At 48.9% G+C, this 57,671-nt stretch carries 48 protein-coding genes, 1 tRNA gene and 1 other annotated feature (1 of these 50 cut by a window edge); of the genes, 39 read left to right on the forward strand and 10 right to left on the reverse strand.

Annotation, left to right across the window (positions count from 1 at the left end):
* Both ppdK and ACXMYH_RS04185 read left to right on the forward strand, forming a co-directional pair.
* A protein-coding gene (ppdK, locus tag ACXMYH_RS04180) for a pyruvate, phosphate dikinase (protein WP_142410901.1) crosses the window boundary here: on the forward strand, positions 1-2,277 show its 3' portion. The gene continues 363 nt to the left of window position 1, outside the view; the window shows 2,277 of its 2,640 coding nt (coding positions 364-2,640); its start codon lies off the left edge, out of view; the stop codon is at positions 2,275-2,277.
* A 119-nt stretch (positions 2,278-2,396) separates the two neighbouring features.
* Positions 2,397-3,296 carry a ribokinase gene (locus ACXMYH_RS04185; protein ID WP_118529340.1) on the forward strand — a complete coding sequence of 300 codons (900 nt, stop codon included), beginning with the start codon at positions 2,397-2,399 and terminating at the stop codon, positions 3,294-3,296.
* Between the two features lie 247 nt (positions 3,297-3,543).
* Here ACXMYH_RS04185 and ilvN read toward each other — a convergent pair whose 3' ends face one another.
* Positions 3,544-4,017 (reverse strand): acetolactate synthase small subunit, encoded by a 474-nt coding sequence (gene ilvN, locus ACXMYH_RS04190; RefSeq protein WP_118727895.1) that lies wholly within the window; start codon positions 4,015-4,017, stop codon positions 3,544-3,546.
* 12 nt (positions 4,018-4,029) lie between these two features.
* Complete coding sequence (gene ilvB / locus ACXMYH_RS04195) at positions 4,030-5,652, reverse strand: biosynthetic-type acetolactate synthase large subunit (protein WP_118529342.1); 1,623 nt, start codon at positions 5,650-5,652, stop codon at positions 4,030-4,032.
* Between the two features lie 458 nt (positions 5,653-6,110).
* On the opposite strand from ilvB, the gene ACXMYH_RS04200 reads away from it, so the two are divergent.
* Together ACXMYH_RS04200 and ACXMYH_RS04205 are read left to right on the forward strand one after the other, a co-directional pair.
* Positions 6,111-6,800 (forward strand): hypothetical protein, encoded by a 690-nt coding sequence (locus tag ACXMYH_RS04200; protein WP_118529343.1) that lies wholly within the window; start codon positions 6,111-6,113, stop codon positions 6,798-6,800.
* A gap of 305 nt (positions 6,801-7,105) precedes the next feature.
* Complete coding sequence (locus ACXMYH_RS04205) at positions 7,106-7,357, forward strand: hypothetical protein (protein WP_405582461.1); 252 nt, start codon at positions 7,106-7,108, stop codon at positions 7,355-7,357.
* A gap of 170 nt (positions 7,358-7,527) precedes the next feature.
* On the opposite strand, the gene ACXMYH_RS04210 is transcribed toward ACXMYH_RS04205, so the two are convergent.
* A complete protein-coding gene (locus tag ACXMYH_RS04210) occupies positions 7,528-7,911 on the reverse strand; it encodes a metal-dependent transcriptional regulator (protein ID WP_118298823.1) in 384 nt (127 codons plus the stop codon).
* Between the two features lie 516 nt (positions 7,912-8,427).
* Between ACXMYH_RS04210 and ACXMYH_RS04215 the strand changes: the two genes are divergently transcribed.
* The 3 genes from ACXMYH_RS04215 to ACXMYH_RS04225 all read left to right on the forward strand — a co-directional run bounded on the left by ACXMYH_RS04215 (position 8,428) and on the right by ACXMYH_RS04225 (position 9,834).
* On the forward strand, positions 8,428-8,709 hold the full coding sequence (locus ACXMYH_RS04215) for a DUF2325 domain-containing protein (RefSeq protein ID WP_118298822.1): 282 nt from the start codon (positions 8,428-8,430) through the stop codon (positions 8,707-8,709).
* A gap of 22 nt (positions 8,710-8,731) precedes the next feature.
* Positions 8,732-9,319 (forward strand): DUF3793 family protein, encoded by a 588-nt coding sequence (locus ACXMYH_RS04220; protein WP_182426708.1) that lies wholly within the window; start codon positions 8,732-8,734, stop codon positions 9,317-9,319.
* A gap of 80 nt (positions 9,320-9,399) precedes the next feature.
* Positions 9,400-9,834, forward strand: coding sequence for a flavodoxin (locus ACXMYH_RS04225; RefSeq protein ID WP_118298820.1), 435 nt, complete (start codon positions 9,400-9,402; stop codon positions 9,832-9,834).
* A gap of 119 nt (positions 9,835-9,953) precedes the next feature.
* Here ACXMYH_RS04225 and ACXMYH_RS04230 read toward each other — a convergent pair whose 3' ends face one another.
* Positions 9,954-11,264 (reverse strand): hypothetical protein, encoded by a 1,311-nt coding sequence (locus tag ACXMYH_RS04230; protein WP_118529345.1) that lies wholly within the window; start codon positions 11,262-11,264, stop codon positions 9,954-9,956.
* A gap of 426 nt (positions 11,265-11,690) precedes the next feature.
* On the opposite strand from ACXMYH_RS04230, the gene gdhA reads away from it, so the two are divergent.
* The 4 genes from gdhA (at position 11,691) to ACXMYH_RS04250 (ending at position 16,584) form a co-directional block, all read left to right on the forward strand.
* Entirely contained in the window at positions 11,691-13,043 is a 1,353-nt protein-coding gene (gdhA, locus tag ACXMYH_RS04235; protein ID WP_118529346.1) for an NADP-specific glutamate dehydrogenase, read from the forward strand.
* 443 nt (positions 13,044-13,486) lie between these two features.
* Positions 13,487-14,431, forward strand: coding sequence for a D-2-hydroxyacid dehydrogenase (locus ACXMYH_RS04240; RefSeq protein ID WP_118529347.1), 945 nt, complete (start codon positions 13,487-13,489; stop codon positions 14,429-14,431).
* 82 nt (positions 14,432-14,513) lie between these two features.
* The gene (locus ACXMYH_RS04245) at positions 14,514-15,695 is read left to right on the forward strand and encodes a M20 metallopeptidase family protein (protein ID WP_117512827.1); all 1,182 of its coding nucleotides are present in this window, start codon (positions 14,514-14,516) and stop codon (positions 15,693-15,695) included.
* A 145-nt stretch (positions 15,696-15,840) separates the two neighbouring features.
* A complete protein-coding gene (locus tag ACXMYH_RS04250) occupies positions 15,841-16,584 on the forward strand; it encodes a zinc ribbon domain-containing protein (RefSeq protein WP_118529348.1) in 744 nt (247 codons plus the stop codon).
* Positions 16,585-16,699: 115 nt separating this feature from the next.
* On the opposite strand, the gene ACXMYH_RS04255 is transcribed toward ACXMYH_RS04250, so the two are convergent.
* Complete coding sequence (locus ACXMYH_RS04255; RefSeq protein ID WP_118529349.1) at positions 16,700-18,133, reverse strand: amino acid permease; 1,434 nt, start codon at positions 18,131-18,133, stop codon at positions 16,700-16,702.
* A gap of 634 nt (positions 18,134-18,767) precedes the next feature.
* Between ACXMYH_RS04255 and ACXMYH_RS04260 the strand changes: the two genes are divergently transcribed.
* A complete protein-coding gene (locus tag ACXMYH_RS04260; RefSeq protein ID WP_118529350.1) occupies positions 18,768-20,075 on the forward strand; it encodes a putative ABC transporter permease in 1,308 nt (435 codons plus the stop codon).
* Between the two features lie 140 nt (positions 20,076-20,215).
* On the opposite strand, the gene ACXMYH_RS04265 is transcribed toward ACXMYH_RS04260, so the two are convergent.
* Entirely contained in the window at positions 20,216-20,596 is a 381-nt protein-coding gene (locus tag ACXMYH_RS04265) for a desulfoferrodoxin family protein (RefSeq protein WP_118298811.1), read from the reverse strand.
* 416 nt (positions 20,597-21,012) lie between these two features.
* Positions 21,013-22,617, reverse strand: a complete 1,605-nt coding sequence (pckA, locus tag ACXMYH_RS04270) for a phosphoenolpyruvate carboxykinase (ATP) (protein ID WP_118298810.1) — start codon at positions 22,615-22,617, stop codon at positions 21,013-21,015.
* A 435-nt stretch (positions 22,618-23,052) separates the two neighbouring features.
* On the opposite strand from pckA, the gene ACXMYH_RS04275 reads away from it, so the two are divergent.
* From ACXMYH_RS04275 to uvrB, 17 genes are all read left to right on the forward strand, one after another.
* Positions 23,053-23,601, forward strand: a complete 549-nt coding sequence (locus ACXMYH_RS04275) for a MarR family winged helix-turn-helix transcriptional regulator (protein ID WP_118529351.1) — start codon at positions 23,053-23,055, stop codon at positions 23,599-23,601.
* A complete protein-coding gene (locus ACXMYH_RS04280) occupies positions 23,570-25,501 on the forward strand; it encodes an ABC transporter ATP-binding protein (RefSeq protein ID WP_118529352.1) in 1,932 nt (643 codons plus the stop codon). Before ACXMYH_RS04275 ends, ACXMYH_RS04280 begins: the two co-directional genes overlap by 32 nt.
* A complete protein-coding gene (locus tag ACXMYH_RS04285; RefSeq protein WP_118529353.1) occupies positions 25,498-27,255 on the forward strand; it encodes an ABC transporter ATP-binding protein in 1,758 nt (585 codons plus the stop codon). The genes ACXMYH_RS04280 and ACXMYH_RS04285 overlap by 4 nt, the downstream gene beginning before the upstream one ends.
* Before the next feature lie 177 nt (positions 27,256-27,432).
* Positions 27,433-27,651 carry a hypothetical protein gene (locus ACXMYH_RS04290; protein ID WP_118529354.1) on the forward strand — a complete coding sequence of 73 codons (219 nt, stop codon included), beginning with the start codon at positions 27,433-27,435 and terminating at the stop codon, positions 27,649-27,651.
* Positions 27,652-27,733: 82 nt separating this feature from the next.
* Positions 27,734-28,012 (forward strand) — a binding site (T-box leader).
* Between the two features lie 230 nt (positions 28,013-28,242).
* The gene (proS, locus tag ACXMYH_RS04295) at positions 28,243-29,676 is read left to right on the forward strand and encodes a proline--tRNA ligase (protein WP_486555592.1); all 1,434 of its coding nucleotides are present in this window, start codon (positions 28,243-28,245) and stop codon (positions 29,674-29,676) included.
* On the forward strand, positions 29,676-30,242 hold the full coding sequence (locus ACXMYH_RS04300; RefSeq protein WP_486555593.1) for a biotin transporter BioY: 567 nt from the start codon (positions 29,676-29,678) through the stop codon (positions 30,240-30,242). Before proS ends, ACXMYH_RS04300 begins: the two co-directional genes overlap by 1 nt.
* A gap of 116 nt (positions 30,243-30,358) precedes the next feature.
* Complete coding sequence (locus tag ACXMYH_RS04305) at positions 30,359-31,621, forward strand: CCA tRNA nucleotidyltransferase (RefSeq protein ID WP_486555594.1); 1,263 nt, start codon at positions 30,359-30,361, stop codon at positions 31,619-31,621.
* A gap of 156 nt (positions 31,622-31,777) precedes the next feature.
* Positions 31,778-32,764 (forward strand): protein kinase family protein, encoded by a 987-nt coding sequence (locus tag ACXMYH_RS04310; protein ID WP_243016051.1) that lies wholly within the window; start codon positions 31,778-31,780, stop codon positions 32,762-32,764.
* A 260-nt stretch (positions 32,765-33,024) separates the two neighbouring features.
* Positions 33,025-33,480 (forward strand): transcriptional regulator NrdR, encoded by a 456-nt coding sequence (gene nrdR / locus ACXMYH_RS04315; RefSeq protein WP_118298799.1) that lies wholly within the window; start codon positions 33,025-33,027, stop codon positions 33,478-33,480.
* 58 nt (positions 33,481-33,538) lie between these two features.
* Positions 33,539-34,072: a YqeG family HAD IIIA-type phosphatase gene (locus ACXMYH_RS04320; RefSeq protein ID WP_118529360.1), complete on the forward strand. Its 534-nt coding sequence runs from the start codon at positions 33,539-33,541 to the stop codon at positions 34,070-34,072.
* A gap of 102 nt (positions 34,073-34,174) precedes the next feature.
* The gene (efp, locus tag ACXMYH_RS04325; protein ID WP_118298797.1) at positions 34,175-34,732 is read left to right on the forward strand and encodes an elongation factor P; all 558 of its coding nucleotides are present in this window, start codon (positions 34,175-34,177) and stop codon (positions 34,730-34,732) included.
* A gap of 397 nt (positions 34,733-35,129) precedes the next feature.
* Positions 35,130-36,467 (forward strand): magnesium transporter, encoded by a 1,338-nt coding sequence (mgtE, locus tag ACXMYH_RS04330; protein WP_405580503.1) that lies wholly within the window; start codon positions 35,130-35,132, stop codon positions 36,465-36,467.
* Positions 36,468-36,540: 73 nt separating this feature from the next.
* The gene (gene gltX / locus ACXMYH_RS04335) at positions 36,541-37,998 is read left to right on the forward strand and encodes a glutamate--tRNA ligase (protein WP_118513876.1); all 1,458 of its coding nucleotides are present in this window, start codon (positions 36,541-36,543) and stop codon (positions 37,996-37,998) included.
* Positions 37,998-39,953 carry an ATP-dependent helicase gene (locus ACXMYH_RS04340; protein WP_486555595.1) on the forward strand — a complete coding sequence of 652 codons (1,956 nt, stop codon included), beginning with the start codon at positions 37,998-38,000 and terminating at the stop codon, positions 39,951-39,953. Before gltX ends, ACXMYH_RS04340 begins: the two co-directional genes overlap by 1 nt.
* Positions 39,954-40,063: 110 nt before the next feature.
* Positions 40,064-40,594 (forward strand): cob(I)yrinic acid a,c-diamide adenosyltransferase, encoded by a 531-nt coding sequence (locus ACXMYH_RS04345; protein WP_118529362.1) that lies wholly within the window; start codon positions 40,064-40,066, stop codon positions 40,592-40,594.
* Positions 40,595-40,882: 288 nt separating this feature from the next.
* A complete protein-coding gene (locus ACXMYH_RS04350) occupies positions 40,883-41,215 on the forward strand; it encodes a DUF1292 domain-containing protein (protein ID WP_118298792.1) in 333 nt (110 codons plus the stop codon).
* A 299-nt stretch (positions 41,216-41,514) separates the two neighbouring features.
* Positions 41,515-43,506 (forward strand): excinuclease ABC subunit UvrB, encoded by a 1,992-nt coding sequence (uvrB, locus tag ACXMYH_RS04355; RefSeq protein ID WP_329751608.1) that lies wholly within the window; start codon positions 41,515-41,517, stop codon positions 43,504-43,506.
* Positions 43,507-43,775: 269 nt separating this feature from the next.
* Here the strand turns inward: uvrB and ACXMYH_RS04360 are convergent, their stop codons facing one another.
* Positions 43,776-45,401 carry an IS1182 family transposase gene (locus ACXMYH_RS04360; protein ID WP_486554761.1) on the reverse strand — a complete coding sequence of 542 codons (1,626 nt, stop codon included), beginning with the start codon at positions 45,399-45,401 and terminating at the stop codon, positions 43,776-43,778.
* A 243-nt stretch (positions 45,402-45,644) separates the two neighbouring features.
* Here ACXMYH_RS04360 and ACXMYH_RS04365 point away from each other — a divergent pair, with 243 nt between their 5' ends.
* The 4 genes from ACXMYH_RS04365 to ACXMYH_RS04380 all read left to right on the forward strand — a co-directional run bounded on the left by ACXMYH_RS04365 (position 45,645) and on the right by ACXMYH_RS04380 (position 49,282).
* Complete coding sequence (locus tag ACXMYH_RS04365; protein ID WP_118298846.1) at positions 45,645-45,875, forward strand: FeoA family protein; 231 nt, start codon at positions 45,645-45,647, stop codon at positions 45,873-45,875.
* The gene (gene feoB, locus ACXMYH_RS04370; protein WP_118529364.1) at positions 45,872-47,866 is read left to right on the forward strand and encodes a ferrous iron transport protein B; all 1,995 of its coding nucleotides are present in this window, start codon (positions 45,872-45,874) and stop codon (positions 47,864-47,866) included. Before ACXMYH_RS04365 ends, feoB begins: the two co-directional genes overlap by 4 nt.
* 196 nt (positions 47,867-48,062) lie before the next feature.
* Complete coding sequence (locus ACXMYH_RS04375; protein ID WP_118529365.1) at positions 48,063-48,839, forward strand: threonine/serine exporter family protein; 777 nt, start codon at positions 48,063-48,065, stop codon at positions 48,837-48,839.
* Positions 48,836-49,282: a threonine/serine exporter family protein gene (locus tag ACXMYH_RS04380; protein ID WP_118298788.1), complete on the forward strand. Its 447-nt coding sequence runs from the start codon at positions 48,836-48,838 to the stop codon at positions 49,280-49,282. Before ACXMYH_RS04375 ends, ACXMYH_RS04380 begins: the two co-directional genes overlap by 4 nt.
* A 48-nt stretch (positions 49,283-49,330) precedes the next feature.
* Here ACXMYH_RS04380 and ACXMYH_RS04385 read toward each other — a convergent pair whose 3' ends face one another.
* Positions 49,331-50,257: a DUF5688 family protein gene (locus ACXMYH_RS04385; protein ID WP_486555596.1), complete on the reverse strand. Its 927-nt coding sequence runs from the start codon at positions 50,255-50,257 to the stop codon at positions 49,331-49,333.
* 579 nt (positions 50,258-50,836) lie between these two features.
* On the opposite strand from ACXMYH_RS04385, the gene ACXMYH_RS04390 reads away from it, so the two are divergent.
* Positions 50,837-51,175, forward strand: coding sequence for a cupin domain-containing protein (locus ACXMYH_RS04390; protein ID WP_118529594.1), 339 nt, complete (start codon positions 50,837-50,839; stop codon positions 51,173-51,175).
* A 161-nt stretch (positions 51,176-51,336) separates the two neighbouring features.
* On the opposite strand, the gene queA is transcribed toward ACXMYH_RS04390, so the two are convergent.
* Positions 51,337-52,362, reverse strand: a complete 1,026-nt coding sequence (gene queA / locus ACXMYH_RS04395; protein WP_118529368.1) for a tRNA preQ1(34) S-adenosylmethionine ribosyltransferase-isomerase QueA — start codon at positions 52,360-52,362, stop codon at positions 51,337-51,339.
* A gap of 230 nt (positions 52,363-52,592) precedes the next feature.
* On the opposite strand from queA, the gene ACXMYH_RS04400 reads away from it, so the two are divergent.
* From ACXMYH_RS04400 to metA, 5 genes are all read left to right on the forward strand, one after another.
* Positions 52,593-53,174 (forward strand): cysteine peptidase family C39 domain-containing protein, encoded by a 582-nt coding sequence (locus ACXMYH_RS04400; protein WP_117503506.1) that lies wholly within the window; start codon positions 52,593-52,595, stop codon positions 53,172-53,174.
* 221 nt (positions 53,175-53,395) lie between these two features.
* Positions 53,396-53,467 (forward strand) — tRNA-Arg (locus ACXMYH_RS04405).
* A 171-nt stretch (positions 53,468-53,638) separates the two neighbouring features.
* Positions 53,639-54,652: a pseudouridine synthase gene (locus ACXMYH_RS04410; RefSeq protein ID WP_486555597.1), complete on the forward strand. Its 1,014-nt coding sequence runs from the start codon at positions 53,639-53,641 to the stop codon at positions 54,650-54,652.
* Entirely contained in the window at positions 54,628-56,598 is a 1,971-nt protein-coding gene (gene ligA, locus ACXMYH_RS04415) for an NAD-dependent DNA ligase LigA (RefSeq protein WP_486555598.1), read from the forward strand. Before ACXMYH_RS04410 ends, ligA begins: the two co-directional genes overlap by 25 nt.
* Positions 56,588-57,508, forward strand: a complete 921-nt coding sequence (gene metA / locus ACXMYH_RS04420) for a homoserine O-acetyltransferase MetA (RefSeq protein ID WP_118529376.1) — start codon at positions 56,588-56,590, stop codon at positions 57,506-57,508. The genes ligA and metA overlap by 11 nt, the downstream gene beginning before the upstream one ends.
* The last annotated feature ends 163 nt before the right edge of the window (positions 57,509-57,671 follow it).

Here is a 57,671-nt window from a genome sequence, read left to right on the forward strand (position 1 = left end):
AAGACAGGAAATCCGCGTTTCGCATATGACTCCTACAGAAGATTCATCCAGATGTATTCCGACGTTGTTATGGAAGTTCCGAAGTCCTACTTCGAGAAGATCATCGATGAGATGAAGGAAGCAAAAGGCGTTCACTATGATACAGAGTTAGACGCTAACGATTTAAAGGAACTCGCTGAGAAGTTCAAAGCTGTATACAAAGAGGCTATGAACGGCGAAGAGTTCCCGCAGGATCCGAAGGAACAGTTAATGGGCGCTGTAAAAGCAGTATTCCGTTCCTGGGACAACCCGCGTGCGATCGTTTACCGTCGTATGAATGATATTCCGGGTGACTGGGGTACCGCAGTAAACGTACAGACCATGGTATTCGGTAATAAGGGAAATACCTCCGGTACAGGCGTTGCGTTCACCCGTAACCCATCCACAGGTGCAAAGGGCATCTTCGGTGAGTATCTGATCAATGCACAGGGCGAGGACGTTGTTGCCGGTGTTCGTACACCGCAGCCGATCACTCAGCTTGAGAAAGATCTTCCGGAGTGCTACAAACAGTTCATGGAACTGGCTATGAAGCTTGAGAACCATTTCCACGACATGCAGGATATGGAGTTCACGATCGAGGAAGGCAAGCTCTACTTCTTACAGACACGTAACGGTAAGAGAACTGCTCCGGCTGCAATCCAGATCGCATGCGATTTAGTAGATGAGGGACAGATCACTCCTGAGGAAGCTGTTTGCAGAATCGAAGCGAAATCCCTTGATCAGTTATTACATCCGACCTTCGATCCGGCTGCGTTAAAGGCAGGCGAAGTGATCGGACAGGCTCTTCCGGCTTCCCCGGGTGCTGCAGCTGGTAAAGTTTGCTTCACAGCAGATGACGCGAAGGCAGCTGGTATCGGCGGCAAGGGCGAGAGAGTTATCTTAGTTCGTCTTGAGACATCCCCGGAGGATATTGAAGGAATGCACGCTGCACAGGGTATCTTAACAGTCCGCGGCGGTATGACATCCCACGCAGCTGTTGTTGCCCGTGGTATGGGTACCTGCTGTGTATCCGGTTGCGGCGAGATCAAGATCGACGAGGAGAAGAAAGAATTCACACTCGGCGGACATACCTTCCACGAGGGAGACTACATCTCCTTAGATGGTACAACAGGTAAGATCTACAACGGCGATATCAAGACTCAGGAAGCATCCGTAGGCGGAAACTTCAAGAGAATCATGGATTGGGCTGACTCCTTCAGAAAACTTGGCGTCCGCACAAACGCTGATACACCGGCTGATACAAAGAACGCTGTAAAACTTGGTGCAGAGGGCATCGGTCTTTGCCGTACTGAGCATATGTTCTTTGATCCGGAGAGAATCCACAACTTAAGAAGAATGATCGTTTCCGATACTGTAGAGGCAAGAGAGGAAGCGTTAAGCAAACTCCTTCCGTACCAGAAGAGCGATTTCAAGGCTATGTACAAGGCGCTCGAGGGCAGACCAATGACAGTCCGCTACTTAGATCCGCCGCTGCATGAGTTCACTCCTAAGACAGAGGAAGAGATGGCAGAGCTTGCAAAAGATATGGGCAAGACTGTTGACGAGATCAAGAAGAAATGCGATGAGCTTCATGAGTTCAACCCGATGATGGGTCATCGTGGATGCCGTCTTGCAGTTACCTATCCGGAGCTTGCAAAGATGCAGACACGTGCGATCATGGAAGCTGCGATCGAAGTAAAAGAAGAAGATGGATATGATATCATTCCGGAGATCATGATCCCGCTCGTTGGCGAGAAGAAAGAGCTCAAATTCGTGAAAGATATCGTTGTTGAAGTTGCTGAGCAGGTTAAGAAAGAGAAAGGCTCCGATATGCAGTACCACATCGGTACAATGATCGAGATCCCGCGTGCAGCTCTTACTGCAGGCCAGATCGCTGAGGAAGCTGAGTTCTTCTCCTTCGGTACAAACGACCTGACACAGATGACATTCGGCTTCTCCCGTGATGATGCCGGTAAGTTCCTTGATTCTTACTACAAAGCAAAGATCTACGAGTCTGATCCGTTCGCAAGACTTGACCAGACTGGTGTTGGCCGTCTCGTAGAACTCGCTGTTAAAGAAGGACGCGCAACACGTCCGGAGTTAAAGTGCGGTATCTGTGGCGAGCACGGTGGAGATCCGTCTTCCGTAGAGTTCTGCCACAAGGTTGGCTTAAACTACGTAAGCTGCTCACCGTTCCGTGTACCGATCGCAAGACTTGCTGCTGCACAGGCTGCTCTTCATGAGAAAGGTTACAAATAGGATCTGACTGACGCAGAACGAAAATCTGTATCATTATAAATGAAAAGATAAAATCCCCCGGAAGCGATTCTGGGGGATTTTTGACAAAAGAGTTTTCGGGAGATCCCGGGGAGAATGTTATGAAAATTATCAATATCGGTTCTTTGAACATCGATCGGATTTACGGTGTGGAACATTTTGTCCAGCCGGGGGAGACGATCAAAGTGCATACATATTCTGAGGCCTGCGGAGGTAAGGGATTGAATCAGTCGATCGCCGCTGCGCGTTCCGGAGCGGAGGTACACCATGCAGGTGCTGTGGGATCTGACGGAGGAATGCTTCTGGAAATTCTTAGAATTTCCGGAGTTCATACAGGAAAAACGAAGATTCTTTCAGGAGCAAGCGGTCATGCCGTGATCCAGGTGGACAAAAACGGGCAGAACAATATCATTATCTGCGGGGGAGCAAATGATGCTGTCTCAATGGGCATGATCGACGATGCTCTAAGGGAAATCAGTGAAGGAGATATCGTCCTTCTCCAGAATGAGATCTCCAATGTGGGATATGCCGTGGAGCAGGCGAAGAAAGCCGGGGCAAAGATTGCCCTGAATCCATCACCAATCAATGAGAATCTGAAGACGATCCCGATGGATCTTATCGATTATTTTATTCTCAACGAGATCGAGGGGAAAGAAATTTCCGGTGCAGAGAGTGAAGAGCCGGAAACGATCATGGGAAAATTAAAGGAAAAATATCCGAAAGCAGCTTTTGTCCTGACGTTGGGAGAAAAAGGTTCCTGGTATTTTGATGAAACCCGGTGCTTTAAACAGGAAATCTATAAGGTAAAAGCAGTGGATACGACCGCGGCAGGGGATACGTTCTGTGGATATTTCCTTTCGGGACTCACAAAAGGAAAAGAGATCCCGGAAATCCTAAAAACGGCGAGTGCGGCAAGCGCGATCGCGGTCAGCAGGAGTGGAGCGGCGCCGAGCATCCCTACATATGAAGAAGTGGAGAAATTTATGGCAGAGCGCAGCTAAAAGGGACTTACGGATCTGTCATTGACAGCTGCATTCGGATGTTGGCATCGAAAATATCCGGTATCGTCAGAAAGTTATAAATAGCGGTATCACTGTTTGCAGCAATCAGCTGAAGAGCTATAAAAAATGTCATGAAAGAAAGCATTGAGTAAAAAGCTTCCGTTCATGACATTTTTTGATTTACGTGAACAACGAGCCAAAATCCGCGCCTGCGCGAGACCCTGACGGCTGTCGCGATAATGGGGAATCAGTCTTTTGACATACAGATCGTTCCAGTCCTCTGGAGCTCCAGGATCCCGAAGCTTCTCACAAGCTCGATAAAGTCCGTGATCACATCCGGAGCGGCATGGAACTCAATGACCATGCTCTTCGGGGAGACGTGGACGATCTTTGCACCCATGACGCTGCAGAGCTCGATCAGGGAACTGCGGTTTGCCGCAGAGTAGGAGACCTTGATGAGCATCATCTCGAGAAGGACGCTGCGGTTCTCTTCAAGGCGGCGCACCTTGATCACGTCAAGCTTTTTGTTTAAGTGTTTCTCGATCTGATCGACCGTGCGCTGGTCGCCGGTGGAGACGATCGTCATGCTGGAAATATCGTGGCGTTCGGTCTCACCTACGGCAAGGCTGTCGATGTTGAAGCCTCTTCTCGCAAAGAGACCGGATATCTGGGAGAGAACACCGTCTTTATTTTCTACAAGTACAGAAAAAATACCTTTCATCTTGCGTTCTCCTTATTTCGTATTATTGTGGCTGTCGACTTCGCAGACCATGAGGCATGCTTTGTCGCAGGCGAGGAAACGGTCGAGCTCCGCGTCAAGAGTTTCGTTGCTGTCGCAGTGGAAATATTCCATATCGTAGGCAGCGGCGATTTCGGCATATTTCGGATAATCGTAGAGCTGGACACCGAAATAATGTTCCTCGTAAGTCTTTTCCTGATGCTCACGGACGAGACCGAGATAGTGGTTTCTCATGACAAGGATCTTTATCGGGACCTTGTTTACTGCGATGGTTCCAAGCTCGTACATGGACATCTGGAAGGAACCGTCACCGCAGACAACGACGACCTGCTTGTCCGGAGTACACATCTTCGCTCCGATTCCAGCCGGGATCGAGTAGCCCATAGTTCCCATACCGCCGCTCGTGAGGAAACGGCCGTTTTTCATCACATAGTTGTCGGCGGACCAGAGCTGGTTCTGTCCGACATCGGCAACATAGATCGCGTCATCATCCATTTTCTCGGAGAGATGCTGGACTAAGAGCATCGGATTTACGAGCTTGTCACTGAAAACACGGTGGTCAACGGTACTCTTCTTGATATCGTGGAGTGTCTCGATCCACTGTGTCGTGTCGATGGAGATATTCTCCTGCAGGAGGCGGTCGAAAATATTCTTGATATCGCCGACCAGTGGGATCGTCGGTCCAAGGTTTTTGCCGATCTCAGCGGTATCGATATCGATGTGGATGATGTTGACCTGCTGTTCCAGGTTTTCCGGCTTCGGAACGGCGCGGTCTGCGATCCTTGCGCCCGCGATGATCAGAAGGTCACTGTTTGCGACCGCGCGGTTTGCGTAAGGTTTTCCGTTGTTTCCGAGCATACCGAAGTAGAGCGGGTGGTTCTTCGGCATGACACCGATTCCCATCATCGTTGTGACAAGCGGGATATTGTTTTTCTCGCAGAACTGGCGGACACATTCCTCACCATTTCCGAGGATCACGCCGCCGCCGGCACAGATCAACGGCTTTTTCGCCTTGTTGATCGCTGCGACTACTTTATGCATCTGCGGGTTGTTTCCCTTTGTGCTCGGCTTGTATCCGCGGATATTGACCTCGGACGTATAGTCGAAGGATTTCTTTAAGAGGTCCATCTGGACATCACACGGGATGTCGATGAGGACCGGACCTTTTCTTCCTGTGGAAGCGATATAGAAAGCCTCCTTGAAGATACGAGGAATATCATCGGCGCTTTTTACAAGGTAGCTGTATTTTACAAAAGATTCTGTGGAGCCGCGCATATCGGCTTCCTGGAACACATCACGGCCTAAAAGGTTCGAATTTACCTGACCGGTGATCGCGATCAGCGGAATACTGTCGGCGTAGGCAGTCGCGAGAGCTGTGATCAGGTTTGTCGCACCTGGACCGGAAGAAGTTACACAGACAGCAGCCTTTCTGGAAATACGTGCGTAGCCGCTTGCGGCGTGTCCGGCAGCCTGTTCCTGGCGGACGAGAACGTGCTCGATCGTACCGGCATTATATAAGGCCTCATAAAAAGGAGAAATCGCAACTCCCGGATATCCGAAGATCCTGGTGATCCCCTCTTCCTCGAGGCATTTTACCATAGCTTCTGCACCATTCATAAACTTAATATACCCCCTCAAGTAAGCGTTTAAAAGATGTCTGGGGGCAAAAAAATGATGATTTTGCCCTTTAAAATCTTTGAAGATAGTTAATAAGAATTATATCGCATACTGAGAGGGGATGTCAATGTGAAAGGGCGGGAGAAAGGGCATTTTGCAGGATTTTATGGGGAAACCTGCGAACTTGAAGCGAAAAGGAAAGTATGTTATGATTGACTGGTAAAGTTTGGAAAATACGATAAAATGAAATAAAAAATCTGACAGAACGGGAGTTTAGACAAGTGTCAAACTCCCGACGAAAGTGGTTTCAAGATTCAAAGAATATTTTCTCATGTCATTTCCTTCCGCCCTCATTTTGCCACTTTTTCATAAGAGAAGCGTAAGACTCGTCAAGTTGCATTTCGTTCGGAGATAAGCTATAATGGAATGAGTGCTAAATTTAAGTGAGGTGGATCGCTATGAAAAAATCGATCAAGACAGCTATCTTCGCCTGCATCTTCGCGGCGGCATTCCAGATCACGGCGTTTGCCGGATTTACCTGGAGAGTTGAGAGTGCAGACAGTTCCTATGTGGGGACGACGAATGTGACTGTGACAAATACATCGGGAAAGAAAGAGACGGAGGATGCGCCGATCGTGAAGAGAGGAACCGTCGTGACGTTTACGGAGGCGGCAGCGAGTGCGACTTATACGGTAAGGGCATATGATGGGATGGGAAATCCGATCCGGGATTTCAGCGCGTCTCTCGGAACGGTAAAGAAAGGCGGTACTCTCCAGTATACACTGGACTGGAACGCGAGAAAGTCGGAAGGAAAGTCCTCCTACACAGGACAGGCCGGTGTCTTTGAAATCCAGGCGAAGGATTCCGACGGAAAGACATGGAGACAGAGATTTGTGATCAATAATGTCTGCGCGTCAGGTGTGCTCTCCAATATGTACCTCTACAGCAAAGGTGCTCTCTACCAGTGGAAGAGCAATTCCAAAGGCTGGTGGGTGGACAAAAAGTCCGGCGGCTACCTCACAAATGCCTGGTTCCAGTCGCCGGTGAGCGGACTCTGGTACTATATGGGCTCTGACGGATATATGCTGACGAATACGACAACTCCGGATGGATATAAGGTCAATGCAAGTGGTGTGTGGGTGAAATAGTACTGCACTATAAAGATTCTGGAAAAGTCATGGCAGGAAAAGCCCTGTGTTCAGATATTCTACGGATCTGAAATGCGAAATATCGGTAAAATGTCGCCATAGTGTGTGTGTAAAAAAATTGCATGTCATAAATGATAATTTACTTAAATGAGAAAAGTTCTCAATAAGAATCTTCCATTTTCTGCAAAAAGGTGTATGATAAAAATAGTTAGCAGCACCTAACAAACGGCTCGCGATCCACCCGGATCATATGAAAAACTTCCGATGGGAACGGCCGCTTTTAACGCAACTCCTGCGGGAGGGAAATGGAGCAGATCATGGGAAGATTTTATCAGCTTTCAAAGAAGATTTCGGAGCAGGAGGCATCGGAGATCATGCGGGAAGTCCTGGAACTTCCGGATATCCGGGATGCCGAGATCATTGATGACCGCAGCCGGGTCAGAGTTGAGACGAAGGACAATGTGTTTATCGATGTGATGAGTACGGTTGTAAATATTTTCCGCCGCGTGGCAGGCGGATGCGAGCTGTCCTTTGCGGGATTCGCTTATAAGGACTGAGGAGCAATAAAAAGAAAAGTGTGCGGGAAATCGCGCGCGGCAATAAAAAGCGCAGGATCATGGACTTATTGGAGTCTGTGATCGCTGCGCTTTTTTGTTGAATTGCATTTCAGACATTTTTAAGGACGTTCATAATGAAAATGGAACTTTCGAGAGAAGTTTTACATTACTCAATTCTTCGCTTCAGAAGAATATTTCTTAATATGTTCCTTGATCGCCGCAAAGCTCTCAGCACTGATATCGTGCTCGATACGGCACGCGTCCTCGAGAGCTGTCTTTTCACTGACTCCGAGGTCCATCAGCCATTTGGAGAGGGCCGTGTGGCGCTCATAGATCGTCTCGGCGATCCGGCGGCCTTCGTCGGTCAGTGTAATGTGTCCCTCGTCATTTACCAGGATCAGATTGTTGACCCGGAGATTTTTCATTGCGACACTGACGCTTGGTTTCGAGAAGCCGAGCTCGGTCGCGATATCGATAGAACGCACATACGGCTGTTTTTCACTTAACATTAAAATTGTCTCAAGATAGTTTTCAGCGGATTCCTGGATTTTCAAATAATTACCCCCATATATTGGAACATCATGCAGCTTTGTGCCGGAAATCTCCGGATTAAACAGAGCTGCGTCTGCAGGTGTCAGTCAGTTAAACGAAGCTTACAGGATTTTTATCTTCCTGTTCATGTCTTATCACAGTCAGCATAACGTGTGTGCAAGGTTGCCTTTTCACGGGCATGGAGTGCCCGTGTACTGCAACGAGTGCAGACCTGTTGAACAGTTATAATTCGTCCTTCTACTATAACACAAGATATGGACTGAGTCAAAGTTAATTCCACTTGTTTTTGAAAATCTATAAAGATTTTTGAACCGAAAAGTCCGGATCGGCAGCATGAGTGATCGGGCTGTTCGCTGCCATTTCGCGTGGCGGGATAAATGCGATAGGAGCATACGATTAGCTAAAACTAACTAATGAGAAAAACTCTCAATAGCAGATATTGACATTAAAGTTAGTTTATGCTAACCTTATATCATCAGTTAGACGGAGCTAACCTTTAAGCAAAGGAGGAATATTACATGAGCGTTGTTATTATCGGCGGACATGACCGCATGGTCAGACAGTATAAAGAAATTTGTGAAAATCATAAATATAAAGCGAAAGTTTTTACCCAGATGAAGACAGGACTCGATAAGCTGATCGGAAGACCGGATCTTCTGATCCTGTTTACAAATACGGTATCCCACAAGATGGTACGCTGCGTACTGGACGAGGTGGATGAGGACCGTACCGATATCGTCCGCTGTCATACGAGCAGCGGAACAGCACTGGCTGAAATCCTCGAAAAGCATAGCGCGTGATGTTCAGAAAGGCGGTATACGCATGAGCGAAGAGATCTTCGGGGCAGTACAGAAGCTCCCGGTGAACGGAACGAAGAAGCAGGTTGTTTTGCAGTGCGCGCCGCTTCTCACAGGGATCAAATTATCAAATCTCCTGAATGTGCGCTCAGATCAGAAAGAGGAAGTGCTCCGGATCTTTGAAGGATCACCGGTCTGCTGCAGAGTGCTCTACGAATTTCAGGGAAGATTGTCCATCCTTTTATATCGTCCGGGAATGCTTGCGGCATACCTGGAGCGCGAAGATGTAAAAAAACTGATGACATCTTTCGGGTATGAAAATCCGGATCTGGAAGAAACTTTGAACAGGATCGCGGATGCTTATCAGGATCATATGAACGGAAAGCGCGGATTTCCGCATGAGATCGGACTTGTCCTCGGCTATCCGCCGGTGGATGTGGAAGGATTTATCGAAAAAGAAGGCAGAGATTTTCTGTACTCCGGATACTGGAAAGTATATGGAAATCTGGAAGATACATTAAAAACATTTGAAGCTTATGATCAGGCGAGAGATTATGTGATCGGCATGACCGGAAACGGGAATGAAATCAGGGATATCCTGGCGGCATCTTAAATACCGCCGGTTCCAATTATAAAAGCGGCGGACGGCGAGGTCCGGGTTACCGCAAAACAAATTTCAGGAGGAAATCAAAAATGGATAAGGTTATTGTTGCATACTGGTCCCAGACAGGAAATACAGCTGCTATGGCTGCAGCAGTCGGCGAAGGAATCACAGAGGCAGGAAAAGAGGCTGTTGTCACAGATATCTCTTCCGTTTCCATGGATGACTTAAAGGAAGCTTCCGCTTTCGCACTCGGATGCCCGGCAATGGGAGCTGAGGTTCTTGAGGAAGGCGAGATGGAGCCGTTCGTAACAGAAGTTGAGGCTTTCGCAGCTGGCAAGAAGATCGGTCTGTTCGGTTCCTATGGTTGGGGAGACGGCCAGTGGATGAGAGACTGGGAAGACAGAATGAAAGCTGCAGGCGCAACTGTTGTCGGTGGTGAGGGCGTGATCTGCCAGGAAACACCGGATGACGATGCACTTGCAAACTGCAAGGCACTTGGAAAAGAGCTCGCTGCATTAGCATAAGAGAGCAACTGCAAAGAAGTGTGCCGGGAAATATTCTAATAGGAAGATAAAAAGACACAGCCGGGAGAGGATGCAGTCCCGGCTGTGTCTTTTTTGTTTCCATGCATTTGGCATGAAGATCAGAAAAACGTCCGTATAAAATTGCCCTTGCAGAACCGGTACTGCCTTGTCGGACGGCCTTTTCCCTCCTGCTTCTGCGACTCGATCTCTTCTATTAAATTGGAGTCGAGAAGCTGCTGAAGGATCCGGTTGCAGCTGCGGCTTGTGATATTGAGCCACTGGGAGAGGGAGGCGGCTGTCATGACCGTGTCTTTATCCATCTGGAAGAGACCGACGATCTTTAAGAGATTACTCTCATTGATCCCATTCTTCTGGGAGTAATCAAGCGCTTTCGTGTTGGAATAACTGTAGTTTAAGGATCTGGTGAGGGAGAGCGGTCCTGTGAGAGCGTTGTCCTCGCCGGAGATGACGAAACCATCGTTCTTTCCGTATTTGACTGCTTCCTGCAGTGCGAGATCTGCCTGATAATGGCTTTCGCCCAGTGATTTTCCGAATCCGGCACCGAGACGGAATTCGAGGTCGCCCTTCTGGTCCAGGAAAGCGATGAGATCCTGGATCCTGCTGAAACTGCTCTTATAGAGATCACTGTCGAGAGCGAGCTCGAACCGGTTAGAGACGGCGTGAATGACGAAATCGTAATTGTATTCCTTCCGGAAATCTAGGAGATATTTGTGCAGCGTGATCTCCAGATATTCCCTGTCCTGGGAAGAAATATTATCCGGATAGACAAGCTTTATGAGGATCACGAGCTTGTTGAGCTGGCTTTTCTGCTTTAAGCGGATGGAGTTTACCGCGTGGCGGATCGAGTCGCGGACCATCTCCTCGGTCGGAAGAAAGTGGATGTACGGGATCTGGAGCTTATTGAGGACCTCCAGCTGATTGGTCGTTCTCGTAAACATCATATCGATCTTTTTCTCTTTCCACAGCTCTACGGCGCGTTCCTTTAATGTCTCATAATTATAGACGGGATTTTCAAAGCAGTAGGGCATGTGCTCCGGATCCAGGTATTTTTTCAGATTCATGAAATCATTGACCGGAGTCAGAAAATCGATATAAAGTCTGTTCAGCGGAACATCAGGGTAATGGATCACGAAATTTAAAAGAATGGACAGGAGCGTCTTCTCCGTATAGGAAATAAAGGTGCAGGGGACTTTCAGGTCGTCCACATGCGTCAGAATATAGGAATATCCGAGCTCACCGGAGAAGAAGAGGACATCCGAGATGTCTTTACACTGGTCATATATGTCCTTAATTTCCTCCAGACTCTCGTAGACATACTTGTGAAATACGCATCCGAAATCGTTGTGTTCGATCGCTTTATCGATGACAGCCATTGATTTTAAAGGACTTATGATGCTGATACTGATCATGGCCGAACCTCCTTTTATATATGAAAAAATGATATAAAGACATGCTATTAACGACAGCTATGTCGATAAATCGGCTTTTGTAAGAATCGTACCACAGATTGTTGACAAAGTCAAAAGGGTATGTTAGAATAAAGACAAATAAAGGACGTAAGCAAAATGAGTCTTAAATAAATCAAGGGATTCGAAAGATCCGTATTGAGGGAAATACAGAAGCTTTCGGATCACGTGATGCAGCGAGAAATCCTGTATACATAGTGAAAACAACGTATTATATATGGTATTTAAACTGTATATACAAAAGATACAAAAGTTTTCTCGGAAATCCAATTAAGGACTTGGTTGAGACTCACGAGCAAAGGAAAGTCTTTTATTAGTGCAAAATGGCACAGGGGTTTAAGAACCAACATTTAAGGAGGTATTTGCGAGATGAGCAAGTATGTTGAGAGGGTAATTGAGGACGTAAAAACTAAATACGCTAACGAGCCGGAGTTCTGCCAGACTGTAGAAGAAGTATTATCTTCCTTAGGTCCGGTTGTAGATGCACATCCGGAGTATGAGAAGGTTGCCCTTCTTGAGAGAATGGTAATCCCGGAGAGAGTTATCGAGTTCCGTGTTCCGTGGGAGGATGACAACGGAAACATTCATGTAAATACAGGTTACCGTGTACAGTTCAACGGAGCAATTGGACCGTACAAGGGAGGTTTAAGATTCGCACCGAGCGTAAACCTTTCCATCATGAAATTCTTAGGTTTCGAGCAGACATTCAAAGACAGCTTAACAACACTTCCGATCGGCGGCGCTAAGGGTGGTTCCGACTTCGATCCGAACGGCAAGAGCGATAGAGAAGTTATGAGATTCTGCCAGGCATTCATGACAGAGTTATATCGTCACATCGGTCCGGATGTCGATGTTCCGGCTGGTGACCTTGGTGTTGGCGGACGTGAGATCGGTTATCTGTTCGGTCAGTACAGAAAACTTAGAGGAGCTTACGAGAACGGCGTATTAACAGGTAAGGCTCGTTCCTTCGGTGGTTCCTTAATTCGTCCGGAAGCTACAGGTTTCGGTGCTGTTTACTACCTTGAGTCTGTTATGAAACATGAGCATGACACATTAGAGGGTAAGACAGTTGCAGTTGCTGGTTTCGGTAACGTAGCTTGGGGCGTTGTACAGAAATTAACTGAGTTAGGTGCTAAGCCTGTTACACTTTCTGGCCCGGATGGATACATCTATGATCCGGATGGAATTACAACAAAAGAGAAATTCGACTTCATGCTTGAGATGAGAGCTTCTGGACGTAACAAAGTTCAGGACTACGCTGACAAGTTCGGCTGCAAGTTCGTAGCTGGAGACAAGCCGTGGGGCGAGAAAGTTGATATCATCATGCCGTGTGCTACACAGAACGATGTAGACCTTACACAGGCTAAGAGAATCGTTGCTAACAACATCAAGTACTACATCGAAGTTGCTAACATGCCGACAACAAACGAAGCTCTTAGATTCTTAATGGATCAGAAGAACATGGTTGTTGCTCCGTCTAAGGCTGTTAACGCTGGTGGTGTTCTTGTATCTGCTCTCGAGATGAGCCAGAACAGCGAGAGAATCTCCTGGACAGCTAAGGAAGTTGATGATAAGCTTCATCAGATCATGACAGAGATCCATGATGGTTCTGCTGAGTGCGCTGAGAAGTACGGCCTTGGTTACAACCTGGTTGCAGGTGCTAACATGGTTGGTTTCCAGAAGGTTGCAGATGCTATGATGGCTCAGGGTATCGCTTGGTAGTTTGAAGCGAACCTCGGATATCGAAGCCCGCGGTTTCTAAAAACTGCATAAGGGCACTAGGTACTGAATATAGGGGATGCTGTCGGGGAGTGTGCCCGACGGCATCCCTTTTCTGATTTATTGGAAAATGGATCAGAATTACTGCTGATGAGAGAATTTACTGTTTGTTTTTGCAGAAAAATGAAATATATGGGAATGTTTGGTGCAGATTCCGGATATTTGTCTGTGAGAGAAAAACAGTAAAGCAGAAGCGGGGAAAAAGAACATTTTATTCACAAAATGCTCAATGGGAATAAAATATTCTTTATTAAGAAAATAAATCAAATTCGCGAAAATACTTTACAAAATAATGTACTTCAAGTAAGATAGATGAGTACGGGGTATGATCCTCCATGTGGTTGATGGAGGAAAGGAACATTGTCCTGAAAGGAGAGTTTTTTATTATGAATTGTCTTATTATCGACAAAGTATGGGGTGGAATCGCTGAGGAACTCAGCAAAGTTATGAATGTTAAGACAGCTGCTAATCTTCCGTGCAGCAAAGAGGAGCTTATTGCAGAGATCGGTGATGTTGATGTCCTGATCATGCGTGTAGACCCGAAGATCGACAAAGAGATCATCGATGCTGCAAAGAACTTAAAGGTTATCGGTGTTTGCTCTGTTGGTTTAAACCACATCGATATGGATTACGCAAAATCCAAAGGAATCCAGGTATTCAACGCACCGGGCTTAAATGCAAACGCAGTTGCTGAGCTGACATTCTCCAAGATGTTAGATATCTCCCGTGGAACATTCGTAGCAAACTACGATGTAAAAGTAAAACACGAGTGGGATAAATATAAATTCGAAGGCCGCGAGCTGAGAGGCAAGACTCTTGGTATCATGGGCTTTGGCCGTATCGGTCAGCGTGTAGGTGAGCTTGGCCGTGCATTCAAGATGAACATCGTTGCTTACGATCCGTTCCTTCCGGACGACGTATTTAAGCAGCAGTGCGCAACAAAGGCTTCTATCGACGAGCTGATCAAGGTTGCTGATTTCATCTCTATCCATGTACCGCTGACACCGGAGACAAAGAATCTCTTCAATAAGAAATCCATCGCTGAGATGAAAGACGGCGCTGTTGTTCTTAACATGAGCCGTGGCGGTATCGTAAACGAGGCTGATATGTATGAAGCTCTGAAAGAGGGCAGAATCGGCGGCTACGCAGCAGACGTTATGGAGAACGAACTTGCAGGCAGCGGCTTAACAGGTAACGATACATTCGCAAGCCCGCTGTTCGAGTGCGATAACTTCATCGTATCCCCGCACATCGGTGCTCAGTCTGTAGATGCTTCTAAGGACATCGGTGTTCATATCGTTGCTAAAGTTAAAGAGGCTCTTGGTTTATAATTCAGAGAACTCAGAAGAACCCGGAGACGGACTGTCGCCGGGTTCTTTTCATTAAGACTTCAAAAATAAGGAGGACATAAAAATGGGCACAATTACGGAGTCAGCAAAGGCTTTCATGCCGAAATTATCTGAAATCAGAAGAGATTTTCACATGCACCCGGAGGTTTCCCAGCATGAGGAAAGAACCGGAAAGAAGGTTGCAGAGTATCTGAAGGAGATGGGATGCGACGAAGTATATGAAAATGTCGGCGGATACGGTGTAGTCGGAGTTATCAAGGGAAAGAAACCGGGTAAAGTCGTTGCTCTCCGTGCGGATATGGACGCATTACAGATCCAGGAGATGAATGAGGTTCCTTATAAGTCCCAGAATGACGGTGTTATGCATGCCTGCGGACATGACAACCACATGACGGGTCTTCTTGGTGCTGCAATGCTTCTCTGTGAGAGAAGAGAAGAGATCGCCGGAACGGTGAAACTGATCTTCCAGCCTGCGGAGGAGATGTCTCCGGTTGGCGGATCCAGAGGAATGCTCCATTCCGGATATATGGATGATGTGGAAGCTGTATTCGGTCTTCATGTATGGCCGGATCTTCCGCACGGCAAGATCGGGGTGAAGGCAGGCCCGTTAATGGCTGCAACAGACCACTTTACGATCAATATCCATGGTAAGACTGCCCATGGCGCAAAACCGAATCAGGGTATTGACGCTGTTGTTCTCGGTTCCCAGTTCGTTATGGCCGCACAGACCATCGTCAGCAGAAAAGTTGATCCGCTTGACAATGCTGTTGTGACATTCGGTATTTTTAACGCAGGAACAAGATACAACATTATCGCAGGTGACTGTACACTGGATGGAACCGTTCGTACATTAAATGAGGACACCCGCGCGATGATCGAGGATTCTATGAGAAAAACTCTCGATGGTCTCTGCTTACAGTCCGGTGCAACTGCTGATATCAACTATGGCCACGGCTATCCGGCACTTGTAAATCATGAGGAGGACGCTGAGCTGATCCGCAATACAGCAATCAAGCTCTTCGGCAAAGATGATGTTGTGGATGTAAAACTCCCGGCTATGCCGGCGGAGGATTTCTCCTTCTATCTGAAAGAGAAGAAAGGCGCGTTTGTATGGCTCGGTACCGCTAAACAGGATCAGGATCCGGTATGGCCGTTACATAACAGCCGTTTTGATGTGGACGAGGATATCCTCTGGAGAGGTTCTTCTCTGTTAGCGCAGACTGCGATTGATTATTTAAATAAATAATAAGTGATTTCAGGGCGGCGGTTGGAGTGAAACTCTGGCAGGCTGCCCTGTTTTGACTATGTGGTCAGCAGTTGAAAATACATGGTGAAACCACGATAACGAAAGGGGTCTGTTTGGAGGATTCCTTACAGTAGGAGGAAACGATATGACAGCAGGAAACGCGATCCTCATCGTTGCGATCGTGACTGGGCTGGGTCTGATCGGAGCTCTCTTTTTTGTGATGTTTAAGATCCGGCAGATTTCGCGGGAATTTTTCGGAACCTCGAATCTGATCGAAGGGCTGAAACGTCAGGAAGCGCTGGAGGACGATACACCGAAGTCGGTGTCCGGAATGACGAGGGTGGAACTTCCTCGGATCGAGAAGGATTTCCCGGAGTTTCACTGGCCGGAGTGGAAACAGAGGTGTGAAAATCAGCTAAAAGGCTATCTGGAGGCCTTGGAGCACCGGGATCTTTCTTATCTTGGAAACGTGTCCCTGTCATTGAAAGATCAGGTTCGCCTGAAGATCGAGGAGATGGAGGAGAAAGAGATCCGGGAAGAATTTGACGCGATCCATGTCCATCAGACGGAGATCTCCAGATATGACAAAAACCCGGGAAAGTGCAGGATCAGGATCCAGTCCTCTGTGGAGTATCTGCATACATTAAGGACGCCGGATAAAAAGAAAAATGTGGAGCGGGAAAAAGAGCAGCACCGCTTTAATATGGAACTCGTCTATATCCAGGATATCACGAAGATCAGGGACGGAGAGACTGCGATCGGCGTCAGCTGTCCGCATTGCGGGGCTCCGATCGCGGGACTTGGAGACCGTGTCTGCCCGTACTGTGGAGGCGCTGTTGAGCCGGTGAATGTGAGAGTGTGGGAGCTGCACCGGATCGAAGAGGTGTGAAAAAAGAGACAGTCGCCAAGGTATCGCGCAAGCGTGGATTTTGGCTCGTTGTTTGTGTAAATAAAAAACGTGTGAAGAATGATTACTCATTTTCACACGTTTTTTTAGATGAAACTTATTTTGCTTTCGCAGTTTCCTGCTTTTTGATCTCCGGTAAGATCAGACCAAGTGCTGTGAGCACTACCGGTGTGATTACATTTAATGCTGTGGAAGCGATATCGCCTTCAACATACATTCCGAGGAGACAGCAAGCTGCGGTTACGAAGAAGCACCAGCCGCCTGCAACAAGGGCAACTGTCTGGTTCTTTGTAAATTTGTACTCCGGGTTGAACTTGTTGAGGGATTTTCTGAGAGCAATGTATGCTGCGAATACCCACAAGTAACGAAGCGGCATGGTTACAGAGTTCAGTTTGTTTAACTGAGTCAGAACGGATGCAGCACCCGGTACGAAGGACTGGATCAGGATGATGCTGCCGGATAAGCAGATAACCATCTTGATACCGTTGATGTATGCGCCATGCTCATTCTTCTTTAAGAGGCCGGACGGAACGAACTGTCTTGCGTCCTCGTTGTCAAGAAGTATACGAAGCGGAGCGTCGATACTTAATACAAGTGTGGAGAACTGACCGATGGCGTTGCATGCTGCGTAGATAACGAGCAGGAGGTTGCCAACATGGTAGTACTCACCGAGCTTCTGGAAGGACCAGTAAGCGCCGTTGGAAACGTAGGACTTGAAGCTGTCTGTGCTCTCGTTGATGACAGCCGGATCAAACATCATGCCCATCGCGATACTTCCGAGGATCGCGCAGACCATAACCATAACGGCTAACATGATCATACCCTTCGGGAATCCCTTGGACGGATCTTTTACCTTATTTACATAAGGGGAGATCTTCTCGCATCCGCCGACTGCGAATACAAGGATGGAAAGGGATGTGAAGTAGTTCACGTTGAACTGCGGGATCAGACCTTTTACTGTGTAATCAGCAGATACGAAACCGCCGTTCGGGTTGATGACCGGTGCTGCGAACATCATTAAGATGAACAGGATGGACATTACGAACATACTGGAACCAGCGATCGTCGCTAATTTCTTTAACGGGTTTAAGCCGCGGCTTGCAACCCAGCAGAAGAACAGGAAGACAGCGAGTGTTGCCATCTGTACAGCGATCGTCGGGAATGTGTCGTAAGTGGAGCCGTTCTGGAATACCATCCAGCTTAATGCCTTTAATCCGCCGCTTCCTTTACTTGCGATGTAAGTTACATGGCAAGCCCAGTAAGTCCAGCCAGCGTAATAAGCGCATTTCGGGCCGATCGTTTCGTGGATCCAGGAGCTCACGCCGCCGCCGGACTGTTTGAACGCGGAGCCGAGCTCACCTACCATCAGGGCATAAGGCACGAAATAGAGAGCGAACATCAGAATCCAGCTGAAGATTACCTGTACTCCGTTGAAGTAAACGAAGCCATTCAGCACGTTTCCGAATCCCCAAACCGTGGAGAATGCCATGAAGGCCAGGGTGTACCAGTCGATTTTCTTGGTGTTTTCCATAAGAGACCTTCCTTTGATATAAAATTGTATTTGTCCGTTTGACACGAACTTGTTTAGTATAACATAAATTTTTGAAAAGATGAACCATTTATTATAAGGAAATAAATGAGATTCGGTTAATAAAATTCTGCGAAAACTGGATACAACGTGAAAAAATGCAGAGTTCAGATGAGATTATAAAGGAAAAAACAGGATTCCGGAAAAATAAAAGGGAGATTACAAAAGGGGAGTGAAAAAGTAAGAGAGAACAAGATCTGAATGTCTTTACTATACGGACAAATGTGAAAAATTGGCGGAAAAATCGGAAATGGATGCGGAATACCATCAGAAATTTCCCGACGGATCCATCCCGGAGGAGAAAATATTACAAAAATATCCTTTATGTTGGTAGGTAAATAGGAAAAAAACAGAATAAAAGAAAACTGTAACTGCGGATGCAGGGATTATTTTGTGGAAATTGGATTTCCGGTTTTCTGATTATGTGGTAAAATAGTAAAAGATCTATTCAGACGAAGCCGGAGAGGCGGATCAGATGAGAGAAAGAAGAGGAAGACTATGAGGGAATGAAAAAGTCTGCGGGATATTATTGATGCGGTGGGAGCCGTGAAATTACAGAGAGGACAGGTGATGAAGGATGGGATATTCCGGATATGAGTGGCTGTGGCTGTTTTTTGCCTACAGCTTTTCCGGCTGGGTTCTTGAGACCGTGACAGCGGCGGTGAGGCAGAAACGCTTTGTAAACAGAGGCCTTGTAAACGGACCGCTCTGTGTGATCTATGGAATTACCGGATCTGCACTGATGCTGGTATGCAGAGACCTCAGGGGGATCTGGCTGTTTCTTGGAAGTATGATCTTTTCCACGCTGGCGGAATGGATCGCCGGTCATGTGATCGAAAAAATGTACCATGAGCGCTGGTGGGACTATTCTCATGTGAAATGGAATCTGGATGGCTATATCTGCTTTCCGGTCTCCGTGATCTGGGGCGTTCTGGGATTTGTCACCATGCGATGGGGAGCGCCGCTTCTGATTGACGTATTCCGGATGATCCCGATGACTCCGGCCCATCTTGTGATCTGGATCCTCAGCGGGATCCTGATCCTGGATGTCGCGGCAACTCTGTGCATCCTGTCCGGAAGAAGCCGGAGGATCCGCCAGTGGCAGGGCGTTGACTCCTGGCTGACCGGTGTGAGTTCCAGACTTGAGCGCAGGATCTACGGCTGGGTGGACCGAAGGATCCAGAATGCGTACCCGGAAGCGGCTTACCGCAGGGAGCTTCAGGCCGAGGCCGAGCAGAGAAAGACCGTCTTTGCCTACGGACTCTGTTTCTATAAGATCGCACTTTTGCTTGTTGTCGGCGCATTTTTGGGAGATATCGTGGAGACGATCTTCTGCCGGCTGACGGCAGGAATCTGGATGAGCCGGAGCAGTTTTGTCTGGGGCCCGTTCAGTATCGTCTGGGGAGTGGCTCTCGCGGCGGCGACGATGCTTTTGTACCGCTACCGGAAATATTCGGACCGCTTTCTGTTCTTTATGGGCACATTTTTAGGAGGCGCGTATGAATATACCTGCAGCGTCATGACGGAGATCATGTTCGGAAAAGTATTCTGGGACTACAGTAAGATCCCGTTTAACCTTGGCGGGCGCATCAACCTTCTGTACTGTTTTTTCTGGGGGATCGCGGCGGTTGTCTGGATCAAAGGTGTTTACCCGGTGATGTCCGCCTGGATCGAGAAGATCCCGATCCGCTTTGGAAAGATCGCGACATGGCTGCTCCTTGTCTTTTTCTGTGTGGATATGGCGGTTTCCGGACTGGCGTTGATCCGGAGCAGTGAACGGGAAAAGGGAATCCCGGCGACATCGTCCTGGCAGCAGGAGATGGATGAGCATTATGGGGATGACGTGTTGAAAAAGATCTATCCGAATGCGCTGAAGGTGGATTAAGGGAGAAAAAGTTAAGATGGATAAAGAAAAGCAGCAGCAGATCAAATATCAGCTGCTGCTTTTTAAAACGCGCATTTTTGAGGACTGCCGGGGCAGCTTCCGTTGTTTTTATGAGAGAGTAGCTTCGGGCAGTGCGGGAGTTATGCTTCCGCTTTCCAGAGTCCATGAAGATTGCAGTACTCATAAACTGCGATCAGCTTTTCACCGTCAGCGAGGAAGAACTCTGCTTCTGGTTTGTCTTCCGGAGTAAGAGAACGGCAGTGGGTTCCGAAATTTGTCTCGATCAGGATCCACTGGATATAGTGTTTTTCCATCATCGGATGTTCCACAGAGCCGACTTTTACGGAAACTTTATTTCCGTTTACTTCGAAGGCCGGGACATGTTTTTCGTGTGCACCGTCCGAAGTGCCGGGGATCAGTTCCGTCATTTTCTCTCCGCAACAGACAACCGGGACGCCGGAATCGTTCATTTTTGTGATGATATTCTTGCAGTGATTGCAGATATAGAATTTTACGCTCATAGAGGACCTCCTTGTGAATAATCTAAAATAATAATAGTAACTGTTGCTGATATAATACCATAAGAAATACCATATTGCAAGGATTATTTAAAAAACAGAATAAGATTTTTAGCTTTCAGTCTGTATTTGCTGGGGGGTCAGAAGAATAAATTTACAGGCTTATGATTTATGGAAAGCCACAGCAGCAAAACACAGGAAAATCTGGCTACAGGATCACACCGTGGATTTTCCGGGCTATGTGAGAGTACAGAATGGAAAACTGGAGAAAGGATCAATAAAAAGAAGTGCTGGGAACGGGAAAAAGAGCTTGGGACAGGAGAGGGAGTTTTGTCCGGCTGAGATTAAAAAAAGGACGCTGCAGATTTTGCAGCGTCCTTTGAAATTGCGAAATGGAAGCAGTTCCAATAAATTTAAGATCAGATCTGCGGGCCAGCGGCAACAAGTGCTTTGCCGGCTTCGTTGCTCTCGTATTTTGCGAAGTTCTTGATGAATCTTCCGGAGAGGTCTTTTGCTTTCTCTTCCCAGTCAGCAACGTTTGCGTATGTATCGCGTGGGTCGAGGATCTTGGAGTCAACGCCCGGAAGCTCGGTCGGAACTTCGAAGTTGAAGTACGGGATCTTCTTTGTCGGAGCGTTTAAAATATCGCCGTTTAAGATCGCATCGATGATTCCACGGGTATCTTTGATGGAGATACGTTTTCCGGTTCCGTTCCAGCCTGTATTTACGAGGTATGCCTTAGCGCCGCTCTTTTCCATCTTCTTAACGAGCTCTTCCGCATATTTTGTCGGATGGAGTTCGAGGAATGCCTGACCAAAGCAAGCGGAGAAGGTCGGTGTCGGCTCTGTAATTCCGCGCTCGGTTCCGGCAAGTTTTGCTGTGAAACCGGACAGGAAGTAGTATTTTGTCTGCTCCGGAGTCAGGATGGATACCGGCGGAAGTACGCCGAATGCATCTGCGGAGAGGAAGATCACGTTCTTTGCTGCCGGACCTGCGGAGATCGGGCGGACGATATTTTTAATATGGTCGATCGGATAGGAGACACGGGTGTTCTCAGTTACGCTCTTGTCAGTGAAATCGATCACGCCGTCCTTGTCGAGAGTTACGTTCTCGAGAAGAGCGTTGCGCTTGATCGCATTGTAGATATCCGGCTCGGAATCTTTATCGAGGTTGATAACCTTCGCGTAGCAGCCGCCCTCGAAGTTGAATACTCCGTTGTCGTCCCAGCCGTGCTCGTCATCACCGATCAGGAGACGTTTCGGATCTGTGGAAAGAGTTGTCTTACCGGTTCCGGAGAGACCGAAGAAGATCGCGGTGTTCTTGCCTTCCATATCGGTGTTTGCAGAGCAGTGCATGGAAGCGATGCCCTTTAACGGAAGGTAGTAGTTCATCATGGAGAACATACCTTTCTTCATTTCTCCGCCGTACCAGGTATTGATGATAACCTGCTCGCGGCTTGTGATATTGAAGACAACGGCTGTCTCGGAGTTTAAGCCGAGTTCCTTGTAGTTCTCAACTTTTGCCTTGGATGCGTTGTAAACAACGAAATCCGGCTCGAAGTTCTCGAGTTCTTCAGCAGTCGGTTTGATGAACATGTTCTTTACGAAGTGTGCCTGCCATGCGACCTCAACGATGAAACGGATCGCCATGCGGGTATCTTTGTTTGCGCCGCAGAATGCGTCGACAACGAAGAGTCTCTTATTGGAAAGTTCTTTTAATGCGATATCTTTTACTGCCTTCCAGGTTTCCTGAGAAGCCGGATGGTTGTCGTTCTTGTATTCGTCAGATGTCCACCATACAGTATCTTTGGAATTTTCATCCACAACGATAAATTTATCTTTCGGTGAACGGCCGGTGTAGATACCGGTCATAACATTAACTGCTCCGAGTTCGCTGACCTGTCCTTTTTCATAGCCTTCGAGTTCCGGTTTCATTTCCTCCTCGAATAACATTTCATAAGACGGGTTGTAGACGATCTCTGTGGTTCCGGTGATGCCATACTTGCTTAAATCAATCTTTGCCATCGCTTATCTAACCTCTTTTCATAAATTTGATGAAAATTTTGTACATGTTCAGATTTGAACAGGTACCATTACCTGGAATTTTTACAGGCAATAATGATATCTTTCAATTCCATTATACATGAAAATTGGACAAAATCAACAACAAAATAGCAAACTTTGTTAAAATAATATCATTCTTTTGCTGCGATACGTTTCTTGCACTGAAATTCTAAGAAAATAAAGGAAAGACGTTATTTTCGAAGGAAAAGAAACAAATTGCAGTTGACAAAATTAGATAGTTGTACTATCATCCAAATTGGTTGATGGTACAACTAAAAAGTACATATCTGCGGGTGGGACCGGAGACGGCTGCAACAGCAGGAGAAGCTCATAGAGCGCGTTTTGAACAGGCGGAAAGGTTTGACGGAAAGAATTCTGCCAGAAAGGAGATCATATATGGATCAGACGGAGAGAAAGATGACGAAGATCGCCCGTGAGGTCGGAAAATTTACGGTGCAGACGATGAAAGAAGAGGGGATCGGAACGGCGGAATTTGATTTTATCCATCTTGTCCGCCACAATCCGGGGATCACCCAGACGGAGGTCCGGGAAAAGTTAAAGATCGATAAGGGAGCCGCGGCAAGACGGGCGGCGAGTCTCGAGGCGAAAGGATATCTGGAACGGAAGCCGAATCCGGCGGACGGCCGGAGTCAGCTGCTTTTTGCGACAAAGAAGGCGGAGAAGCTAAAAAATTCAAAGGCGGAGATCGAGACGATCTTTTATGAATGGCTTTTATCCGAACTTCCGGAGGACGAGAGGAACAGATTCTGCGAGACACTGGATAAGCTTTACTGGCGTTCGAAAAATGAGAGGCGTGCGGGGTTTGAAACGGTCTCTAAGCTCGTCGCAGAGCGGCAGAAAGAGGAATCCTGCGGCCGGTATACAGACCATCAGAAGGAACAAGCAGTGAAGCATGACAAAAGAGGAAACGATCATCATAAATAAAAAGAAACTTCATCCGGACCGGATCCTGGATTATTTCCGGGAGGAATGGAAGGTCCTGGCGCTGATCACGGTGTCTGGACTGATCTACAATCTGGGTCTCATGGCGGGACCATGGTTTGAAGGAAAAATGGCGGGCTGCTTGATGAGGATCCTGAGCGGGGCGGAGCGGCTCCCGGCAATGCTCCGGCTGGCGTCTGCTTACGTGATCGTGATCGGGCTGGTGCAGCTGGCCAGATACATCAAGCGGTTTTATGTGCGCCGGTTTGCCAACAATGTGAACAGGAGAATGAAGAGGATCCTCTACCGGACGCTGGTACATAAATCGCGTGTGGAGCTGGAGAAAGAGGGCGCGGGAAATGTCATCACGAAGGCGATCTCCGATGTGGACGACTGCGTGGAAGGCATGAGAAAGTTCACGACGGAGATCTTTGACACGGGCGTGGCGCTTCTCGGCTATATGGGAATGCTGTTTTACTACGACTGGAGACTTGCACTCTGTTCACTGATCTTTCCGCCGTTTTCCTATATTATCGCGGAGAAGATGAAACGGATCGTCCAGAGAACGGGGGCTGCTTACAAGGAACAGACCGGAAAACTCAATGCAGCGACACTGGACCGGATCACAAACGCGATCACATACCGGGTGTTCGGATGTGAGAAGGAGCGGGGAGAAGATTATGAGGTCCATCTGAAAGAGTATGAGCGTGCGGCAGTCAGGGCCAATATCTGGAACGCGGCCCTGCCGCCGGTCTACAAGGTGATCGCGATGGCGGGAACCGTGATGATCCTGTATTTTGGCTCTAAGAACATCCTTGGAAGCGGCTGGACGAGCTGGGATGTCGCAGCATTTACGACCTTCCTCGCGTGCTATACGAAGCTTTCCGACAAGTCCTCGAAGGCGGCGAAACTCTTCAACGCGGTCCACAAGGCACAGGTGTCCTGGAAGCGGATCCATCCGTATATGGAGCGGGCTGCTCAGGCTGAGGAGGAGGATGAGATCGCAGAGCAGACTGAAAAATTCAGTGCAAAAACAGGCGAAAGTCATACGGAACACGGCGTCATTTCCGCAGATCATCTGACATTCAGCTATCCGGGCAGTGCGCCGATCTTTGAGGATCTTTCCTTCACCGCGAAACCTGGACAGATCATCGGAATCACGGGTCCGGTGGCGTGCGGAAAATCGACGCTCGGAAAGACATTTCTCTGCGAATATCCGTATGAAGGCCATCTGACATATGGCGGCAGAGAACTCTCCTCCTGTACGGAACAGGGGCGGAGCAGACTCATCGGATATCTCGGACATGATCCGGAACTTTTGGGCGACAGCATCAGAAATAATGTTCTTTTGGGAGATGACAGTGATGTCTGGACATGGCTGCGTGCTGTATGCTTTGATGAGGAGGTCCGGGAGATGGAGGACCGGGAAGATACGGTTGTCGGAAACAGCGGCGTCCGTCTCTCCGGCGGTCAGGCGGCGCGCCTTGCCCTGGCGAGAATGCTTTGCCATGGAAAGCCGGTGATGATCCTGGATGATCCGTTCTCGGCTCTGGACAGGAGCACGGAGAAACAGGTGTTTGAACATCTGAAGGAGCTCTCGAAGGACCGGATCGTATTCCTGATCTCCCACAGACTGTATCTGTTCCCGGAGTTCGACCAGGTGATCTGGATGGAACACGGGACGGGAACATGCAGCACGCATGAGAAGCTGATGGCAGAAAATAAACAGTATGCCGAGTTGTATCACGCGCAGGCTGCGGAGAAAGAGTCTGCGAATGATGCAGAAGAGATGCAGAAAAAGGAATGTGGAGCTGAAAACAAGGCGTCAGGAGAAATTCGGAAAAACAGGAGATCATCGTCTGATGGGAATGAAAACGGTGGGGAAAGGAGGAAAAAGCAATGAGTGGAAAGAAGAATATCAGTGCGGCATCGATCATCGGAAAAACGGTCACGCGGGAAAAATGGCTTTCCATCGGGATCGTTCTGACGGTGACGGGAGCGGTTGCCATTTCGCTGCTTCCGCCTCTTGTTCTCGGAAAAATCATTGACCGGATCGCCGGCGGAAATTTTTCGGGATTTTCCATGGCGGCGGAGTATTTTCTGCTGATCTTCCTGACCGGGGCGCTGGAGTCCCTGAGAGAGAGTTTCCTCACTGTCTTTGGTCAGAAGATGACGCATGCGTTCAGGAGCGAGCTCTCCGATAAGCTTGTCCGACTGAGTGCAGACACATTAAATAAGGAAGAACCGGGAGCTGTGGTTTCCAGATTTGTCGGCGATGTTGACACCGTGGAAGCGCTGTTTACCTCCGGGATCATCAGCATGTTCGCGGATGCATGCAGAGTCGTCAGCATTTTTGCGGTGATCTGGTTCCAGAACCGCGGACTCGCACTGCTCTTGATCATTCTGATCCCGGTGATCTTTGTGTTCACGAGGATCGTACAGAAGCGGATGCTCACGGCGCAGCTTGCAAACCGTGTGGCGGTGAGCCGTGTCACAAACCATGTTCCGGAGACGATCCGCTGTATCCGGACGATCCACACGCTGGGAAAAGAGACGTACATGGAGAAACGGTATGATGACTATATCGGGGAGAGTTATTCTGCAATCGAGAAAACAAACTTCTATGATGCAGTCTACTCACCGGTGATCCTGTTTCTCAACGCGGTCGCCGTTGCGGCCGTGATGCTGCTCGCCGCGTCCGGAAATGCGAAGGTCCTGGCTTTGTTCGGCATGTCCGTGGGAACGTCGGTTGCAGTCATCAATTATATTTCCCAGGTGTTCTCCCCGATCGAGAATCTCGGAATGGAGATCCAGACGATCCAGTCGGCGGTTGCCGGTGTATACAGGATCAATGAGTTCCTGGCGAAAACGGAGAGGGAGAACATGAAGGAGACCATGCCGGACCATGCCGGAAAATCGGAGCCGGGAAAGGAAAAGGACGGAGAGACTGATACCGGAGATAAGCGGAAGGAAAAGAAGAACACAGAGGGAGAAACGTGCATGGATCACGGGGGATCGAAAGAAGAACCCTGTGTAGAATTTAAGAATATTACTTTCGGCTACGATGACCATGTTGTTTTGAAAAATTTAAGTTTCGCAATTTACCCAGGCGAGCAGGTGACGCTGACGGGGCGCACCGGCGCCGGAAAGAGTACGATCTTTAAGCTGCTTTTGGGACTTTACCGGCCGAATTCCGGTGAGGCGCTGATCGAGGGCGAGGAGGCATACCGGATCCCGGACAGGGAGAAGCGGACGAAGTTTGGTTATGTGGAGCAGTCGTTCCACATGGTCCCGGGGACGGTGCGCGACCAGATTACGCTGTTTGATGCGGCGATCGGGGATGCGGAGGTTCAGGCAGCTGCAGAGCTTGTGGGGCTTCACGAGACGATCATGGGGCTGGATCAGGGATATGACACGTTATGTAAACCGGAAATCTTCTCTCAGGGACAGTGGCAGCTTTTGTCTATCGCAAGAGCAGTTGCCGGAGAACCGAGGATCCTGCTTCTCGATGAGATCACGGCGAATCTGGATGCAGATACGGAGGAGATGGTGCTCCGGGCGCTGAAGAGTGCGTCTGAGGGGCGGACGGTGATCTCAATCTCGCATCGGGTTTATCAGAGAGATGCGGGGGAGAGGATCAGGTATTTGGAGATTTAACAAGAATCAGCAAGAATTCTCCCACATCTAGGGAGTATGTCACTTTTCATTTACAAATTAAGGAAACGGGAATATAATAAGCCGAAGAAAAATACCGCTTTTTGTCAGGTTTGCATTCGGGAATCGTTGGTTCCGGAGGGTACTTTCCTGGCAGGGCGGTCTGGCGGGAGGTAAAAAATGTCAATTTTATTTGCAATTGTATTCCTTGTGTTGATCTTTAAATGTGTCGGTCTTGTCCTCGGAGTCTGCGGAAAGCTTCTTGGTGCGGTCCTCAGTCTGTTTGGATTTATCGTATCGATCGCGATCGGAGCTGTCGTGTTCGGACTTTCTACGGCGTTTGCGCTGGTGCTGTTATGCATCGCGGCAGTATGGCTTTTGATCAAGCTGATCTTTTAGAGTTTTGCTGAACCGGTAAAATCCGCGGCGGAGTCTTGACAAACGGGAGAAAATCCATTAAAATCCATCATATATGCATATCAGACAGGCATTGAAGAGGGAAAGTAGATGAAGGGCGGCATTCCAGAGAGAAAGCGGATGGTGAGAGCTTTTATGTGCGCGTTGTTGAACCGGCCTCGGAGCTTTGTGCGAGAGATGGAAAATGTCGTAATGGACAGCTAATATCACGGAGATCGGGATTGCTGCGGAACGACTGCATCGTTAAGTACAGCGTAGATCCGGCGTTAACGGATATCAGAGGAGAGTTTCCGCGACAGGCGGAAGCTAATTTGGGTGGTAACGCCGGCTGTCGGTCCCTTGCGTGGGGAGCGGCAGCCTTTTTTGTTTCACAGGAAATTCCGATGGAACTTCCTGTGAAACAAAAAGGCACTGCGTGCCTAAGATGCGCACTCGCGCGAAGATGAAGGCTGTCGCAAGCGACCGCGCGAGACGCCTGAATGTGCCAGGACACATTCCTTTTTAACAGGAAATTCTCCGCATCTGAAACAGAGAGACATGCAGACAATGAATTTTTATATAAAGGAGAAAACAATGGCAAGAGACAAGAAACTTGTGGAATCCATCACTTCCATGGAAGACGATTTCGCGCAGTGGTACACAGACGTTGTAAAAAAGGCAGAATTATGTGATTATGCGAGCGTAAAGGGCTGCATGGTCATCAAACCGGACGGATATGCGATCTGGGAGAATATCCAGCATGAGCTTGATAAGCGCTTTAAAAAAGCAGGCGTAAAGAATGTTTACATGCCGTTATTCATTCCGGAGAGCTTACTTGATAAAGAGAAAGACCATGTCGAAGGTTTCGCACCGGAGGTAGCATGGGTGACTCAGGGAGGTCTTGAGCCGCTTCAGGAGCGTCTCTGTGTCCGCCCGACATCCGAGACTCTGTTCTGTGATTTCTACCAGAAAGACATCCACTCCTACCGTGATCTTCCGAAGGTTTACAACCAGTGGTGTTCCGTTGTGAGATGGGAGAAGACGACAAGACCGTTCCTCCGTTCCAGAGAGTTCTTATGGCAGGAGGGCCACACAGCTCATGCGACTGCTGAGGAAGCTCAGGAGAGAACGATCCAGATGTTAAATCTCTATGCTGACTTTTGTGAGGATTTCCTTGCGATCCCGGTTGTCCGCGGACAGAAGACAGACAAGGAGAAGTTCGCAGGTGCAGAGGCAACCTACACGATCGAGTCCTTAATGCATGACGGTAAGGCACTTCAGTCCGGAACCAGCCACAACTTCGGGGATGGTTTTGCGAAGGCATTCGGAATCCAGTATTCTGATAAAGATAACCAGTTAAAATATGTTCACCAGACATCCTGGGGTATGACAACCCGTATGATCGGTGCGATCATCATGGTACATGGTGACAACGAAGGTCTTGTACTTCCGCCGAACGTAGCTCCGACACAGGTTGTGATCGTTCCGATCCGCCAGCAGCAGGAGGGCGTTCTCGAGAAGGCAAGAGAAGTGGAAGAGGTTCTCTCCAACTTCCGCGTAAAAGTTGATGATTCCGACAAGAGCCCGGGCTGGAAGTTCTCTGAGTCCGAGATGAGAGGAATCCCGGTTCGTGTAGAACTCGGACCGAAGGATATCGAGGCAGGACAGGCAGTTCTTGTCCGCCGTGATACTCACGAGAAGATCACAGTTGCATTAAGCGAGATCGCAGAGAAGGTTGACGAGCTCTTAAAGACGATCCAGCACGATATGTACGAGCGTGCGAAAGCACATCGTGACGCGCATACTTACGATGCCCACAACATGGAAGAGATGAGGGACATCGCAGACAACAAGCCGGGCTTCATCCGTGCAATGTGGTGCGGCTGCCAGGAGTGTGAGGACAAGTTAAAAGAGCAGGTAGGCGTTACATCCAGATGTATGCCGTTCAAGCAGGAAAAGCTTGCTGATACCTGCGTATGCTGCGGCAAACCGGCAACCAAGATGGTTTACTGGGGCAAAGCATATTAATGAAACGATGGGATATCAAAGACCTGACGCTCGGGGGGCTGTTTACAGCCCTCATCGCCGTCGGGGCTTTTCTTAAGATCACGATCCCTGTCCAGCCGGTGCCGATGCATTTTACGCTGCAGTTTTTCTTTGTCCTGCTGGCGGCTCTGCTCCTGGGATCAAAGCGGGCGTTTGCGAGTGTGATCACATATCTTGTGATCGGACTCTGCGGACTTCCGATCTTTGCGACGGGCGGCGGACCGGCGTATCTGTTAAAACCGACGTTCGGATTCCTGATCGGCTTTGCGGCGGCTGCTTTTGTGACCGGACGTGTATATGAGATCAGAAAGAGCACATCATTCTTCTGGCTGTTGTTTTCCGCGTTCTGGGGACTTCTCACGGATTATGCCTGCGGAATGATCTATTTTTATGTGTGCAGCAATTTTGTCCTCGGCGTGAGTGTCGGCTGGAAGCTTGTGTTTATCAACTGTTTCCTCCTGACGGTCGGTGAGGATTTTATTTTATGTATTCTGGCGGCTGTGCTTGCAAAACGGCTGATCCCGATCCTAGGGAAGCTTGCAAAGTAAGAAGAAAATCCGGGTCGGTCTTTTGAGCAACGGTTCGGCAGGGCAGGCAGTGCAGACAGAATCTTGTGGAGTTTCGAAATGAAATTTCCGATAAAGAAAAAGGAGGTACCGGACCAGTGAGAATTGAGATGCCTTATGAGGCGGAATGGATCATTGACAATATACGAAGCCACGGATATGAGGCGTTTATCGTCGGCGGCTGTGTCCGGGACGCCGTTCTCGGAAGGATCCCGGGGGACTGGGATATCACAACCTCTGCAAAGCCGGAGCAGGTGAAGGAGATCTTCGGAAAGACGGTCGATACGGGATTGAAGCACGGCACGGTGACGATCATCAAGCATGGAAAAGGCTATGAGGTGACGACATACCGGATCGATGGGGAATATCTGGATGGGAGACATCCGGAGACCGTGGAATTTACGCCGGATCTGAGGGAAGATCTGAAACGCCGGGATTTTACGATCAACGCCATGGCATACAGCCATGAGACGGGGATCGTGGATGAATTTGAGGGCATGGAAGATCTGAAACGCCGGGTGATCCGGTGCGTCGGCTGTGCGAGGGACCGCTTTACGGAGGACGCGCTGAGGATCCTAAGGGCTGTCCGGTTTGCCGCCCAGCTTGATTTTGTGATCGAGGATGAGACATACCGGGCGATCGCCGAGATCGCGCCGAACCTGGTCCATGTCAGCAAGGAGAGGATCCAGGTGGAGCTCACGAAACTCCTGCTCTCGGATCATCCTGAGAAGATCTGGATGGTGGAGGAGACCGGGATCGCATCGTATGTGGCCCCGGGATTTCCGGAGGTCTTTGAGCGGGAACTCCGGGAGAATGAGCCAGAAAGCGGAAGCATGATGCAGGAAAAACGGAATGACCGGGAGATCCTTAAAACATGCTGGAAGGGCGTTTCCTCCCTCACGGCGGATAAGTCCCACCGGTGGGCCGGATTTCTGCGCCATATGAAGCCGGAAGAAGCGGTGAAGATCTTACGAGGCCTGAAACTTGATAATGATACGATCGGGAACGTGAAAAACATGCTGAATGTTTTTCAGACACCTCCTGGTGCGGATAAGATCGAGATCAGAAGAGCCCTGAGTAAGGTTACGGAGTACCAGTTCCTCGGTGCCATGCAGTTAAAGAAAATGGACGGAGACCGGAGCGTCCCGGAGATCCTGCATCTTTTTGAGGAGATCAGGGAAGCGGGGGACTGCGTAAGTCTGAAACAGCTTGCGGTCAATGGCGGTGATCTTCTTGCGATGGGACTGGAACATGGAAAAGAGATCGGAGACGGACTCCTGTATCTTTTGAACATTGTGATCGAACATCCAGAACTGAATAAAAAAGATATATTATTAGAAAAAATCAGCCAATTCAAATAATACCAGAAGAACATTGTATGAAGGACATCTGCCGGGAATCCGGCAGGTGTCTTTTGCTGTTGCGGATGTATGTTTGTGGGAATAATCACCATGGTTTTCTCATATCTTGTGCAGAAAGCTGGAAAAGGTCAGAACGGGATATGGGGGGATCAAATCGTGATCGACTGGAAAGAAGAGGCAGAGAAAACGTATGGATTTCAGGTGAATACACTGCGGCGGGGACGCGGGTCCTGGATCCTGGAGACGGATCAGGGGCTGCGGCTTTTAAAGGAATATCGGGGAAGCGTGAACCGTCTGGAGTTCGAGGAGGCGGTTTTGCAGTCTCTGGACGGGATGGAGACGGTAAAGGCAGATCAGTATGTGAGAAACTCCGAGGGAGAACTTTTATCTTCGGCGGAGGATGGAAGCCGGTATATTGTGAAACAATGGTATGCGGACCGGGAATGTGATCTGAAAGATGAGAAGGAGCTCCTCTCGGCGGCCCGGGCGCTGGCGCTCCTGCACCGGCAGTTTCGCGAAGTAAAGAGGCAGGCTGAATGGAATATGAGATCCATGGTCTCGCCGCCGCTTTTTGAAGCGATGCGACGCCATAACCGGGAGCTCAGGAGGGCGAGAACGTTTATCCGGGGAAAGCGGAAGAAAAATGAGTTTGAGCTCTGCGTGATCAGGAATTTTGAGTGTTTCGCGGTGCAGGCAGAGGAAGCGGAGCAGGGAATGGAACGGCTGTATGAAAAACATGGTGAGGAGATCATGAACGGATATGCGGTCTGCCACGGGGAGCCGGACTACCACCATATTCTGATCGGAAACGGATATACGGCAGTGACGGAATTCAACCAGATGCACCTGGGTGTGCAGATGGAGGACCTGTACTATTTTCTCAGAAAGATCATGGAAAAACATGACTGGAATGAGCGCCTGGGGAGACAGATCATGGAGACGTATGAGCGCGTGCTGCCGATCACGGAGCTGGAACGGCAGGTGCTTTACTATCTGTTCCGGTATCCGGAGAAATACTGGAAGCAGATCAATTTTTATTACAATGCCAACAAGGCCTGGGTGCCTGCGAAGAGCACGGAGAAGATCAAAAAACTGGAGGCACAGCAGAAGATGCGCGAGAAGTTTATCCGCTTTTTTTCCTAGTTGGGAATTTTCGGAACCGAAAATTCCGTATGATACCGTTGGAGTCGCGGATTTTGCCGATTCGGAATGCGGAGCATCGGCAAAATCCTGTTACAGTGTGCGGGCATGGAGTGTCCGTGTACTGTAACATGTTTATCCGGGTGCCTGAAAAATAATGAGTGTACAGGCTTGCAGAACAGGATTGTTATATGATAAGATATGATATAAAAATGCGGCTGTGACCGGAATATAACAGACAGCCGCACAAAGGAGGAAATCCCATGAAATGTCCATTTTGTGGTGCACAGGATACAAAAGTCATCGATTCGCGCCCGGCGGATGACAACAGTTCGATCAGACGCCGCCGTCAGTGCGAAGAGTGCGGGAAACGTTTTACGACGTATGAAAAATTAGAGACAATGCCGCTTATGATCATCAAGAAAGACGACTCCAGAGAACCGTACAACCGGGAGAAGATCGAGAATGGAATCCTTCTTTCCTGTCATAAGCGCCCGGTCTCTTCGGAACAGATCACGAAGATGATCGATGAGATCGAAAAACAGATCTTCAGTATGGAGGAGCGGGAGATCCCGTCCGTGACGATCGGTGAGCTTGTCATGAAAAAGTTAAAGATGGTGGACGAGGTTGCCTATGTCCGTTTCGCGTCCGTCTACCGGGAGTTTAAGGATGTGAACGCATTTATGGAGGAGCTCGCGAAGTTCCTGAACAATAAATAAGAGATGGGGAGAAAACTGCAAAGGGCTGAAAAATTCAAGCCGAACGCAGGGCAGCAGTATGTTTGAGACATTTTATCCGGGAAACTATGTGGACAGTGCATATGAGATCCCATACGAAAAACTTTATGAGAGAGGATATCGCGGGATCATCTTTGATGTGGACAACACGCTGGTTCCCCACGGTGCACCGGCAGATGCGCGGGCGATCGAATTGTTTGAGCGGCTCCGCGCGATCGGGTTTTCGACCTGCATCCTTTCCAACAATAAAGAGCCGCGGGTATCTCCGTTCGCTGACAAGGTGGGGAGTCCCTATATTTTTAAGGGCGGAAAACCGTCGAGAAAAGGATATGAGCGGGCCATGGAACGGATGAAAACAGACCGCGACACGACATTGTTCGTCGGGGATCAGCTTTTTACGGATGTCTGGGGCGCAAACCGGACAGGCCTCTACTCGATCCTCGTAAAGCCGATCAATCCCAAAGAGGAGATCCAGATCGTCCTGAAACGCTATCTCGAGGCGATAGTTCTCGCGTTTTACAGGAAACGATTGAAAAAAATGGGGCAGACAGCCGGGGATTTTTGCAAAAAATAGTTGAAAACCGCAGTAGAATAGTATAGAATAGGATAGAATCAGCTATTAGCGTGAAATGTGAAATAAAATAATTGGAAACAGTTTTAAGGAGGATTATCATTTATGGTATCAGCAGGTGATTTCAGAAATGGCGTTACACTCGAAATTGATGGACAGGTCGTACAGATCTTAGAGTTCCAGCATGTAAAACCGGGTAAAGGCGCTGCTTTCGTTAGAACAAAATTAAAAAACGTGATCAACGGCGGTGTTGTTGAGAGAACTTTCCGTCCGACCGAGAAATTCCCGGCAGCAAGAATCGACCGTGTGGACATGCAGTATTTGTATGCAGACGGCGACCTTTATAACTTCATGGATGTTAACACATACGAGCAGATCGCATTATCCACAGATGTTGTTGGCGATGCATTAAAGTTCGTAAAAGAGAACGAGACTGTTAAAGTCTGCTCCTACAACGGCAAGGTATTCTCTGTTGAGGCTCCGTTATTCGTAGAGCTTGAAGTAACAGATACAGAGCCGGGCTTCAAGGGCGATACAGCTACAGGCGCAACAAAGCCGGCTACTCTTGAGACAGGCGCTCAGATCAACGTTCCGTTATTCGTAAACCAGGGTGATCGCGTTAAGATCGATACACGTACTGGTGAGTACCTTTCCAGAGCTTAATCTGCAAAAACAAGTTTCAGAATCCCAGGAAACCAGGTGTTTCCTGGGACTTTTTTTACCCTTTTTTGTGCGAAAAATTGCGTAACAGGTTGCCAATTGGGTAAAATTTTCTTATAATGGAAAGGACAGAGAAAGGAAGTGAACACATAATGGAAGGTCGAAGTCATACGATGGAGGCAGACGCACACCCTGAACCGGTGGCAATACGCATGACCGGGGGCTGCTGTTATGTGTGTTGCCGAAATCAATCTGTTCAGTTGTAACCGGTGTCTTTGGATTTACCGGATGCAATGGCTTTGTCTCCATGATCGCATGAATCTTTGCCGGAAATTCCGGGCAGAAATAACAGATTGTGGGGGAAAAGAAAATGCCGAATGATGGAAATGAAACATTTGACATGGAGCATCTTCTGGAGCTGGCAGAGGAAAAAAAATACCGCCTGCTGAAGGAAGAGCTTGTGGAACTGAACGAGGTGGATATCGCATCGTTCATCGAAGAACTGGACTCTGAGCGCACCGTAATCGTGTTCCGGATGCTGCCGAAGGCGCTGGCGACCGAGGTATTTGCCGAGCTTCCGGTGGACAAGCAGAGCCACATCATCAACAGCATCACAGATAAGGAGCTTTCCGAGATCGTGGATGAGCTCTATGTGGATGATGCCGTTGACCTGGTGGAAGAACTCCCGGCGACGGTGGTCCGCCGTGTTTTACAGAACACGAAGCCGGAGACGAGAAAGCTCATCAACCAGTTCTTAAACTATCCGGAGAACAGTGCCGGAAGTATCATGACAGCCGAGTATATCGGACTGAAAAAGAACATGACGGTGGAGCAGTGTTTCGCCTACATCCGCCATCACGCAGTAGATTCCGAGACAATCTACACCTGCTATGTGATGGACGAAAAAAGGATGTTGGACGGTGTGATCACGGTAAAGGACCTTCTCCTTCAGCCGTATGAGCGCCAGGTCGGCGATATCATGGACACGCACGTCATCAAAGCGAAGACGACCGATGACCAGGAGCTTGTGGCCGATACGATGAACAAGTACGGACTTCTCTCCATGCCGGTCGTGGACAGTGAGGACCGTCTGGTCGGGATCATCACGGTCGACGATGTCATGGAAGTCATGGAGGAAGAGGCGACCGAGGACTTCGAGAAGATGGCGGCGATGCTGCCGAGTGAAAAGCCGTATTTAAAGACGGGCGTATTCACGCTGGCGAAGAACAGGATCCCGTGGCTTCTGATCTTGATGCTTTCCAGTACGATCACAGGTGGGATCCTTGTAAAATACGAGAATGCCTTTGCGGCGATCCCGCTTCTCGTGAGCTTTATCCCGATGTTAATGGATACCGGCGGAAACTCCGGAAGCCAGAGCAGCACGATGATCATCCGTGGTATGGCTGTCGGTGATATCGAGCCGAAGGATATCCTGAAAGTCGTGTGGAAGGAAGTAAGGGTCGGTCTGATCGTCGGATTTGTGCTGGCGGTGGTCAATTTTATCCGCCTGATGATCCAGTACCCGGGAAATACGATGATCTGTCTGACGGTTGTGATGAGTCTTTTCTGTACCGTTATCGTCGCGAAGACGATCGGATGCACGCTGCCGATCGGGGCGAAAGTATTAAAACTTGACCCGGCGATCATGGCGTCGCCGATGATCACGACGATCGTGGATGCGGTGAGCCTGATGGTGTACTTTAATCTGGCGTGCCATCTGCTGGATATGACGGTGTAGAGGATGGAAATGATAAGAATGTCTGTCTGCGGACTTATCCGCGGATAAATATATATTAACAGGAGTATGGATTATGGAAAAAGTAAGAACAAGATTTGCGCCGAGCCCGACCGGCCGGATGCATGTAGGTAATTTAAGAACAGCTCTTTACACATACCTGATCGCGAAGCACGAGGGCGGAGATTTCATTCTCCGTATCGAGGATACAGACCAGGAGCGCCACGTTGAGGGCGCCGAGGACATTATCTACCGCACACTGGCAGAGACAGGCCTGGTCCATGACGAAGGTCCGGATAAGGACGGCGGCTACGGTCCGTACGTTCAGAGTGAACGTCAGAAAGCCGGGATCTACATGGAATATGCGAAAAAACTTGTGGAAAAAGGTGAGGCTTACTACTGCTTCTGTACCCAGGAGCGCTTAAATACATTAAAGAAGACCGTAAACGGTGAGGAGATCATGGTTTACGATAAGCATTGCCTGCATCTCTCCAAAGAAGAGGTAGAGGCAAACTTAAAGGCGGGAATGCCGTTCGTCATCCGCCAGAACAACCCGAAAGAGGGAACCACCACATTCCATGACGAGATCTACGGAGATATCACAGTAGACAACGCAGAACTCGACGACATGGTCCTCATCAAATCCGATGGATATCCGACCTACAACTTCGCAAACGTTGTGGATGACCATCTGATGAAGATCACACACGTTGTCCGCGGAAATGAGTACCTTTCCTCCTCTCCGAAATACAACCGTCTCTACGAGGCATTTGGCTGGCAGGTTCCGATCTATGTACACTGCCCGACCATCACAAACGAGGAGCACAAGAAATTAAGTAAGAGAAGCGGACATTCCTCCTTTGAGGATCTTCTTGAGCAGGGATTCTTAACAGAGGCGATCGTAAACTTCGTTGCCCTTTTAGGATGGTCTCCGGCAAACAACCAGGAGTTCTTTACACTTGAGGAGCTTGTAAAAGAGTTCGATTACCACAACATGAGCAAGTCTCCGGCTGTCTTTGATATGACAAAGCTCCGCTGGATGAACGGTGAGTACATCAAGAAGATGGATGATGACAAGTTCTTCGAGATCGCAAAACCGTACCTTGAGGCTGTGATCAAGAAACCGCTGAATTTAAAGAAGATCGCCGGAATGGTAAAGACAAGAATTGAGACTCTGCTCGATATCGCGGATCAGATCGATTTCTTCGAGGAAATGCCGGAATACAGCGCAGATATGTATGTTCATAAGAAGATGAAGACAACAAAAGAGAACTCCTTAGAGACATTGAAGGAAGTTCTTCCGATCCTTGAGGCGCAGGATGACTTCAGCAATGACGCTCTCTTTGAGGCTCTTTCCAAATACGTTGCCGATAAGGGCGTAAAGACAGGCTTCGTAATGTGGCCGATCCGTACCGCAGTGTCCGGAAAGCAGATGACTCCGGCAGGCGCTACTGAGATCATGGAGATCATCGGAAAAGAGGAGTCTCTGGCTCGTATTAAGAAGGGAATCGAACTTCTGGAAGCAGCAGAATAATGGATTTTAATCAGGCACAGATGACGGCCCTGGAACACCGGGATGGACCGATGATGGTCCTCGCGGGTCCGGGGTCCGGAAAAACGACAGTAATTACACACAGAATCAAGAGACTGCTGGAGGCGGGCGTTGACCCCTCCGGCATTCTTGTCATTACGTTCACAAAAGCGGCGGCCACGGAGATGAAGGAACGGTTTCTGAGACTGGCGAGGGAAGAAGACGAAAAGCGGAAACAGGCGGAGCAGAGAGCAGGCGGGAGCCGGACGGGGGCGGAAAAGCCCTTTTTTGGAACTGCTGATCCTGGTCCCCGGAGGCGCGAAGCCTGCGGGACGTCTCTGGAGGCAGCAGGTTCCCGTGTGAGCTTTGGAACCTTTCACTCGGTCTTTTACCATATTTTAAAGTGGGCGTACCGTTTCCCTGCCGGAAATGTGATCAGCGGGGAGGAAAAACGCCAGTATTTTAAGAAGTTTCTCGATGAATCAGAGATGGAGGTCGAGGACGAGGCGGAATTTATCTCCTCCATCATCAATGAGATCAGCTACGTAAAAGGCGAGCGCCTGGATCTGAAGTACTACTATTCCCAGAACTGCCCGGAAGAGTGGTTTAAAAAGCTTTATGACGGGTATGATGAGATGCTGAAAACGACGGGAAAGATCGACTTCGACGATATGCTCGTCATGTGCCATGAGCTGTTTACGGAGCGGAAGGACATCCTGGCAGCATGGCAGAAGAAGTTTAAGTATATTCTCGTGGATGAGTTCCAGGATATTAACCTTCTTCAGTATCAGGTTGTCCGGATGCTGGCACTGCCGGAGAACAATCTCTTTATCGTCGGAGATGATGACCAGTCGATCTACCGGTTCCGCGGGGCGAAGCCGGAGATCATGCTCGGCTTTGAAAAGGATTTTCCGGGGACAAAACGGGTGCTTCTGGGAACGAATTACAGGTCTACAAAGGAAATCGTGGAGACCTCTCTTCGCCTTATTGAGCACAATAAGGTCCGGTTTGATAAGAAGCTGGAGCCGTTCCGGGGATCCGGACGTCCGGTGGATTTCCGGGTTTTCGATAATCCCGGACATGAGATGGACACGGTGGCGCAGAGTATCCGCGCGTACCATGATGCCGGGTATCAGTGGAGCGAGATCGCGGTACTGTTCCGAACAGGGGCAAATTCCGGCCTGATGGCGGAGCGGCTGATGGGCTATAATATTCCGTTTAAGCTGCGGGATGTGATCCCGAATCTTTACAGCCACTGGATCGCGAAGGATCTCTTCGCCTACATGGAGATCGCGGCGGGCAGCAGGAAAAGATCCGATTTTTACAGGATCATGAACCGGCCAAACCGGTATTTCAGCAGGGATGCCTTTGATACGCCGATCGTATCCTTTGACCGCCTGAAATCCTTTTACCAGGATAGGGACTGGATGGAGGAGCGGATCTGTGACCTGGAGGCGGATCTTCGCGCAATGGCGCCGTTAAAGCCTGTGGCGGCAGTCAACTATATCCGGAAGGCGATCGGATACGATGACTATCTGCGGTCCTATGCAGAATTCAGGCGAATGAAGCCGGAGGAACTTTTCGAGACGGCAGATAAGCTCGCGGAGAGCGCGGCGGAATTTGCAACCTTTGTGGAGTGGAAGGAACATGCGGCCCGGTATGAGGAAGAATTAAAGAAGCAGAATCAGGAAGAGCGCGAGGAGACGAAAGACCGCGTGACTCTGTCAACGATGCACAGTGCAAAGGGACTGGAATATCCGGTCGTCTTTGTGGTTGATGCGAATGAGGGGATCGTTCCACACCATAAAGCGGGTCTGCCGGCGGATATCGAGGAGGAGAGACGGCTGTTCTATGTCGCCCTGACACGTGCGAAGGACCGGCTTCATGTAGCGGCGGTGAAGGAGCGGTATCACAGGAAGACGGATGTTTCCCGGTTTGTGGAGGAAGCAGGACTGTGATCAAGTCGAATGTACGTGGGACCTGGTGAGCAATTCTGGTCAGAGCAAGTTGACAAATTCCTCACGGAATTACTGCACTTTGCACTCTGTTTTAAAAAGCGAGGAGAAACATGGGACTTGTTCATATTTACTGCGGAGATGGAAAAGGAAAAACGAGCGCGGCGGTCGGACTGGCCGTCCGGGCGGCAGGATGCGGAAAACGCGTGGTGATCGCGAGATTTTTAAAGACGGACAATTCCGGGGAAGTGGAAATTTTAAAGAAAATCCCGGAGGTTACGCTGATCCCGTGCCGGAAAACATTTGGCTTTGTCCGGTCGATGGATGAAGAGACGAAAAGGGAATGTGCGGCATACCACAGAGAGCTGTTTGGCGAAGCGGTGAAACTCGCGGAACATGCGGATCTGGTGGTGTTTGATGAGATCATGGCGGCTGTAAATTACGGGATGGTTCCGGAACGCGATGTCCTGGAATTTCTTGAAAACCGCCCCGGAAGAGATCAGACGGACGGGCTGGAGATCGTTCTCACTGGGAGAGATCCGTCGGAGAAGCTGATCGCGGCAGCGGATTATGTCTCGGAGATCTGTAAGAGAAAGCATCCGTTTGACCGCGGGATCATGGCGAGACGGGGAGTTGAGTACTGACGTTACAGTACACGGGCACTCCATGCCCGCGCACTGTAACAGGATTTTGCCGATGCTTCGCATTCCGAATCGGCAAAATCTGCTGTCACAACTGTATTGTACGGAATTTTCAGTTCAGAAAATTCCTACCGTGTACAGTAACGTACTGACCGCTTCTTTTTAAAAGTAGCAATTCTTTCTATTGATTTTATGGCAGTTTACTGGTATCCTATAAAAAATGGCAGCCGTGACAGAAAAGAACCGCTGCAAGAAACGGCAGGATGCCGGAAATGAGAGGAATTTGAGATTATGGCAAAGGACAAAAATATGAATCAGGATGCTGCAAACGATGAGGAGATGACCGTGACTCTGACACTGGATGACGGAACCGAGTTAGAGTGCGTGGTCCTTACGATCTTTGAGGCGGCTGATAAGGAATATATCGCGCTTCTTCCGTTAGACGGAAATGAGGCTGAGGATGGCGAGGTATACTTATACCGCTACACAGAGATCAATGGAACTCCGGATATCCAGAACATCGAGAGCGACGAGGAGTACGAGATCGTTGCTGATGCGTTCGATGAACTTCTCGACACTGAAGAGTACGACGAGATTGTAGGCGAGGACGAGCTGGACGACTGATTTAAAAAATGAGAAACAGCAGTTTCCCATAATATGAACCGCTAAGGCGGCGTTTCCGACTTCCGATAGAGGGAGAATGGGGACGCCGCCTTTTTACGTGCAATATACGTGCGGGGCGTAGGATAGCGGGAGCAAATGAGAAATAGAACATAAGTTCGAAAATAACTGTACATTTCTATATAGACATGGTATACTTAAAAGCAGTTAAATATATTTTTAATTCCAGGATGCGAGACCGGAATAATATGAAAGAAGCATGAAACTAAAAAAGATGAAATAGACCGAATCAGGAGGAAACCATGGATCATTTTGAACTTGTATCAGAATATCAGCCGACCGGTGACCAGCCGCAGGCAATCGAACAGCTGGTAAAAGGCTTCAGGGAAGGCAATCAGTTTGAGACACTGCTCGGTGTGACTGGATCCGGTAAAACATTTACGATGGCGAACGTGATCCAGCAGTTGAATAAACCAACACTTGTGATCGCGCACAATAAGACGCTGGCAGCACAGCTTTATTCGGAGATGAAGGAGTTTTTCCCAAATAATGCGGTGGAATATTTTGTATCCTATTACGACTACTATCAGCCGGAGGCCTATGTGCCGTCGACGGATACTTATATTGAAAAGGACTCCGCGATCAACGATGAGATCGATAAGCTGCGTCATTCTGCGACAGCGGCCCTTTCTGAGCGGAATGATGTGATCATTGTAGCTTCGGTATCGTGTATCTATGGTCTGGGAAGCCCGATCGATTATAAGAACATGGTGATCTCGCTGCGCCCTGGAATGGAAAAAGACAGAGATGAAGTGATCCACAAACTGATCGATATCCAGTATACAAGAAATGAGATGGATTTTAAACGAGGAAGTTTCCGTGTGCGAGGAGATGTGCTGGAAGTATTTCCGGCATACTCCGGAAGTGAGGCGTACAGGATCGAGTTCTTCGGGGACGAGGTGGACCGGATCATAGAGATCGAGGCGCTGACCGGAGAGGTGAAGGCACAGTTGGAACATGTGGCGATCTTCCCGGCATCCCACTATGTCGTTCCGAAGGAAAAGATGATGCGTGCGACTGAGAATATTCTTGCAGAGATGAAGGAGCAGGTAACCTTCTTTAAAAGTGAGGATAAGCTTCTGGAGGCACAGAGGATCGCTGAGCGGACAAACTTTGACGTGGAGATGATGAGGGAGACTGGATTCTGCTCCGGGATCGAGAACTATTCCCGCCATCTCGTGGGTTCCGCACCGGGGCAGCCGCCGTGCACGCTGCTCGACTATTTTCCGGATGATTTTCTGATCATCGTGGACGAGTCCCATATTACGCTTCCGCAGGTCCGCGGCATGTATTTTGGTGACCGATCGCGAAAAAAGACACTGGTGGATTATGGCTTCCGTCTGCCGTCCGCACTTGATAACCGTCCGCTGAATTTTGAGGAGTTTGAGACACATATCAACCAGATGATGTTCGTGTCGGCGACGCCGTCCACTTATGAGGCGGAACATGAACTCCTGCGTGCGGAGCAGATCATCCGCCCGACAGGGCTTCTGGACCCGGAAATCTCTGTCCGTCCGGTGGAAGGACAGATCGATGATCTGGTGGGCGAGATCAATAAAGAAGTGGAAAAGCACAATAAAGTTCTCATCACGACGCTCACAAAGCGTATGGCGGAGGACCTGACGGATTATATCAGGGAAGCCGGAATTCGTGTAAAATATCTGCACTCGGATATTGATACGCTGGAGCGTGCGGAGATCATCCGGGATATGCGTCTGGACGTCTTTGATGTCCTTGTTGGAATTAACCTTCTCAGAGAGGGACTCGATATCCCGGAGATCACGCTTGTTGCGATCCTGGATGCGGATAAAGAAGGATTTCTTCGTTCAGAGACATCCCTGATCCAGACGATCGGGCGTGCGGCCAGAAACGCGGAAGGTCATGTCATCATGTATGCAGATACGATCACAGATTCCATGCGGGCCGCCATCGACGAGACGAATCGCCGCCGGGAGATCCAGCAGAAGTACAATGAGGAACATGGAATTACCCCGCAGACGATCAAAAAAGCAGTCCGTGATCTGATCGCGATTTCAAAGGCAGTCAGCGCGAATGAGGAAGAATTTAAGAAAGATCCGGAGTCTATGGATGCAAGGGAACTGGAGAAACTTGTAAAGGAACTTACAAAGAAGATGCGCCAGGCGGCAGCGGAACTGAACTTTGAGGAAGCAGCTAAGCTGCGTGACCGGATGAAGGAAGTGAAACAGATGCTGCTGGAACTGGAGGATCATTAGAACGCACAGCAGGAAGAAGAAATATTTTGTATTCCGGGGAAATGTTGTGGAAGGATTTTACAGACGAAGGTATGTGACTGCTATAAAAAAGGAAAAAGGGGGCTGTCGCATTAGCAAATATTTTTTGCTGGGCGGCAGCCCTGCTTTATGCCCAAATGGCATCGAAATCGGTCACGTTTTCGATGCCATTCTTTATAAACGCAGTTCATTCCCAGGCATCCCTTTCGGCATGCCTTATTTCAGGCTGTTTTGTTTTCAACTATCAAAATCTATGCCCTTTTTAATGGAAAAAGATAACTTCCCGTTCTTCCGGTCTGAATCTTGCAATGAAGCTTATTGATATTTCGTCCCATCGCCAGAAGGATGCTCTCTGCCAGTGCATTTGCCTTTCCACGATACAGATATCTTCGAAAATTCATGTCCTCTTTTACGTCAGCAAAAGAACCTTCTGCCTGAATACTGCGATTCATACGGAGCATCGTTCCATACTCACTTGTGATCCGTTCCAGATCTTCTGCGCGTTTCTGGCTCATTGTTTTTGAAACCATCAGCACTTTATTGCGCTTTTCCATAGGTGTTTTGCAGTTGTTTCCCTTGATACATTCCGTTTTATAAGGACAACCAGTGCAGTCTGGGCTTCTGTAATAAGTTTTTACACTGACATATCCGCTAGTTGTTTTACTTCTGCGTTCATTTGTGACAGTTAGTTCCCTTCCGTTGAGGCAGATGTAGCTGTCTCTGTCTGCATGGTACTCCATGTTTTCCCTTCTACTGATGTCTTTTTTGTATTTTCGGGTCTTCGAAATCTCATAGTTCTGCGGCTTTATATAGGCGGTCTGTCCGTTTTCCTCAATGAAAAGATAGTTCTCTTCACTTTCGTACCCGGCATCTGCAACGACTTCTGAATACTTAAATCCCAGGTGATTCTCCATGTCTTTCAAAAACGGGATCAGGGTACGTGTATCGGTAGGGTGCGGGCTGATATCGATCCATGTGATGTATTCGGAATCCACTCCATGCTGAATGTTATAAGCAGGCTTTAACTGTCCATTCAGCATCGCGTCCTCTTTCATTCTCATGAAGGTTGCGTCAGGGTCTGTTTTGGAATAGCTGTTTCTATCCCCAAGCGTATACAGCTTTTTTGTATATTCCTTTAGTTTCTCCAGATATTGATCCAGCTGTTCCAGAGATTTCTGTAATTGTGTTTTTCTACGCCCGATTCCATGTACAAACACAATTCCCTCCTGCACTTTTATGCGGCACAACTGCTTCTTTAACCGTTTTAATGTGTGGATGGATATCCGGTCATGGTATACGGTCCTGATTCCATAGAGTTCTTCGCATTCAGCCACAAAAGAAGATAGTTTTGTGTATAACCGGGCCTGATTTTTCGTAATAGCCCGTTTCCATACAAAGGTATATTTATTGGCTGCAGACTCGATCTTGGTGCCATCAATAAAAATGGTCTTTCCTGAGATCTCACCAAGAAGATAGAGCAGATCTGACATTTGGGCAAGCAGTACCTTTGCACAAGCCGAAAAATGCAGGGAGATAAAACGCGCGATCGTTGCATGGTCAGGAGCCGGCATTCCTTCCAGGAGGTACATAAAGTTGATATCCCGTTTGCATGCCTTTTGGATATCCCTGCTTGAGTAGATTCGATTCATTGCTGCATAGATGACGAGTTTCAGCATCTGACGCGGCGTTGCCTGATTTTTTCTGATCCTGCTGTAAGTTTTATACAGTTCAGAAAGGTCCATTTCCTCCACAAAGGCACTTACCAGACGAACCGGATCATCAGATGGAATAGAAATCTCTAAATCCAGCGGAAGTTTGATTTGATAATACAGAGAAAAAGAGGTATAATCTCTCTGTATTATTTTGTTTAGTCGCATAAACTGATTATACCACGAACGCCGGGCTTTTCGAAGCTCGGCGTTTTGTGTTGGAAATATGAAATGAGCTGCCGCACGTTAGTGCGACAGCCCCTTTTTGATATGTGCACACATGCCTTTGTCCGCACCGGGCGGACGAATGTACCGGAGTACGATTATTGACAATTATTCTCAATAAGAATACAATATTTCCAGATGACAGGAAGACTGCTATCGACTATGATAATGAAGGATGAACACAGGATGAAACTTTATGAAGGAAAGATTGGCACAACGTACCTGGTCGAATCGGTTCATGTGGAAGATGCGATCAACCGGCGTCTGGAGGCGCTGGGTGTAAATGAGAATACTCCTCTTCTTGTGATGAACAAGAAAAACAGCGGAACGATGATCATCAAAGTCCGCGGAACCCGTCTGGCGCTTGGAAGGCGGATCACAGGCGGGATCGAAGTTAAAGAGGAGGCGGCATCATGAGTGGAACAGAAAGACCGATCAATGTCTGTTTTGTGGGAAACCCGAACTGCGGAAAGACAACCTTGTTCAATGCATTTACCGGTGCAAAATTAAAAGTGGCAAACTGGCCCGGCGTTACGGTAGAGCGGGTGGAAGGAGAGACGAGCTATAAGGGCAGAAAGATCCATGTGATCGATACGCCGGGTATCTACAGCCTGACTTCCTATACAATGGAAGAACTCGTCACAAGGCGCTGTATCGAGGAGGACGATGTGGATGTGATCATCAACGTCGTTGACGCGTCCTCACTGGAACGAAATCTGTATCTGACGCTGCAGCTTCTGGAATTAAAGAAACCAGTAATTCTGGCACTCAACATGATGGATATCATCGAAGAGCGCGGAATGGAGATCGATCTTCACCGTCTCCCGGAGATGCTGGGCTCGATCCCGGTCGTTCCGGTATCAGCGAGAAAGAGGACAGGACTCGATGTTCTGATGCATGCAGTGGTACATCATTATGAGGAAGGACCGCAGGGGGTGATCGTTCACTATGACAGGACGATCGAAGACCGGATCCAGAGAGTAGAGGATCTTCTCCGTGAAAAATATCCGGACCTGACGAACCTTCGCTGGCATGCGATCAAGATGCTCGAGTACGATAAGGAGGTCATGAAGGACCATCCGATCGAATTTGAGAGTATCGTTCCGGAAACTCTGGAAAAAGAGATCATCAATGAAAAGTATGACTATGTGGAATCGGTTGTCAACGAATGTCTCTTTAACAAAGAAGAAAAATCACAGATGACGGATCGGGTGGATCGTCTTTTGACGCATCCGGTTCTTGGAATTCCGGTATTTTTCGGGATCATGGCACTTGTATTTTTCCTGACGTTTACCGTCGGAGATTTCCTGAAAGGTTACTTTGAACAGGGACTGGAACTTTTATCGTCGAGTGTACTTTCAGGGCTGCAGGCTGCGGGTGCCTCCGACTGGGTGATCTCCCTTGTTGTTGATGGTGCACTTGCTGGAGTCGGAGGAATCCTGACATTTCTGCCGAATATTTTTATTCTTTTTCTCGCACTTGCATTCCTTGAGGACAGCGGATATATGGCGAGAGTGGCATATGTCATGAATGAGACGATGGGAATGGTCGGACTTTCCGGTCGTGCGTTCCTTCCGATGCTGTTAGGATTTGGCTGTACGGTTCCGGCAGTCATGGCGACAAGAGCGTTGGAAAACCAGAGAGACCGTTTAAAGACGATCCTCATCACGCCATTTATGTCATGTTCAGCAAGGCTGACGATCTATGTACTCCTTGCTGATATGTTTTTTCCGAAGTCGGCGATGTTAGTGGCATATTCCCTGTACCTTGTCGGAGTTGCGATGGCGATCATCATTGCGCTGATCGTACATAAAACGACAGACAGCAAGACGGAAAATGCCCTTTTGATCGAGCTTCCGGAATACAAGATCCCGAACTTGAGAACTGTAGCGATCTACGTATGGGAGAAAGTAAAGGATTATCTGACAAAGGCAGGAACAACGATCTTTCTCGCATCGATCATTTTATGGTTTGTCATGAATGTGGGACCGACCGGATTCATCACAAACGTTGCGGACAGCTTTGCTGCAAAATTCGGTCAGATCCTGGTGCCGGTATTAAAACCGGTCGGACTCGGAAGCTGGCAGATCGCGGTAGCGCTGATCTCAGGAATTTCCGCTAAGGAGGTTGTTGTTTCAAGTATGTCCGTACTCTACGGGATCACAAACATCAACTCGGCAGCAGGAATGGCAGAACTTTCCGGAATCCTTGGGGGAACGGGATTCACGGCTGTCAACGCGTATGCACTGATGGTATTCTGCCTTCTCTATACACCGTGTATCGCCACGATCGCCACGATCAAACGTGAGACACAGTCCTGGAAATGGACCCTGGGGATGGTCGTATTCCAGCTGGTACTCGCCTGGATGGCGGCATTTGTCGTATTCCAGATCGGAAGCCGTCTGTGATCTTTGACAGAGCAAAAATATTGAGAAGCTCCCATCTTCTGACGAGCACTCAAAGGAAGCAGTCATTAGAAGAATAAGTGGGTGAAAAGAGAACAGTGCAACAAATCACGGTCAGGTTTGCGCTGATATGTCAGACTCTGTGAAATTACTGACCGTGGATCGGAACAAGAATCTGAAGGGGTAAAAGGGGTAACAGATGAACGAAAAAACTTTGCTTGAGGCCGTGGTGCTGGCAGGTGAGCTCATGCTTGTCAGCGGCGCGGAGATCTACAGAGTGGAAGATACTATGAACCATATGTTGAAACGCTCCGAGTATGAGCAGACGGAGACGATCGTATATGGAACAGGAATCTTTGTCACGTTAAGCGATCCGAATAAGGAACCGCTGACCCGGGTCAAACGTGTCGCGGACCGGTGTACAAGTATCAACCGGATCTGTCTGGTGAATGATGTGTCGCGCCATTTCTGTGAGGGAAAGATCACCGTGGAGGAGGCGCTGAGACAGCTGCGTGAGATCCAGTCACCGAAGACGATCCAGTATGACTGGCTGACACAGGGACTGGGGTACGTTGGGGTTTCGGCGTTTTTTGCCCCCATGTTCGGCGGATCCTTTGGAGACTTTCTGGCATCGATCGTAGTCGGTGTCTGCCTTGCGGTCGCGGCCTGGATCGGAAAGGCGCTGAAATTCAACGATTTCTGTTTTAATGCCTTTGGCGCCTTTGTGCTGGCATTTTCAGCCATGACGGTCTGTCATTCCTATCCGGGGCTGAATTCTGATACGATCATTGTCAGCGCTGTTATGCCTCTTGTCCCCGGGGTGACGTTTACGACGGCGATTCGTGATACATTGAACGGCGATTATGCTGCCGGTTCTGCGCGGATCCTCGAGGCGATCGTTGTGGGACTTGCGGTAGCATTTGGAGTCGGAGCAGGACTTGTCGCTGCACGCAGTCTGGAAGGAGGACTTTTATGATCATACAGGTATTCAGTGCGTTCTGGGCGATCGCGATGTTCTCGATCCTGACGGAAACTCCAAAGCGATTTTTACCATATGCCGCATTTTCCGGCGGTTTCGCCTGGTGGGCGTATTTGGTGATCAATAACCTGACACATTCCACTCTTCAGGCAACGTTTTTTTCGATCCTTGCAATGGCATTTTTAAGTCATATCCTGGCAAGGATCAAGAAAGCTCCGGTGACGGTTTTCCTGATCGCGGGAATCCTTCCGACAGTTCCGGGAGCAGGGATTTACCGGACTGTATATTATCTGATCCAGGGAGATCAGGCGCTTTCCACGCATTACCTGATCTCAACACTTCATACCGCAGGAGCGATCGCCCTGGCGATCTTTATTACAGATTCTGTCGTAAATCTCGTACATCTCTATCATGAAGGAAGTCATGCGAGAAGAAATTAGGCGGTGAGCTTGTTGGAAGCTTTGTGGGAGGCGTGCGGCAGGCGGGATCTACAAAAGAGCTTCGGAGTTGTCAGCGTAGATCTCCATCCGGTCGGTTTCTCTGCGGTAGCGGTACAGATGGTCAGAGAGAAAGTCTTCCGGCAGGATCGACTCGCGGTTGACATTCTGGATCGTATTGCAGAAGACATGGTAATCACGTTCCGTAAAAGCTTCAGAATCAGCAATGATCAGGACCTCGTGGATGCTGGAGGGAAGGATGAGAAGATCTTTCCCAAACGCATCCGCGAGGTCTTTTAATTTGTCCGGATAGAGTACGCAGGCGGCTCCGTGGTGAGCGGAACTGTTGGTAAGGACATAGAGCGTCGGAACCGGGCAGTCTTCCGGAACAAAATCGATGGAACCGGGGAAGTATTCCTCGATCACTGTCTCAAGGCGCCGGAAATTTGCCGGATAGATTCGGGGAGTATTTTCCGCTGCAAGCGAAAAAAGATCTTCCGGCGTCAAGTTCCAGGACGCGGACACCACGTTTGTGATGACGGAGCTGATCTGAGTTTCCCCTTCAGATTCTATGACCAGGGAGAAGATGACCGCGAGATCAAGGCAGGGGATCCAGGGAATCGTCTTTAAAAGTTCCTCGTTTTTATCCTGGGCGACGAGACGACAGGTGATCCGGTCCCGGAAATCTTCAAAATGGTTCAGGGAAGTTAGACCCGCCACGGAGAGCGGAAGTTCCGTATCAGTGATCGATACCATGTAATCGCAGAGCTCGGACATAGAATGTCCTTTTTCAAACTGTTCGTACAGCATCTCAAGGGAGAGCACGGGAGAGCAGTGTTTTCCTGCTTTTAAGAGAGCCAGGGAGTCGAGGACGACCCCGTTGTTTTTCAGAACGTGTTCCCGGTGAATGGAATAGCCGGTGTCAAGCATGTTAAAAAGCTCTTCCTGCAGTGCAGCACAGAATTCTTCGTAGTTCATTGTAATACCTCCTGATGTGTTTTCAGATTCATAGATTTGATATTTGTGACGTGTAAGAATAGAATGTGTGTAACGATCCAGCCGGACGGATCCAGGGGATGAAGCTGGTCCCGGAGTTTACAGGTTGGTGGCCAGACATCGGGAAGAAGCTGCCGATGGAAATTTCTGTAAGGAAAGGATTGGACCGTTACGGATGTAAAACAAGTGAAAACACGCTTCGCGAGTTTTCACTTGTTATCGCGACAGTCGCCAAGGTCTCGCGTAAGCGCGGACTTTGGCTCGTTGTTCGCGTAAATAAAAGGATAGGTGTATTCTATCGAAATCCAGTTCGAAAATCAATCGTGATGATTCACAAGAATTGCCCCCTGAAATTGACACTCGGACGAAAAAATGTTGTATTTACAACATACAAAAGGAAGATATCGTGGTAAAATAGCAATAATATAATCCCAGGGGGCAAAAGTTAGAACTCTGATGCAAGTCTGCCCACAGAAAGATCTTTGCCCCTGGAATCCGGCAAGACTGATCCAGTTTAAGAGACGGATCATGGTAAGATCCGGACGGAAAGGAAAAAGAAAAATGGCTTTTATCAAAAATATCGACCATGAAAAAGTTTTAAACCTTGCTTCTCAGATCACAGCAGCACCGGGACAGATCGTCAGCAAGACACTTGCCCAGAATAAGGCAGTTAGTCTGACATTGTTTGCGTTCTCCAAAGGTGAGGAGATCAGCACGCACGATTCTACCGGCGATGCGATGGTTCATGTGATCGAAGGCGTCGGTCAGTTCACCGTAGACGGTGTGGAACATATCTGCAAAGCCGGAGATGTTCTCGTTATGCCGGCGAAGAAACCGCATGCAGTGTTTGCAAAAGAAGATTTCAAGATGCTGCTTACTGTGGTATTTCCGTTGGATTGATCGTTATTCTGGATTCTCTGGAAAAAGGATGTGCTCTGACAGAGCCGGGTGCCCTGCAGCAGGAGAGCAGGAAAATTTTCCGGAGAACAAAAAAGGTTGCTGTAACCCAAAAAGATCCCTGTGTGATCGGAAAGTCACACAGGGATCTTTGACATCATTGGTCAATGAATAAACATTGCATCTCCGAAACTGAAGAAACGATACCGTTCTTTGATCGCTTCCTGGTACGCATTCAGGATATGCTCGCGTCCTGCGAGAGCGGATACGAGCATAACAAGCGTGGACTCCGGAAGATGGAAGTTTGTGATCAGGCAGTCCAGGATCTTAAACTTGTATCCCGGGTAGATGAAGATCTCGGTCCAGCCGCTTCCAGCCTTTAAGATCCCGTCATCGCCGGTTGCAGATTCCAGGGTACGGCAGCTTGTGGTTCCAACGCAGATCACACGTCCGCCGTCTGCCTTGGTATCGTTGATCTTCTTTGCCTCGGACTCCTCTACGATATAGAATTCAGAGTGCATGTGATGATCTTCGATGGTATCGACCTTTACCGGGCGGAAGGTTCCGAGACCCACGTGAAGTGTTACATGAGCGATCTTAACTCCCATGTCCTCGATCTCCTGTAAAAGCTCCTTTGTGAAATGCAGACCGGCTGTCGGGGCGGCTGCGGAGCCCTCATGCTTCGCGTATACAGTCTGATAGCGGTTCTTATCTTTTAACTGGTGCGTGATGTACGGGGGGAGCGGCATCTGGCCAAGCTTATCGAGGATCTCCTCGAAGATCCCGTCATATTCAAACTGGATCAAGCGGTTCCCTTCATCGACGACATCGATGACTTTTCCTTTTAAAAGTCCGTCACCGAAGGATACTTCTGCACCGACCTTCATCTTTTTACCTGGCTTTACAAGAGTTTCCCAGACATTGTCGGATTTTCTCTTTAAAAGAAGAACTTCGATTCCGGCATCTGTTCCGACCTTATGTCCCATGAGACGCGCCGGGATAACTTTTGTATCGTTGATAACAAGGCAGTCGCCCTTTTTCAGGTAATGCAGAATATCGCGGAAATGACGGTGTTCCATTTCTCCGGTCTTTTTATCTAATACAAGCAGCCGGGAAGCAGAACGGTCCTCAAGCGGATCCTGTGCGATCAGTTCCGGCGGCAGTTCAAAGTTAAAATCTGTTACATTCATTTCTCTATCTCCTGTCTGGCATCTTTATCAAAAAGTTCCATGCCATTGTAGCAGAATCGGGAAGAAAAATCAATGAGGCGCGAAGGAATATGGGGAAAATCGGTGATCATCTGCAAAAGGCTCGGACATCAGCCGGGAAATAAAAATATATCTTGTTGTTTTAAGGTTATGGTGGTACGATAGGAAAATCAAAAGCATGGTGCATGCGGCAATCGGAAGGAGCAGTTGTAATGAAATATATCAATCAGTTAGAACACAGAGATATCCCCTATGAACATAATTTGGACCACGGCGGAGTGCCGGAGGAGAAGCGGAATGTGGCTGCAGCAGGCTGCGGACCGAGCTGTCTGTGCATGATGGTGGATGCGCTGACTCTGTCAACCTATGAACTCACAGACTGCCTGAAATTATCCAATGAGGTTGGCGCGAACCGTGAGATCGGAACGAGCCTGAAGATCCTGGGCCCCGTCGTTGCGGAAAGGTTTAACCTGAATTATGGGGAAACGAGTGATCTGAATGAACTGAAGGCGCACCTGGCAAAAGGCGGACTCGCCATCGCAAATTCCGGCGGAGACCGGGAAGGGTATACCGGGGTGTTCACTCATGGAGGACATTACATCCTCGTTGTATCGGCCGATGACAATGAGGCGTGCATTCTGGATCCGTCCTATAAAGAAGGAAAATATGAGGAGCCGGGCAGGGATGGAAAAGCGAGAGCCGTAGATGGCTTTGTTTACTGCAGCCTGAAAGTTCTTGCAGAGGACTGCGCAAACCGTACTCCGTCCTACTATCTGTTTTCAAGAAAGCATTAAAAATATGAAAAGCGCGGCAGCCGGGAAATGGAAAAGCAGTGCACCTGGAACTGCCGCGCATTCATGCGAAGATGCAGATCATCGTAAGCGACCGCGCGGGACTCCGGAAGGTGCCAGGACGCATGCATCCTTAGTTTAGAAAAATTGAGTGAAAAAATATACAAAAAAATAATTCTCATCCCCTTGCATGAATCAAAAAATTATTGTATACTATTAGAGATGCATCTGTAGCTCAGTGGATAGAGCAGTGGCCTCCGGAGCCGCGTGCGTAGGTTCGATTCCTATCAGATGCATTTTCTGATGTCCTGGGATACCGGGGCAGTGAGACAGGAAAGCGTCTGCCAGATCTGGGAAATGTCCCGGACTGACAGGCGTTTTTTTCTTGCATTCGCCCCTCAGAAACGATATAATGGGCGAAAGGATAAATTTTGGATCATAAATTATGAATAAAAGGGAGAAGTAGATTGGAAGGAACGATTCGTTTAAATAAATATCTGAGTGATGCAGGCGTCTGCTCGAGAAGAGAGGCAGACCGGCTTGTGGAGAATGGAAAAGTCATGGTGGATGGTGAAGTTGCTGTGATGGGAATGCAGATCCGCCCGGGACAGAAGGTGGTCTGTGACGGAAAGCCGGTGGGAGAGAGGGAAAAACCGGTATTCCTGATCGTAAATAAGCCCCGTGGGATCGTCTGCACGACTTCGGATAAGGATCATGCAGAAAATATCGTCGAGTTTTTAAACTATCCCCAGAGGATCTATCCGGTCGGACGTCTTGATAAGGATTCCGAGGGACTTCTCCTGATGACAAATCAGGGAGATATCGTCAACAAGATCCTGCGCGGCGGAAATGCGCATGAAAAAGAGTACGCGGTGGCTGTCGATCATCCGGTGACGGAAGAATTTTTAAAGCAGATGTGCGAAGGCGTCCGCATTGAGGATCTCGACGTGACGACAAAGCCATGCCGCGCGTGGAAGACCGGAAGCCACACGTTCCATATCGTCCTGACGCAGGGATTAAACCGACAGATCCGCCGGATGTGCCGTGCGCTCGATTATCATGTGATGAATCTGAAACGCGTGCGTATCATGAACATCCAGCTGGGTACATTAAAGCGCGGGGAGTACCGGGAGCTGACGGAAAAAGAGCTGAGCGATCTGATGAAACTGGTGGAAGGTTCGACGAATCTTCCGGCGAGAGAAGCTGCGAAGATCGGAAAACTGGTGGATCCGGCAAAAGCGGCCGGAAAAACAGCCCGCTCCGGATATCAGGGAAAGAAGAACGACAGGAAACCGTTTGTAAAAAATGGTGAGAGAAAGCCGTTCGAGAAGAAGAGCGGAACCGGAAAGGTCTGGAGAAATGTCCGCGAGGACAGCGAAAAGAAGCCGGAAAAGAAAGCCCCCGCATCCCCGGAAAGCTGGAAACCGGGTGCGCCGGAGCGCAAGGAGCATAAAATATGGACGACAAGATCAAGAGGATGAAGGAGCTGATCCCGCTTCTCTCTGAGGCATCGAAAGCCTATTATCAGGAGAGCCGCGAGATCATGAGCAACTTCGAATATGACAGGCTTTACGACGAACTCCTGAAACTGGAACAGGAGACAGGGACGGTGTTTGCCGGAAGTCCGACCCAGAAAGTCGGATATGAAGTCTTAAGTGAACTTCCGAAAGAGCGCCATGAGCGGCCGATGCTTTCTCTGAATAAGACGAAAAGCGTTGACGAGCTCCGGGAATGGCTCGGCGGACAGAAAGGACTTTTGTCCTGGAAGATGGACGGGCTGACTGTGGTCCTGACATATGAGGACGGGGTCCTTGCGAAGGCGGTCACACGCGGAAACGGCGAGATCGGCGAGGTGATCACGCCGAATGCCCGGACGTTTATCAATATTCCGACCTCGATCCCGTATAAGGGTCAGCTGATCCTGCGCGGGGAAGCGGTCATCAGCTATTCAGATTTTGAAAAGTTAAACGATTCCATCGCAGATGTGGATGCGAAGTACAAGAATCCGCGAAATCTCTGCAGCGGTTCCGTGCGCCAGCTGAACAGTGAGATCACGGCATCCAGAAACGTCCGTTTTATGGCGTTTGCACTGGTGCGGGCGGAGGGCGTTGACTTTAAAAATTCGAGAAAAGAGCAGTTTTTGTGGCTCTCCGGCCTGGGATTTGAGACGGTCGAGTTCGTGGAGGTGACGGCAGAGACACTCTCCGATGCAGTCCGCGGATTTGCGGAGAAGATCGAACATTACGATATCCCGTCGGATGGTCTTGTACTGCTTTATGATGATATCGCCTATGGACAGTCGCTTGGGCGGACGGCGAAATTCCCGAGGGATTCCATCGCTTTCAAATGGGCGGACGAGATCCAGGAGACAACGCTTTCCTACATCGAGTGGAGTGCGTCGAGAACAGGACTCATCAATCCGGTCGCCGTGTTCGAACCGGTGGAGCTTGAGGGAACGACGGTGAGCCGCGCCAGTGTCCATAACATCAGTATCATGGAAAGACTGGAGCTGGGGGCCGGGGACAGGATTACGGTCTACAAGGCGAACATGATCATCCCACAGATCTCGGACAACCTGACAAGAAGCGGCGTCCGTGATATCCCGAAGATCTGTCCGGTCTGCGGCGGGGCGACGGAGATCCGCAGTGTGAATGATGTGAAGTCCCTCTACTGCACAAATCCGGAGTGTCAGGCGAAAAAGATCAAGAGCTTTGACCTGTTTGTGAGCAGGGATGCGCTGAATATCGACGGACTTTCCGAGATGACGCTGGAGAAGTTTATCGCAGCGGGATTCATCCATGAATTCGATGATATCTTCCATCTGGACCGTCACCGCGATGCCATCGTGACGATGGAGGGATTCGGGGAGAAATCCTATGAGAATCTTATTCAGGCGGCGAAGACTGCGTCCCATACGACGCTGCCGCGGCTGATCTTTGGACTCGGGATCGCGGGGATCGGTCTTGCGAATGCGAAAGTGATCTGCCGCCATTTCGATTTTGACCTGAACGCCATGCGCGGGGCCGACGCGGAGGAGCTTTGCTCCATCGACGGGATCGGCGGTGTGCTCGCGGATGCGTGGGTGAAGTACTTTAAGAATGATAAGAACAATGAGATACTGGATCATCTGCTGGCGGATCTGACTTTTGAAAATGAAGTGAGAAATGAGGAACAGACGCTGGCCGGAAAGACTTTCGTGATCACAGGCTCCGTTGAACATTTTGCGAACCGCAAGGAACTGCAGGAGAAGATCGAGTCTCTCGGCGGAAAAGCCGCAGGCTCCGTGTCTGCGAAGACCAGTTATCTGATCAATAATGATGTGACATCCAATTCGTCAAAGAATAAGAAGGCAAGAGAACTTGGCATTCCGATCCTTTCCGAAGAGGATTTCCTGAAGATGATAGGAGAGGAAAAAAATGCCGATTAAAATACAGAATGGATTGCCGGCAAGAGCGATCCTTGAGAGTGAGAACGTATTTATCATGGATGAGGATCGTGCCCAGAGCCAGGATATCCGTCCGCTGGAGATCCTGATCTTAAACCTCATGCCGTTAAAGGAGGACACTGAGACACAGCTTCTCAGAGCGCTGTCCAACACCCCGTTGCAGGTGGAATGTACGTACATGACGATGTCGACCCATGAGTCGACGCATACCTCCGCGAGCCACTTAAATAAATTCTATGTGACTTTCCCGGAGATCCGCAAGAAACATTTCGATGGAATGATCATCACCGGAGCACCGGTGGAACTGATGGAGTATGAGGAGGTCAACTACTGGCCGGAGCTGACGCAGATCATGGAGTGGAGCAAGACGCATGTGACCTCCACGATGCATCTCTGCTGGGGCGCGCAGGCGGGCTTATATTATCATTACGGAATCCCGAAGCACCTGATGAAAAAGAAGCTTTCCGGTATCTTTACCCAGAAGGCGCTGGACAAGCGGGTTCCGCTCCTGAGAAGTTTTGATGATTACTTCAAGTGCCCGCATTCCCGTTACACGGAAGTCCGCGAGGAGGATATCTTAAAGCATCCGGAACTCCGGATCCTCGCGAAATCCGACGAGGCAGGCGTATTCCTCGTGATGAACCAGGACGGCAGCCAGATCTTCGTCCAGGGCCATCCGGAGTACGACCGCATGACCTTAAACAATGAGTATCACCGTGACCTCAACAAAGGTCTGAATCCGGCACTTCCGCTCCACTACTACGAGCACGACGATCCGTTCTCGGTTCCGCCGCTCCTGTGGAGAAATATGGCGAACACGCTGTATACGAACTGGCTGAATTATTATGTTTACCAGGTTACTCCGTATACGTTGGCGGAGGATGCGGAATAAAACACAGAAGCACCTTAATTTTATGAGGATGATAGGATGTTTTGCCCCAGATTGGGGTATAAGAGGCTGTAAGAAATTCAAAGATATTGAACGGGAAGAGAAAGTGATAAGTGAAGGGCATATCGGATGGGAGAAAATCCTGTCCGATATGCCCTTTTAAAAT

This window comes from Pilosibacter sp. NGB245 (assembly GCF_057397225.1).

Excerpts from the sequence above, each read along its gene's own strand:
- metA (WP_118529376.1), top strand. The coding sequence starts at position 56,588 with ATGCCGATTAAAATACAGAATGGATTGCCGGCAAGAGCGATCCTTGAG.
- pckA (WP_118298810.1), bottom strand. The coding sequence starts at position 22,617 with ATGGCAAAGATTGATTTAAGCAAGTATGGCATCACCGGAACCACAGAG.
- ACXMYH_RS04250 (WP_118529348.1), top strand. The coding sequence starts at position 15,841 with ATGACAGCAGGAAACGCGATCCTCATCGTTGCGATCGTGACTGGGCTG.
- ACXMYH_RS04200 (WP_118529343.1), top strand. The coding sequence starts at position 6,111 with ATGAAAAAATCGATCAAGACAGCTATCTTCGCCTGCATCTTCGCGGCG.
- ACXMYH_RS04400 (WP_117503506.1), top strand. The coding sequence starts at position 52,593 with ATGAAATATATCAATCAGTTAGAACACAGAGATATCCCCTATGAACAT.
- ACXMYH_RS04275 (WP_118529351.1), top strand. The coding sequence starts at position 23,053 with ATGGATCAGACGGAGAGAAAGATGACGAAGATCGCCCGTGAGGTCGGA.
- ACXMYH_RS04290 (WP_118529354.1), top strand. The coding sequence starts at position 27,433 with ATGTCAATTTTATTTGCAATTGTATTCCTTGTGTTGATCTTTAAATGT.
- ACXMYH_RS04185 (WP_118529340.1), top strand. The coding sequence starts at position 2,397 with ATGAAAATTATCAATATCGGTTCTTTGAACATCGATCGGATTTACGGT.
- ACXMYH_RS04205 (WP_405582461.1), top strand. The coding sequence starts at position 7,106 with ATGGAGCAGATCATGGGAAGATTTTATCAGCTTTCAAAGAAGATTTCG.
- ilvB (WP_118529342.1), bottom strand. The coding sequence starts at position 5,652 with ATGAATGGTGCAGAAGCTATGGTAAAATGCCTCGAGGAAGAGGGGATC.
- proS (WP_486555592.1), top strand. The coding sequence starts at position 28,243 with ATGGCAAGAGACAAGAAACTTGTGGAATCCATCACTTCCATGGAAGAC.
- nrdR (WP_118298799.1), top strand. The coding sequence starts at position 33,025 with ATGAAATGTCCATTTTGTGGTGCACAGGATACAAAAGTCATCGATTCG.
- ACXMYH_RS04255 (WP_118529349.1), bottom strand. The coding sequence starts at position 18,133 with ATGGAAAACACCAAGAAAATCGACTGGTACACCCTGGCCTTCATGGCA.
- ACXMYH_RS04220 (WP_182426708.1), top strand. The coding sequence starts at position 8,732 with ATGAGCGAAGAGATCTTCGGGGCAGTACAGAAGCTCCCGGTGAACGGA.
- ACXMYH_RS04360 (WP_486554761.1), bottom strand. The coding sequence starts at position 45,401 with ATGCGACTAAACAAAATAATACAGAGAGATTATACCTCTTTTTCTCTG.
- ACXMYH_RS04245 (WP_117512827.1), top strand. The coding sequence starts at position 14,514 with ATGGGCACAATTACGGAGTCAGCAAAGGCTTTCATGCCGAAATTATCT.
- uvrB (WP_329751608.1), top strand. The coding sequence starts at position 41,515 with ATGGATCATTTTGAACTTGTATCAGAATATCAGCCGACCGGTGACCAG.
- ACXMYH_RS04340 (WP_486555595.1), top strand. The coding sequence starts at position 37,998 with ATGGATTTTAATCAGGCACAGATGACGGCCCTGGAACACCGGGATGGA.
- ACXMYH_RS04375 (WP_118529365.1), top strand. The coding sequence starts at position 48,063 with ATGAACGAAAAAACTTTGCTTGAGGCCGTGGTGCTGGCAGGTGAGCTC.
- ACXMYH_RS04215 (WP_118298822.1), top strand. The coding sequence starts at position 8,428 with ATGAGCGTTGTTATTATCGGCGGACATGACCGCATGGTCAGACAGTAT.
- ACXMYH_RS04365 (WP_118298846.1), top strand. The coding sequence starts at position 45,645 with ATGAAACTTTATGAAGGAAAGATTGGCACAACGTACCTGGTCGAATCG.
- gdhA (WP_118529346.1), top strand. The coding sequence starts at position 11,691 with ATGAGCAAGTATGTTGAGAGGGTAATTGAGGACGTAAAAACTAAATAC.
- ACXMYH_RS04300 (WP_486555593.1), top strand. The coding sequence starts at position 29,676 with ATGAAACGATGGGATATCAAAGACCTGACGCTCGGGGGGCTGTTTACA.
- efp (WP_118298797.1), top strand. The coding sequence starts at position 34,175 with ATGGTATCAGCAGGTGATTTCAGAAATGGCGTTACACTCGAAATTGAT.
- ACXMYH_RS04225 (WP_118298820.1), top strand. The coding sequence starts at position 9,400 with ATGGATAAGGTTATTGTTGCATACTGGTCCCAGACAGGAAATACAGCT.
- ACXMYH_RS04285 (WP_118529353.1), top strand. The coding sequence starts at position 25,498 with ATGAGTGGAAAGAAGAATATCAGTGCGGCATCGATCATCGGAAAAACG.
- mgtE (WP_405580503.1), top strand. The coding sequence starts at position 35,130 with ATGGAGCATCTTCTGGAGCTGGCAGAGGAAAAAAAATACCGCCTGCTG.
- ACXMYH_RS04230 (WP_118529345.1), bottom strand. The coding sequence starts at position 11,264 with ATGATCAGTATCAGCATCATAAGTCCTTTAAAATCAATGGCTGTCATC.
- feoB (WP_118529364.1), top strand. The coding sequence starts at position 45,872 with ATGAGTGGAACAGAAAGACCGATCAATGTCTGTTTTGTGGGAAACCCG.
- ACXMYH_RS04350 (WP_118298792.1), top strand. The coding sequence starts at position 40,883 with ATGGCAAAGGACAAAAATATGAATCAGGATGCTGCAAACGATGAGGAG.
- ACXMYH_RS04260 (WP_118529350.1), top strand. The coding sequence starts at position 18,768 with ATGGGATATTCCGGATATGAGTGGCTGTGGCTGTTTTTTGCCTACAGC.
- ACXMYH_RS04385 (WP_486555596.1), bottom strand. The coding sequence starts at position 50,257 with ATGAACTACGAAGAATTCTGTGCTGCACTGCAGGAAGAGCTTTTTAAC.
- queA (WP_118529368.1), bottom strand. The coding sequence starts at position 52,362 with ATGAATGTAACAGATTTTAACTTTGAACTGCCGCCGGAACTGATCGCA.
- ACXMYH_RS04265 (WP_118298811.1), bottom strand. The coding sequence starts at position 20,596 with ATGAGCGTAAAATTCTATATCTGCAATCACTGCAAGAATATCATCACA.
- ACXMYH_RS04380 (WP_118298788.1), top strand. The coding sequence starts at position 48,836 with ATGATCATACAGGTATTCAGTGCGTTCTGGGCGATCGCGATGTTCTCG.
- gltX (WP_118513876.1), top strand. The coding sequence starts at position 36,541 with ATGGAAAAAGTAAGAACAAGATTTGCGCCGAGCCCGACCGGCCGGATG.
- ACXMYH_RS04320 (WP_118529360.1), top strand. The coding sequence starts at position 33,539 with ATGTTTGAGACATTTTATCCGGGAAACTATGTGGACAGTGCATATGAG.
- ACXMYH_RS04345 (WP_118529362.1), top strand. The coding sequence starts at position 40,064 with ATGGGACTTGTTCATATTTACTGCGGAGATGGAAAAGGAAAAACGAGC.
- ACXMYH_RS04280 (WP_118529352.1), top strand. The coding sequence starts at position 23,570 with ATGACAAAAGAGGAAACGATCATCATAAATAAAAAGAAACTTCATCCG.
- ACXMYH_RS04240 (WP_118529347.1), top strand. The coding sequence starts at position 13,487 with ATGAATTGTCTTATTATCGACAAAGTATGGGGTGGAATCGCTGAGGAA.
- ligA (WP_486555598.1), top strand. The coding sequence starts at position 54,628 with ATGGACGACAAGATCAAGAGGATGAAGGAGCTGATCCCGCTTCTCTCT.
- ilvN (WP_118727895.1), bottom strand. The coding sequence starts at position 4,017 with ATGAAAGGTATTTTTTCTGTACTTGTAGAAAATAAAGACGGTGTTCTC.
- ACXMYH_RS04390 (WP_118529594.1), top strand. The coding sequence starts at position 50,837 with ATGGCTTTTATCAAAAATATCGACCATGAAAAAGTTTTAAACCTTGCT.